At 40.1% G+C, this 56,751-nt stretch carries 58 protein-coding genes and 1 CRISPR repeat array; of the genes, 23 read left to right on the top strand and 35 right to left on the bottom strand.

The genetic code is table 11. The annotated features are described in order from the left end of the window. On the top strand, positions 1-196 hold a 196-nt coding region (locus KA531_00005), incomplete at its 5' end, for a hypothetical protein (protein MBP6005281.1). Between the two features lie 173 nt (positions 197-369). Here KA531_00005 and KA531_00010 read toward each other — a convergent pair. Next, positions 370-1,104 (bottom strand): endonuclease/exonuclease/phosphatase family protein, encoded by a 735-nt coding sequence (locus KA531_00010; GenBank protein ID MBP6005282.1) that lies wholly within the window; start codon positions 1,102-1,104, stop codon positions 370-372. Between the two features lie 257 nt (positions 1,105-1,361). On the opposite strand from KA531_00010, the gene KA531_00015 reads away from it, so the two are divergent. Next, complete coding sequence (locus KA531_00015; GenBank protein MBP6005283.1) at positions 1,362-1,862, top strand: hypothetical protein; 501 nt, start codon at positions 1,362-1,364, stop codon at positions 1,860-1,862. Positions 1,863-2,211: 349 nt separating this feature from the next. On the opposite strand, the gene KA531_00020 is transcribed toward KA531_00015, so the two are convergent. From KA531_00020 to KA531_00035, 4 genes are all read right to left on the bottom strand, one after another. Continuing rightward, positions 2,212-2,358, bottom strand: coding sequence for a hypothetical protein (locus KA531_00020; GenBank protein MBP6005284.1), 147 nt, complete (start codon positions 2,356-2,358; stop codon positions 2,212-2,214). Then, on the bottom strand, positions 2,359-3,558 hold the full coding sequence (locus KA531_00025) for a hypothetical protein (protein ID MBP6005285.1): 1,200 nt from the start codon (positions 3,556-3,558) through the stop codon (positions 2,359-2,361). A 115-nt stretch (positions 3,559-3,673) separates the two neighbouring features. Beyond that, positions 3,674-4,105, bottom strand: coding sequence for a PIN domain-containing protein (locus KA531_00030; protein ID MBP6005286.1), 432 nt, complete (start codon positions 4,103-4,105; stop codon positions 3,674-3,676). Continuing rightward, positions 4,050-4,319 carry an AbrB/MazE/SpoVT family DNA-binding domain-containing protein gene (locus KA531_00035; protein MBP6005287.1) on the bottom strand — a complete coding sequence of 90 codons (270 nt, stop codon included), beginning with the start codon at positions 4,317-4,319 and terminating at the stop codon, positions 4,050-4,052. The genes KA531_00030 and KA531_00035 overlap by 56 nt, the downstream gene beginning before the upstream one ends. Before the next feature lie 321 nt (positions 4,320-4,640). Between KA531_00035 and KA531_00040 the strand changes: the two genes are divergently transcribed. Genes KA531_00040 through KA531_00050 form a run of 3 tightly spaced genes read left to right on the top strand, consistent with a single transcriptional unit; the run spans position 4,641 to position 6,161 of the window. Continuing rightward, the gene (locus KA531_00040) at positions 4,641-5,396 is read left to right on the top strand and encodes a prephenate dehydrogenase (protein ID MBP6005288.1); all 756 of its coding nucleotides are present in this window, start codon (positions 4,641-4,643) and stop codon (positions 5,394-5,396) included. Further along, a complete protein-coding gene (locus tag KA531_00045) occupies positions 5,383-5,931 on the top strand; it encodes a GNAT family N-acetyltransferase (GenBank protein ID MBP6005289.1) in 549 nt (182 codons plus the stop codon). Before KA531_00040 ends, KA531_00045 begins: the two co-directional genes overlap by 14 nt. Continuing rightward, entirely contained in the window at positions 5,931-6,161 is a 231-nt protein-coding gene (locus KA531_00050) for a hypothetical protein (protein ID MBP6005290.1), read from the top strand. The genes KA531_00045 and KA531_00050 overlap by 1 nt, the downstream gene beginning before the upstream one ends. Before the next feature lie 185 nt (positions 6,162-6,346). Here the strand turns inward: KA531_00050 and KA531_00055 are convergent, their stop codons facing one another. Continuing rightward, positions 6,347-6,940: a DUF4352 domain-containing protein gene (locus tag KA531_00055; GenBank protein ID MBP6005291.1), complete on the bottom strand. Its 594-nt coding sequence runs from the start codon at positions 6,938-6,940 to the stop codon at positions 6,347-6,349. Positions 6,941-7,284: 344 nt separating this feature from the next. Between KA531_00055 and KA531_00060 the strand changes: the two genes are divergently transcribed. After that, a complete protein-coding gene (locus KA531_00060; protein MBP6005292.1) occupies positions 7,285-7,848 on the top strand; it encodes a DUF308 domain-containing protein in 564 nt (187 codons plus the stop codon). A 55-nt stretch (positions 7,849-7,903) separates the two neighbouring features. On the opposite strand, the gene KA531_00065 is transcribed toward KA531_00060, so the two are convergent. Next, a complete protein-coding gene (locus tag KA531_00065) occupies positions 7,904-8,245 on the bottom strand; it encodes a rhodanese-like domain-containing protein (GenBank protein ID MBP6005293.1) in 342 nt (113 codons plus the stop codon). Positions 8,246-8,277: 32 nt separating this feature from the next. Next, positions 8,278-10,857 carry an AAA family ATPase gene (locus KA531_00070; GenBank protein ID MBP6005294.1) on the bottom strand — a complete coding sequence of 860 codons (2,580 nt, stop codon included), beginning with the start codon at positions 10,855-10,857 and terminating at the stop codon, positions 8,278-8,280. A 174-nt stretch (positions 10,858-11,031) separates the two neighbouring features. Here KA531_00070 and KA531_00075 point away from each other — a divergent pair, with 174 nt between their 5' ends. After that, a complete protein-coding gene (locus KA531_00075) occupies positions 11,032-11,649 on the top strand; it encodes a hypothetical protein (protein ID MBP6005295.1) in 618 nt (205 codons plus the stop codon). Positions 11,650-11,688: 39 nt separating this feature from the next. On the opposite strand, the gene KA531_00080 is transcribed toward KA531_00075, so the two are convergent. Continuing rightward, positions 11,689-14,571: an ATP-dependent helicase gene (locus KA531_00080; protein ID MBP6005296.1), complete on the bottom strand. Its 2,883-nt coding sequence runs from the start codon at positions 14,569-14,571 to the stop codon at positions 11,689-11,691. Positions 14,572-14,597: 26 nt separating this feature from the next. On the opposite strand from KA531_00080, the gene KA531_00085 reads away from it, so the two are divergent. After that, positions 14,598-15,563, top strand: a complete 966-nt coding sequence (locus KA531_00085; protein MBP6005297.1) for a hypothetical protein — start codon at positions 14,598-14,600, stop codon at positions 15,561-15,563. 10 nt (positions 15,564-15,573) lie between these two features. Continuing rightward, on the top strand, positions 15,574-15,999 hold the full coding sequence (gene smpB, locus KA531_00090; GenBank protein MBP6005298.1) for an SsrA-binding protein SmpB: 426 nt from the start codon (positions 15,574-15,576) through the stop codon (positions 15,997-15,999). A gap of 557 nt (positions 16,000-16,556) precedes the next feature. Here the strand turns inward: smpB and KA531_00095 are convergent. The 4 genes from KA531_00095 to KA531_00110 all read right to left on the bottom strand — a co-directional run bounded on the left by KA531_00095 (position 16,557) and on the right by KA531_00110 (position 20,845). Further along, complete coding sequence (locus tag KA531_00095; protein MBP6005299.1) at positions 16,557-18,362, bottom strand: ABC transporter ATP-binding protein; 1,806 nt, start codon at positions 18,360-18,362, stop codon at positions 16,557-16,559. Then, on the bottom strand, positions 18,359-19,495 hold the full coding sequence (locus KA531_00100; protein ID MBP6005300.1) for a glycosyltransferase: 1,137 nt from the start codon (positions 19,493-19,495) through the stop codon (positions 18,359-18,361). Before KA531_00100 ends, KA531_00095 begins: the two co-directional genes overlap by 4 nt. Before the next feature lie 267 nt (positions 19,496-19,762). After that, complete coding sequence (locus tag KA531_00105) at positions 19,763-20,257, bottom strand: HAD family hydrolase (protein ID MBP6005301.1); 495 nt, start codon at positions 20,255-20,257, stop codon at positions 19,763-19,765. A 30-nt stretch (positions 20,258-20,287) separates the two neighbouring features. After that, a complete protein-coding gene (locus KA531_00110) occupies positions 20,288-20,845 on the bottom strand; it encodes a hypothetical protein (protein ID MBP6005302.1) in 558 nt (185 codons plus the stop codon). Positions 20,846-21,027: 182 nt separating this feature from the next. Here KA531_00110 and KA531_00115 point away from each other — a divergent pair, with 182 nt between their 5' ends. Further along, positions 21,028-21,999, top strand: coding sequence for a DUF4931 domain-containing protein (locus tag KA531_00115; protein MBP6005303.1), 972 nt, complete (start codon positions 21,028-21,030; stop codon positions 21,997-21,999). Between the two features lie 12 nt (positions 22,000-22,011). Beyond that, positions 22,012-23,100: a hypothetical protein gene (locus tag KA531_00120; protein ID MBP6005304.1), complete on the top strand. Its 1,089-nt coding sequence runs from the start codon at positions 22,012-22,014 to the stop codon at positions 23,098-23,100. A gap of 79 nt (positions 23,101-23,179) precedes the next feature. Here the strand turns inward: KA531_00120 and KA531_00125 are convergent, their stop codons facing one another. From KA531_00125 to KA531_00140, 4 genes are all read right to left on the bottom strand, one after another. Then, positions 23,180-24,043, bottom strand: a complete 864-nt coding sequence (locus tag KA531_00125) for a hypothetical protein (GenBank protein ID MBP6005305.1) — start codon at positions 24,041-24,043, stop codon at positions 23,180-23,182. 152 nt (positions 24,044-24,195) lie between these two features. Next, entirely contained in the window at positions 24,196-24,732 is a 537-nt protein-coding gene (locus tag KA531_00130; GenBank protein MBP6005306.1) for an NAD(P)H-dependent oxidoreductase, read from the bottom strand. Continuing rightward, on the bottom strand, positions 24,729-24,974 hold the full coding sequence (locus KA531_00135; protein ID MBP6005307.1) for an NrdH-redoxin: 246 nt from the start codon (positions 24,972-24,974) through the stop codon (positions 24,729-24,731). The genes KA531_00130 and KA531_00135 overlap by 4 nt, the downstream gene beginning before the upstream one ends. 1 nt (position 24,975) lies before the next feature. Next, positions 24,976-25,281 (bottom strand): winged helix-turn-helix transcriptional regulator, encoded by a 306-nt coding sequence (locus tag KA531_00140; protein MBP6005308.1) that lies wholly within the window; start codon positions 25,279-25,281, stop codon positions 24,976-24,978. 221 nt (positions 25,282-25,502) lie between these two features. Here KA531_00140 and KA531_00145 point away from each other — a divergent pair, with 221 nt between their 5' ends. Both KA531_00145 and KA531_00150 read left to right on the top strand, forming a co-directional pair. Then, positions 25,503-28,061, top strand: a complete 2,559-nt coding sequence (locus KA531_00145; GenBank protein MBP6005309.1) for a M1 family metallopeptidase — start codon at positions 25,503-25,505, stop codon at positions 28,059-28,061. Beyond that, positions 28,054-29,364 carry a ferric reductase-like transmembrane domain-containing protein gene (locus tag KA531_00150; GenBank protein ID MBP6005310.1) on the top strand — a complete coding sequence of 437 codons (1,311 nt, stop codon included), beginning with the start codon at positions 28,054-28,056 and terminating at the stop codon, positions 29,362-29,364. Before KA531_00145 ends, KA531_00150 begins: the two co-directional genes overlap by 8 nt. Here the strand turns inward: KA531_00150 and KA531_00155 are convergent. The 7 genes from KA531_00155 to KA531_00185 form a co-directional block, all read right to left on the bottom strand. Next, a complete protein-coding gene (locus tag KA531_00155) occupies positions 29,359-30,231 on the bottom strand; it encodes an FAD:protein FMN transferase (GenBank protein MBP6005311.1) in 873 nt (290 codons plus the stop codon). The two genes, KA531_00150 and KA531_00155, sit on opposite strands and share 6 nt — an antisense overlap. After that, positions 30,232-30,750 (bottom strand): calcium-binding protein, encoded by a 519-nt coding sequence (locus KA531_00160; protein ID MBP6005312.1) that lies wholly within the window; start codon positions 30,748-30,750, stop codon positions 30,232-30,234. It lies immediately after the preceding gene. A gap of 136 nt (positions 30,751-30,886) precedes the next feature. Continuing rightward, positions 30,887-32,152 (bottom strand): glycosyltransferase family 2 protein, encoded by a 1,266-nt coding sequence (locus KA531_00165; protein ID MBP6005313.1) that lies wholly within the window; start codon positions 32,150-32,152, stop codon positions 30,887-30,889. Continuing rightward, positions 32,149-32,733, bottom strand: coding sequence for a sortase (locus tag KA531_00170; GenBank protein MBP6005314.1), 585 nt, complete (start codon positions 32,731-32,733; stop codon positions 32,149-32,151). The genes KA531_00165 and KA531_00170 overlap by 4 nt, the downstream gene beginning before the upstream one ends. A gap of 9 nt (positions 32,734-32,742) precedes the next feature. Then, positions 32,743-32,967, bottom strand: coding sequence for a hypothetical protein (locus KA531_00175; protein MBP6005315.1), 225 nt, complete (start codon positions 32,965-32,967; stop codon positions 32,743-32,745). Positions 32,968-33,192: 225 nt separating this feature from the next. Then, positions 33,193-34,014 carry a hypothetical protein gene (locus KA531_00180; GenBank protein MBP6005316.1) on the bottom strand — a complete coding sequence of 274 codons (822 nt, stop codon included), beginning with the start codon at positions 34,012-34,014 and terminating at the stop codon, positions 33,193-33,195. 127 nt (positions 34,015-34,141) lie between these two features. Continuing rightward, positions 34,142-35,263 carry a hypothetical protein gene (locus KA531_00185; GenBank protein MBP6005317.1) on the bottom strand — a complete coding sequence of 374 codons (1,122 nt, stop codon included), beginning with the start codon at positions 35,261-35,263 and terminating at the stop codon, positions 34,142-34,144. Positions 35,264-35,430: 167 nt separating this feature from the next. Here KA531_00185 and KA531_00190 point away from each other — a divergent pair, with 167 nt between their 5' ends. Then, the gene (locus tag KA531_00190) at positions 35,431-35,724 is read left to right on the top strand and encodes a hypothetical protein (protein MBP6005318.1); all 294 of its coding nucleotides are present in this window, start codon (positions 35,431-35,433) and stop codon (positions 35,722-35,724) included. Positions 35,725-35,730: 6 nt separating this feature from the next. Beyond that, complete coding sequence (locus KA531_00195; protein MBP6005319.1) at positions 35,731-36,375, top strand: queuosine precursor transporter; 645 nt, start codon at positions 35,731-35,733, stop codon at positions 36,373-36,375. Between the two features lie 5 nt (positions 36,376-36,380). Here KA531_00195 and tgt read toward each other — a convergent pair whose 3' ends face one another. Together tgt and KA531_00205 are read right to left on the bottom strand one after the other, a co-directional pair. Next, positions 36,381-37,592 carry a tRNA guanosine(34) transglycosylase Tgt gene (gene tgt / locus KA531_00200; protein MBP6005320.1) on the bottom strand — a complete coding sequence of 404 codons (1,212 nt, stop codon included), beginning with the start codon at positions 37,590-37,592 and terminating at the stop codon, positions 36,381-36,383. A gap of 199 nt (positions 37,593-37,791) precedes the next feature. Continuing rightward, positions 37,792-38,679 carry a fructose bisphosphate aldolase gene (locus KA531_00205; protein ID MBP6005321.1) on the bottom strand — a complete coding sequence of 296 codons (888 nt, stop codon included), beginning with the start codon at positions 38,677-38,679 and terminating at the stop codon, positions 37,792-37,794. Between the two features lie 31 nt (positions 38,680-38,710). On the opposite strand from KA531_00205, the gene KA531_00210 reads away from it, so the two are divergent. The 3 genes from KA531_00210 to KA531_00220 all read left to right on the top strand — a co-directional run bounded on the left by KA531_00210 (position 38,711) and on the right by KA531_00220 (position 41,589). Beyond that, positions 38,711-39,265, top strand: coding sequence for a hypothetical protein (locus tag KA531_00210; protein ID MBP6005322.1), 555 nt, complete (start codon positions 38,711-38,713; stop codon positions 39,263-39,265). Between the two features lies 1 nt (position 39,266). Beyond that, positions 39,267-39,767, top strand: coding sequence for a TrmH family RNA methyltransferase (locus KA531_00215; GenBank protein ID MBP6005323.1), 501 nt, complete (start codon positions 39,267-39,269; stop codon positions 39,765-39,767). Positions 39,768-40,086: 319 nt separating this feature from the next. Beyond that, positions 40,087-41,589: a YifB family Mg chelatase-like AAA ATPase gene (locus KA531_00220; GenBank protein ID MBP6005324.1), complete on the top strand. Its 1,503-nt coding sequence runs from the start codon at positions 40,087-40,089 to the stop codon at positions 41,587-41,589. 23 nt (positions 41,590-41,612) lie between these two features. Here KA531_00220 and KA531_00225 read toward each other — a convergent pair whose 3' ends face one another. Next, the gene (locus tag KA531_00225) at positions 41,613-41,795 is read right to left on the bottom strand and encodes a hypothetical protein (protein ID MBP6005325.1); all 183 of its coding nucleotides are present in this window, start codon (positions 41,793-41,795) and stop codon (positions 41,613-41,615) included. 252 nt (positions 41,796-42,047) lie between these two features. Beyond that, positions 42,048-45,530, bottom strand: a complete 3,483-nt coding sequence (gene cas12d, locus KA531_00230) for a type V CRISPR-associated protein Cas12d (GenBank protein MBP6005326.1) — start codon at positions 45,528-45,530, stop codon at positions 42,048-42,050. A 118-nt stretch (positions 45,531-45,648) separates the two neighbouring features. Then, a CRISPR array of direct repeats spans positions 45,649-46,194; the repeat unit is 24 nt; unit sequence CCTTTTTCCCCATATTTTTCGGGG. Between the two features lie 124 nt (positions 46,195-46,318). On the opposite strand from cas12d, the gene KA531_00235 reads away from it, so the two are divergent. Next, complete coding sequence (locus KA531_00235) at positions 46,319-47,377, top strand: CRISPR-associated endonuclease Cas1 (GenBank protein MBP6005327.1); 1,059 nt, start codon at positions 46,319-46,321, stop codon at positions 47,375-47,377. Between the two features lie 263 nt (positions 47,378-47,640). Here KA531_00235 and KA531_00240 read toward each other — a convergent pair whose 3' ends face one another. After that, the gene (locus KA531_00240; protein ID MBP6005328.1) at positions 47,641-47,970 is read right to left on the bottom strand and encodes a hypothetical protein; all 330 of its coding nucleotides are present in this window, start codon (positions 47,968-47,970) and stop codon (positions 47,641-47,643) included. Between the two features lie 43 nt (positions 47,971-48,013). On the opposite strand from KA531_00240, the gene KA531_00245 reads away from it, so the two are divergent. The 3 genes from KA531_00245 to KA531_00255 are packed head-to-tail and all read left to right on the top strand — an operon-like array spanning position 48,014 to position 49,689. Further along, a complete protein-coding gene (locus KA531_00245) occupies positions 48,014-48,487 on the top strand; it encodes a DUF4446 family protein (protein MBP6005329.1) in 474 nt (157 codons plus the stop codon). A 4-nt stretch (positions 48,488-48,491) separates the two neighbouring features. Next, the gene (locus KA531_00250) at positions 48,492-48,869 is read left to right on the top strand and encodes a polymer-forming cytoskeletal protein (GenBank protein ID MBP6005330.1); all 378 of its coding nucleotides are present in this window, start codon (positions 48,492-48,494) and stop codon (positions 48,867-48,869) included. 1 nt (position 48,870) lies between these two features. Then, a complete protein-coding gene (locus KA531_00255; protein ID MBP6005331.1) occupies positions 48,871-49,689 on the top strand; it encodes a hypothetical protein in 819 nt (272 codons plus the stop codon). Between the two features lie 257 nt (positions 49,690-49,946). Here KA531_00255 and KA531_00260 read toward each other — a convergent pair whose 3' ends face one another. Both KA531_00260 and KA531_00265 read right to left on the bottom strand, forming a co-directional pair. Beyond that, positions 49,947-51,536 carry an ABC transporter ATP-binding protein gene (locus KA531_00260; GenBank protein MBP6005332.1) on the bottom strand — a complete coding sequence of 530 codons (1,590 nt, stop codon included), beginning with the start codon at positions 51,534-51,536 and terminating at the stop codon, positions 49,947-49,949. 21 nt (positions 51,537-51,557) lie between these two features. Beyond that, on the bottom strand, positions 51,558-53,303 hold the full coding sequence (locus KA531_00265) for a proline--tRNA ligase (protein MBP6005333.1): 1,746 nt from the start codon (positions 53,301-53,303) through the stop codon (positions 51,558-51,560). Between the two features lie 231 nt (positions 53,304-53,534). Between KA531_00265 and infC the strand changes: the two genes are divergently transcribed. Next, the gene (infC, locus tag KA531_00270) at positions 53,535-54,074 is read left to right on the top strand and encodes a translation initiation factor IF-3 (GenBank protein MBP6005334.1); all 540 of its coding nucleotides are present in this window, start codon (positions 53,535-53,537) and stop codon (positions 54,072-54,074) included. On the opposite strand, the gene KA531_00275 is transcribed toward infC, so the two are convergent. The 4 genes from KA531_00275 to KA531_00290 all read right to left on the bottom strand — a co-directional run. Further along, on the bottom strand, positions 54,071-54,781 hold the full coding sequence (locus KA531_00275) for a hypothetical protein (GenBank protein ID MBP6005335.1): 711 nt from the start codon (positions 54,779-54,781) through the stop codon (positions 54,071-54,073). The genes infC and KA531_00275 overlap by 4 nt on opposite strands. After that, positions 54,765-56,033, bottom strand: coding sequence for a hypothetical protein (locus KA531_00280; GenBank protein ID MBP6005336.1), 1,269 nt, complete (start codon positions 56,031-56,033; stop codon positions 54,765-54,767). The genes KA531_00275 and KA531_00280 overlap by 17 nt, the downstream gene beginning before the upstream one ends. 127 nt (positions 56,034-56,160) lie before the next feature. After that, a complete protein-coding gene (locus tag KA531_00285) occupies positions 56,161-56,361 on the bottom strand; it encodes a hypothetical protein (GenBank protein MBP6005337.1) in 201 nt (66 codons plus the stop codon). After that, a partial coding sequence (locus KA531_00290) for a hypothetical protein (GenBank protein ID MBP6005338.1) occupies positions 56,354-56,751 on the bottom strand: 398 nt, incomplete at its 5' end. The genes KA531_00285 and KA531_00290, both read right to left, overlap by 8 nt.

Genomic DNA, 56,751 nt, shown 5'->3' on the forward strand with positions numbered 1-56,751 from the left:
ATACCCAGCAGTCGGTGATTTATTCCGACCTCACATTACCCTAACCCGTCTTAAGGAACATAATCCAAATGTATTAGAGTTGCTGCAGCAAGACATCACCACTTTTAATGGTGTATTTGATAGGTTAGGGCTTTTTGAGATGGGTGAAAATGGTACTTGCATACGAAAAATAGCAGAGTTTCCATTTTCAAATTAAGGCAAAATATCATTATTGTATAATATGTTAAATAACAGGGGTGGGCGAAAATAACTCTTGCACTTGACAGGCACTATTGTCGCTAAATAAATGACTCTACCCCTGTTAGGGTGTGTCGCTGAATGCACAATGTGCGACACTCGACAATACTCAAACCTGTATTCATGGGAGTACTATTTAAGTTCAAAATCTAAAATCAAAGCATTATGGTCAGAGATTATAGTCTGGTCCATAGTAAATTCTTTAACGTCAATGTTTTGACTAACGAAGATGTAATCGCACACTTCATTTTTATAGGTTAATAGTGAACGTGTGGTTTTTAGTGAATACTCAACGGAAAGGTTTCGTAGAACTGAATCGAATTGCTTAATCGATTCACTCTCAGGTGCAAGATTAAAATCTCCACAAAGTATTACGGCTCCCTCAAGTTGCTTGATGTAATCAATAATCATTGAGGTTTGACGTATGGTTTCTTCGTCACCCAGCTTGTGAGCATCAATGTGGTGCCCATGATGATTAAGAATATGTAGCTTTTTGCCGTTAACCTCTAATGCTACGTGCTGTAATGCCCGTATATTGTAGTCGTCAGCGTCAAAATCAAAGTCTGCCTTATATGAGCCACGTGTAAATATGTTTTCACTCTGTTCGAAGGGCAGTTTAGAATAGATAACGTTTCCAAATGAGAGGTCATTCTTGCCAAATTTTGTTGAATTAAGGGGTGAAAAGAACTGTTGATTAAGTCGAAGGCTTTCACCGATTTTCGAGTATGAGCTGATAATACCACCAGTTTTACCACCGTAATCCACTGCTTCTTGCATACATGCAAAATCTATATCTTGTTGTTCGAGATGCTTTAATAGGACTCGTTCAAGTCGTCCTTGCCATACGTTGAGTGTCATTAGTTTCATGAGGGTTATTATATCATCAATTCAGGGGTGGATAGCCTTTAAAAAACGTAGTTAATCAGCATTCAGTATATTATCTTTTCAGTGGCTGCTCTTGCCGTTGGTATTACTAGTTTGTCTGTAACGTAGCCATCCAAAAGTGCATTAAAAAGTTTGAGAAGATTCTGTAAATGTGCACCATTACAACCCAAATGATACTTTAATAGGGAGCTTTCTAACATTGAGCTTAAAATAGGCTCTTTTTTTGTTAATCTTTATATATGGGAAGTTATAAGAAATATACTAAAAAAGACCAAAAACTAATGGCGACTTGGTCGCTGGATTGTGCTGAGCGAGTATTGCCATTATTTGAAGTAGCCAATCCTGACGATGAAAGGCCTAGAAAAGCAATTGAGGCTGGTAGGGATTGGGTCAGAACAGGTAATTTTAAGATGGCCACTATACGAGCCGCCTCATTAGGTGCACACGCAGCTGCTAAAGATGTAAAACAAAGTAACGATGAGTGTTTTGCGGCACACGCAGCAGGACAAGCCGTTGCAACTGCCCACGTACCACAGCACGCATATGGCGGCTCATATTATGCGCTCAAGGCAATTGCAGCTGCTAACCCTGAAAATGCAAAGGAAGAAGTAGAGCAAGAGCTTCAATGGCAAGAACAGAAACTACCCGAACATCTGAGAAACGAGATTATCAACAGAATTATTGTTGATGATAGTAAGAGCAAATTAAGAATATCGATTGATAAAAGTGAAGGGTTTTAACTATTTAGTGGTCACCAGATAAATTAAATAGTTCGACTAAATGTTTTAGTTTATAGTCATCTTGTGCATCAATTGCGGCTGTTTGGACTAAAAACTGAGAGGGTTTTATTCTTTGCCTCAACAATAATCATATGAGAATGGTTTAACATATCTCTTTGTCGCTTAATCCGGCGATTGAATAACCCTCTCGCCATAGAAATTTGCGAGATCAAAATTAAAGTATATTAGGTGTTACGCCCTGCGAAGTGTTTTGATAGTCTGGGGCTATAAAGGGCAATTTTGAAGCCATAAGGCTATATAGCAACCGGCTTAATACACATATTCCAAAAGTTTTTATTGTAACGCTTTATCACCCCACTCCGGACAACTGCTCGACCCACTGAGCCGAATCAAATGCGATTGCTCTGCGGTGGTTGGTGTATATTTCAATACCCAAATCAGCACTACCTAGCAGCTGACTACACATTGATGAAAGGTTGATTACACCATCAATCATTTATATCCTTGATGGTCTTAGGAAGCGATGGTATTGGGCATTTTTAAATGTATCAATAATAGCTTGTCTGTCCCCATCTGTGAAATCAAACTTAGTAAGTAGATAGGTTAATCCTTCTTCGTTGCCGCCCAAACCAAGGCCATGCGCAAAAGTTATAGCAATTACTAATAATGCTACATACTCTTGGCCTGGAACAAACAACATATCCAAAATATCCCTACGATCCAGCAATCCAATAACTTTACAAAAATCATACCCTAGGAATAAGTCAACTGAGCCCTCTTCTGCTAATCGACTGAAATAATCTTGCTTTGCTCGGAGAATAGTGTCCATAACAGCGTTGCCCCATTCGTAGGTGCCTTCTGGTTTTTTGAATTGTTCGATCATTGATTCCCATAAACCGTCAATTATATGAACCTTAGCCAATATTTCTTCAGCTTTACTGAAATTACTAGCCAGCATAGCGGAAGTTAGCTCCCTATTCGCTTCCAGACGAGCTACACTCTCCCTCCAAGAGTCAGTCGTGATCAGCCCTTTAGCTCGAGCAGCAGTTTCGGGGTCACTTTCTCCCAGAACAACTATGATGTCGAATAGTGCCTCGTTGATCCAGTATGGAGGGGCATCTGTAACTTCGCCTTTTATTTTTAGCTTCCGACTGTAAGACTCGACTAATTCAATAATAGGTAAGGCAAACTCAGTAATCGCACTGGTGTATAGGTGATCATAGCCTCTACCCATACAACATAGTACTTCCTTGAGATCAAGATAAGCACCTCTTTTAAGTTTACCTTTCTCTTTAATCAGGGACCTAAAATGCATTAGTGCAATCTCAAAACACTTGCCCATTAATTCATCTTGTTGCGGCTCTGCAAAGTAAACTTTAGCGTATTCGAAAATCGTAAGGGCTACTCTTCTGTTAGGGAAGTTGCTGGCCTCCCAGGCTAAAACCTTAAACCCTAGACTTTGCTCGTCTGTGTCTTCTGAGTCAAACAGTGGCTCTATAGCTACGCGCATCAGGTCCAAAGATACGCGCATCAGGTCCAAGGCATCTATCCCTAAAGCTTTTGCCTCACATCGAGCTATAGTTAGAGCTTCTTGTAAGCCTTTCTCGCTTAAGGTATCCCTTAGTAATTTGTTAAAGGCCTGAGTCTTATCTCCACTACCCTCATGAGAATGGCTGGTATCTAGGTCACCTGTCATAAACAATCCTTCGTATTTATTATGATATTACCCTAGCATAACCCCTATTGCAAGCATAAGGATTAATAGTCTACTAGTAGTGAGGGATTACTGATGCAATATAGGAACAAGCCTACTAAATCCTGACAACATTTTCCCCACCCTGATTGGCCAATCGTTTGTCAAATGTCGCCAACTGATTGTTACCGGTAGTGGCCTCTGTCGCTACATAACAATCTACTATAGATAAAGCAGCATGATCACGATATAAACTAATCACTTCAGGTAGAAAATCTCGGTTTGTAGCCAAATTTGGGAAATTAAAAAAATCACCGACAAGTCTCGCAATGTCTTGTCTAGGTATTTGAAATATTTTTTCTAAGACATAGATAGCCTCGATTATCACTACCTCGGTCACATAGACTTGATTATTCAAGATTAGATTTTCTACCTTTTTGGCTTGTTCGGGCAAGTCATTAAGTAGGAACCTTAATACCAAATTGGTGTCCAGGCTAATCATTGATATCATCAACCCAAGAATCACCCCTGGCTTTATTGAGAGCTTCATCCGATAAACCTTTAAGACAAGCTGGGATATTCTTCGTGATACGAGATCTTGTTTTTGCAAAAGACTTGATATCAGTCCCAGCGTTTAGAATGATATTGTTATTCTCATCAAGAGCTAGGGTTAGTTTTTGACCAGATTTGAGGTTTAATGCTTTACGCAGAGGAGAGAGTATAGTAATCGTGCCTTTACTGGTCAAAGTAGTCTTATAATTCATGTATTACATACTAACATGCGTAATACATATCGTCAATTTCTTACGTAATCATCCCCCACTTTGCAACATAAATGGTAGGCGTCCTAAACTGTAGTTACTATTAAATAATTACGAAAGGAGCCTACCATGGCTTATTCTAATAACCCTAGCCTACCTAAAGCTAGAGCAGTTGCTATGCAATTACTCATCAGAGAATAACTTCTACTATTGGGTGGTGCATTTTCAAGGAGTCCTCTTGAAAATGGTTTATTAAAATCTATAAGATATTTTGGATATATACTCAACTTTGAGGCTAGGTAGGCTAGGTGTTAAAATATTCAGATGACTATCACAATCATCGGATATGGGCAATTTGGCAAGTTGCTTGCAAAATTGCTCTCTCCCTATCTAGAAAAGATTTATCTGGTATCCTCCAAGCAACTAACCAATCTACCAAAAGGTTGCCAGCAAATGAGCCTTGAACAAGCAGTCAACAAATCCCAGCTCATCATTCCCTCTATTCCAATGCAAAACTTTGATCTAATGCTAGAAAAGATTGCTCCATTACTCCAGCCTGACACCATTATAGTAGACGTTAGTTCAGTCAAGGTCTATCCGATAGAGCAAATGCAACGATTATTACCCTCAAATGTATCAATCCTCGCTACCCATCCCCTGTTTGGCCCAATCAGCATCAATGAACAAGGATTGGTAGGCCAACAAATTGTCCTCTGCCCTACTCGGATCAATTTACCTCAATACCAAATGATCAAAGATTTTCTAACCCAAAAGCTAGGTCTGGTAACAATCGAAATGTCCCCAGCTGAGCATGACCAAGAAATGGCCTGGATCCATGGTCTAAGCTTTTTTGTTGGCAGAGGTTTGACTCAAATGAGCTTGCCAAAACTCAAATTAAACACGGGATACTTCAAGAAATTAATTGAGCTGTCAGAGACAGAAAAAACTCATAGCTGGGAACTTTTTGAAACTGTCCAAATCTTCAATCCGTATGCCAAAAAAGTTCGTCAAGATTTCCTCGACATACTATCCAAGCTCAACCAGCACGTATTAAAAAGCGAGAAAAATGACAGAGATTAGTAATTCAATCTATATTGATACCCAGTTACAGCTCAGAGCCCTGAATCCCGATGATTCTCCTGCCCTATTTGCCCTAATAGATACCAATCGAGAATATCTAGCCCGGTTTCTTCCCTGGGTAGAGGACACTCTTTCTATCAATGACTCTCTAGGATTTATTAATAAATCATTTGAAAACTACGCTAATAATATAGAATACAACTTCGGGATATTTTACCAGGATAGGTTGGTCGGCATGATATCTATCAGAACAGCCAATCATCTCGGGGCACCCCTAGAGATTGGCTACTGGATAGCTGAAGCATACTCCGGCAAAGGTATTACCACTCAAGCTACTGATGCGATTACCAAATATGGCTTTGACCAATTAGGCCTCAGTCAAATCTCAATATTCGCCCAAATAGACAATCCTGCCAGCAATAAGATTGCTAAGAAGATTGACTACCAACTGATCGACAGTAAGACAAAAATAGATGGCAAAATTATAAATCATTGGATAAAGTATCCACCTCCTGACCAAATCAATCCAAAATAATGAGACGTAAATACCAATCCCACCGAAGAAACTACTTCAAGCCTTCAGATAGAGCTATCAAGAGGTCTCAGACTGCCAAATATTTGTCCGATCGCAAGAGAAAACTCCATCTAGCAGATCAAGTGGTAACGATTACCCTTGCTATTCTTGCCATATTGATTATTCAGTTCTTGTCATACAAAATGCTTAGTCCTACAGAAAGACTGTTGATCCGACTACTGGGAAGGTAAGCTATTCTAAAGTGATAATATAAATATTGTCTCAAATATCACCCTCCATGAACTCAAAGAACTTGCCCGAAATATATTCGGCGTATTAGTAAAAGCTGACATTGATATCGCGCAAGAAATTGTAATACTAGATATGCTCATACACTACGATGGTGAGCAAGACCTAGTGAGGCAGGGAGTCAAACCTATTTAACTTGTACAATAGCCCGATCGGATCTAGCAGAGTTAGGTTTCCAGATCATATACTGATGACCTTCCTCGATTGGTACCTCAAAAACTACTTGACCACTTGCAGTACCTCCACTGACAAGGTCTCCATAACCTAAAGCATTGTCAGCAAGTAATGATTTATCATCTAATACTTGCCCCTGAGCGGTCTGGATACGAAAGTTAGCCTGACTATAAGACACAACCTTATCACTAGTATTTTCTAATACTACATCAGCAACAACATAGGTCTTGCCATCACTAGTTGTAAAGAATTGATCGAGACTTGTAGTATAGTTAACCTTACTTACAGTCATCTTCACCCCATCAACTGTCCCAGCCTCACCAACTATTATCTCTACATCTTTTTCTTGCTTATCTACCCTATCCGCAAATCGATACTCTTTCGTCTGACTAGAGCTTTCAGATGAGCTATTTGATTGACCACCATTACTATTGTTTGACTTACTTCCCCCTGAGCTACCTATTATTGCCAAAACTACTAGCACAACGATTACCGTTAGTACTTTATGTCGAGCAAACCAGCTCTTTTTCTTATTTGATTCAGCCATTTTATGACCTCCTATTAGTTAGTTTATTAATCGGAGGCGATAACCAAAAAGGACAGCCTCGCTATGTTGTCTAGACTAATAGAAGAGATTGAACCCTACTATTTGCGTGGCTGCCCATTTCTTAGTTCAATCCACGCAAGAGGCGTTTTCTTCTATTAATCTAGACTCAATCATCTTACCATCTAGTTCAAATAATCTCAAAATCTTACAAATTTGAAGGTTATAAATCAGGTATCTTTATTGAAAAATTCAATACACCTATTACCCTTGACATCGGGAGTATAATAAGGTTAAGAGATAAATAAAGATAGAATATTACTAACTAATATGATAGGAGGGATGCTATGGCAAAGAATATTGCTGAGCAAGCTGGCTATGATCTGAGTGGGATCTTGATGGCCAGAGGAGTATTTACAATTATTTTTGGGGTTATTGCCCTAGTCTGGCCAGGTATGACCTTGGTCACTCTAGCAATAATCACTGCAATCTGGCTGTTTGTCAGCGGTATTACTGGCGCATTATCCAGTATATTCATGCGAGACAATCACCAATACTGGTTCCTGAGACTAATCCTCTCACTAATCCAGTTTGGAGTAGGGGCATATCTGGTGCAACGACCTGGAATATCCATCCTAACCTTTATGCTAGCGATTGGACTGAGTTTCATCGTCGAAGGTGTGATCGAACTAGCCATCTCCTTCACAGATTCAGGCATGGATGGTGGTAGTAGAATGTTAGGAGTACTACTTGGTCTACTAACAATGGCTGGAGGAATCATGGTCTGGAGATATCCAGATACTGGTTCACTAGCTTTCATTTGGGTTCTCGGTCTAGTAGCTCTAGTCGGTGGTACTGCCACCCTCTGGAAAGCTATCGATATGCGTCGAGATCTCAAAAAAGACGAATAATTCACTAAGGCTTTATTCACTCCACTCAAAAACCCGGCTTATAGAGTCGGGTTTTTTATTGAATAACTGCCCCACCTGCAGACTGCAAATCATCAATTCCACCAAGATTTACGACATCAGTATATCCTTCACGCTCTAGGATCTTTTTAGCAATCCCTGCCCTGCCCCCACTCCGGCAGTAGAGATAGGTCTTCTGATTTTTGGCTAGCCTGGGCAAGTCCCCATTAGTCAATCTGGCTAAATCCCAATTGATTGCTCCCGTAACATAGCCAGTCCTGAACTCTTCAGGAGTCCTGACATCGATCAATGTCACCTGGCCTTGCCTAGCCTCCTCAACTGCTTGCTTAATCTTGGCTAAATTACTATCTTTATTGGCCAAAAACCACGTATCTGGCATTCTACGATAAATAATCCATATTAAGCCAAATATTAGATAGACTGAAACTTAAATTGTCCCGACTGATACTCGATGCCAATCCTGTCCCCTTCTTTAATCTGACCATCAATAATCTCGAGAGCTAAGAGATCTAGAATTTCGGACTGAATTAGCCGCTTGAGTGGTCTAGCCCCAAAGGCTGGATCATATCCAGCAATAGCTAGTTGTTGCTGAACGCTACCATCAAACTCCAGATGAATATCTCTAGCTTCAGCGATTTGCTTAGCAACTTTGTCTAGCTGAACTTTGACAATCTCAGTCATATGCTTCTTGTCTATCCGCTCAAAGATCACGATATCATCAAGTCGATTAAGGAACTCTGGCCTAAATTGTCGTTTGGCAATATCAATCACCGCTTCACGCATTTTTTCAAAATCCTTGCCATCCCAATCCTGGATATAACTTGAACCAAGGTTGCTGGTCATGATGATAATCGTATTGGTAAAATTGACCACCCTACCCTGTCCATCGGTTAACCTTCCGTCATCTAATACTTGCAATAAGATATTGAAAATATCTGGACTAGCTTTCTCGATCTCATCAAAAAGAATAATCTGATATGGTCTCCTGCGAACTGCCTCTGTCAACTGCCCACCTTGCTCATAGCCAACATATCCAGGAGGTGAACCAATCAGTCTAGCTACCGAGTGAGACTCCATGTATTCACTCATATCGATCCGAATCATCGCTCGATCATCATCAAAAAGTTCACTAGCTAGAGCCTTGGCTAGCTCTGTCTTACCCACACCAGTCGGTCCCATGAAGAGAAATGAACCTATTGGGCGATTCTGATCACCAATACCTGCTCTAGACCTTCTAACGGCACTAGAAACAGCCTTGACTGCCAACTCTTGACCTATCACACGCTTGGCAATCACCGATTCTAGATTGACCAGCTTATCAGATTCACTCTGAAGTAGCTTATTGACTGGTATACCTGTCCAACGCGCCACAACTTTGGCAATATCTTCACCTGTAACCTCATCCCTCAATAAGCGTTGGCTATCAGGTATCTGGGCTAGCTGAGACTGAAGCTGCTTGATCTTGTCTTCAGATTTTGGGATCTTATCAAATCGGATCTCACTCGCTCCGGCCAGATCTCCTCCCCTTTCGGCTCGTTCTTCATCGACCCTTAACCCCTCAATCTCTTCGGATATCTGATTGATCTGATCGATCAAGTCCTTTTCCTTCCTCCAGTGCCCTTCAAGTACTTTACTCTTCTCTCCTAGATCAGCTATCTCTTGATTAATCTCAGATAAGCGAGCCTTGGCACTGGCTGATTTGTCCTTTTTGACTGAAGCTTTCTCAATGCTGAGCTGAGTAATCTTGCGCTTTTGTCGATCGAGTTCGGTAGGCATCGAATCAATCTCAATCTTGATACTACTCGTAGCTTCATCTATGAGATCAATGGCCTTGTCGGGCAAGAATCTATCCGGTATATACCTTGCAGATAATGTAGCAGCAGAAACAATTGCATCATCAGTGATTCTGACACCATGATGTACTTCGTACTTATCCTGTATACCTCGCAAAATCGCGATAGTATCTTCCTGGCTTGGCTCCCCAACATATACTGGCTGAAATCGTCTCTCAAGTGCACTGTCTTTCTCTACATACTGACGATACTCGTTGAGGGTTGTGGCACCAATCATATGAAGCTTTCCCCTGGCAAGTAATGGCTTGAGCATATTACCTGCATCTACTGCACCATCAGCCTTACCAGCTCCGACAATAGTATGTAATTCATCGACAAAAAGAATGATCTGACCATCACTCTTCTCGACCTCTTTAAGGACAGCCTTAAGCCTTTCCTCAAATTCTCCACGATATTTTGCTCCGGCAAGTAAGCTAGATATTTCCAGCGAAATTATTCGTTTATCCCTGAGCGAACTTGGCACATCCCCAGAAATAATCCTCTGAGCTAATCCTTCGACAATAGCTGTCTTGCCAACGCCTGGCTCACCCAATAACACTGGATTATTCTTAGACCTACGAGACAGCACTTGCATACATCTTCTGATTTCCTCATCTCGGCCGATTACTGGGTCTAATTGACCAGATCGAGCAAGTTCGGTGATATCTTGACCAAATTTCTCTAGAGTATTAATAGTGCTTTCTGGTGAATCATTTTCCACTTTCTCTCCTCCTCTCAATTTATCTATTAGATCAATTAATTGATCCGGATCTAGCTCTTTCAGTAAATCAATTCTAGCTTGCTTGACTACTCCAACCAAAAGATGCTCTGTCGATAGGTGACTATCTCCCAGCCTATTTCGTATTTGATCTGCTTTGCCCAACAAATCAACCATACTCTGATCTGCTTTCAAATTCATCAGATCGATTGCCTGAGTCAAACTGGGCAATTGTTCAAGCTGGAAAAGCAGGCTGGTACTTAATCCGATTTGATCTACCTCTAGCTGTTCAAGAATCAAGCAAAAAATCGTATCGGTTTGTAGACTCAGAGCCCAGATCAAATGATCAGCACTCAGGCTAGGATTCTTGAGCTCCAAAGCCTTGGAACTCGCTACCTCGAACCCCTCTCGGACTTTCTGTGTCATCATCTCAGGCTTCATATTACTTAGTATTATCCCACCAACCCCTTTTTGCAAGTCTTACCCACTCTCCAGGTGCAAGGTCTGACCTCGTTATCATGTCTTCCAACAGATATGAAAAGTCGAGGTCTGACCTTGTAACAGCAGGATACCTGGCTCTTGACAGGGGTAAAACAAACACCCTAGACTAATAGTATGCCAACTCGAAAACCCAATTCAATTCTACCAAAATTCCTACTGATTTTGAGTGTTGTTCTGATATTGTCGGGCATTGCCTTGACCAAACAAGCTAATCAGATTATTTCTTCACCAGTGGCTCAACAAACCAACACAGCTAATCAACTGACCTCTACTGAATTATTTCAGATCGAATCAGACCTTACTCCCAACCCGCAACAAGCCTTAACTAAACTTAATCAATTCTCAGCAATAATCTATCTACCTAGTGGTACTCAAGAAACTGGATATCAAGAAAATGCCCTGACTCGCAACATTGGCTCAATCAACAACTTCGGCCAGCTCTTCTCCAATCTTCTAAAAGGTCCAAACTATCTTGAGGCCAATCAAGGTATTCTACCGGTATTTGAACTTTCAGGAAAGAGTCCAAATATCGACAACTGCCTGAAACACTATGATTACTACCAAAAAGAAACTGATCAAGAAATCGTTATCAGGTTCTGTCGAGATATTAAAATCATCGACCAAGATCCAGAATATCAAGCTTTAGCCAAAGACCTGATTAAAAAAACTCTTGATCAAAATTATAATAAAGCTTGGCAACTACTCGACAAAAATGGACAACCCCTGCTCTAGTAAGCAGACAAATATCTACCAATCAAAAACCCCTTAGTGTCAAGCAAAAAACTGATCAAACTTGACAGAGCTTCTACCAGAAGCTCGAAAATCCCTCTTGGCTATACCGTCAGCAACCTGACTAATTAACTCCAGGGTCTTATCATGATCGATATTATTAGTAGATGTCAGAATATTATGCTCAACAAATTCTAGGCTCAACCTATCTACCTGTTCTTGCATCTCCATCATCCAAGCCAAAGCATAAATTGGCAATTGGATATTCTCCTTAAGCCGCTTATCCGCCTTCTTCTGATCATCCAGATTGCTAGTCTTATAATCCCGAATCTCTACTAGCCCTTGCTGATGGTAGATAGCATCAATTCTTAGATTGATTATTACCTTCTGATCTGTCAAAACAATCCTCAATGGCTTTTCAACAATATCTGGAAATATCCCCTTAGCCTCAGATAAATCATAATAACGAATAATAGTCTTCTCTGCCTGCTTGAGCCTACCCTTGATATGTGAATAATTAAAGAATCCATCCAGCTTCCAGTTGTCTCTTACCACCTGAATTAGCTGGTCTCTGCTGATAACTTGACCCGAGATCTTAGCCCTATTATAGACTTCAATCGCTGCATGAATAGCCGTACCATAAACCAAAGAATGATGAGGATTTCTTGGTAATCCAATAACATTCCAATACCAAAATTCCTGAGGACACCTCAAATATTCCTCAATCATATGCGGGGTTAATACTAAATAACCATCCGGGTTATAAAGCCTACTGGCCAAATCTTGATCTGTCTTTGGGCTAGTTTGACTAGGATTAATAATCTTCGCCAGATGACTCTGCCATCCAGCTTCCGACTTAGATTCAATCATTTGATCGAAAAACTCACTCAAAAATTGAGATGGTTTGCGCGCTCGTTTACCACCATGATCCTTGGAGAAGCTTAGCCAAATGCGCTGTCTTGCGCGAGTTGTAGCTACATAAGCCAACCTTCGCTCTTCAGCAATATGCCTCTCGCGTGACTTCAGATGGTAACCCTTGATCAACCCAGAGGGCAGTTCTATCTGATTTTGACGATTTGTACTAGGAAAAGTATTTTGAGATAAATCATAGACAAAAACATAGTCAAACTCTGTACCCTTAGCATTATGAATGGTCATGATCTGAATCTTTGATGAATCAACTAGCTCTTCAGCCTGATAACTTCCCCCGCTCAAACTAGCCTGCTCCAAAAAATACCAGAAATCATAGACTCTAGCAGTGTCTTCTATCTCAGAAAATTCTCTAATCAAATCAAAAATTTTACTGATATTTTGGATTTTTCTGGCTGAATCCTGATCGATATCGGCTAGATTGATCAGACCTTGAAGATAGCCTGACTGATCTAGAAAACTATACAAAACTTTCCCCACTCCTTGACTTCGAGCCATTAATCGATGTTGATTAACTAAATCTAGGATATTATTTAAAATATCAGCAACCTCTTGATCTCGATCTTCCAAGACAAGATAATCCTTGAGTATTTGCTCAATCCCTTGATGTTGACGAACGGACTGTCCAAGTAATTTTACTAAGCTTAGCCAAATATTCCCCCAGATATCTGCAGATAAAAAATTTGCCCAAGCTTGATTGTTATCAGGTTGATTCAGGATAGTCAAAAAATCCAAGAGAAATTTGACCTCTGGTTTAGTTAATAGTTCCTCGGGATGATGAGTATAGTACTCTAGACCTTGCTTATCTAGAGCCACCTCCAAACTCCTAGCCTGACTATGATTGCGAATTAAGATAGCAATCTGTCCAGCTTCAACCTCTGAGCCTTCAAGAACTTGCTTGATCTTGCTAGCCACCAAATCAACCTCTTCGACGGTATTACTTGCTAGTAACAATTCTGGCTCAGCACCAATCTGATGGTTGGCAATCAGTCGCTTATCCAGCCCTAGAATCGACTCTAGTCGATCTGGATTATTATAACTAATCAATCGATGTGAGTAATTTAAAATACTCTGGTTACTTCGATAGTTATCAGTTAATACAATCAATTTATCTTGATCGATTGACTTAGCATAATTCAAGATATTACTCAAATCTGCCCCTCTAAACTGATAGATTGCCTGATCATCATCTCCGACTACCATCAGATTGCCCCGTTCACCAGTAATCAACTCTACCAACCGATCTTGAGCATAATTGGTATCCTGATACTCATCGACCATCATATACTCAAATCGCTTCTGCCATTTATCTCTAATTTCTACATCCTGTTCAATAATCTGAATTGGTAAACTAATCAAATCTGAAAAATCTACTAGCCCCTGCTCTGTCTTATTTTGCTGATAAACTTGATATGCCTCGGCCAATTCTTGCTGCCTACCAGCAAACTCTTGCTCCAACTCAGTATCGACAGGAAGTTGCTTAGCCCAATCTTGATATTGCTCTGGTGATACTAAATAATCTGCCAGTCTTGAAAAATACTGGACTAGTGACTCCAGATATTGCTCTGGCCTATTGAGCGGTGCATAGTATTTAAGACTGAGCTTATCCCAAATAGCACGCAAAAAAATCTTTTGCTGAAAACCGCTAATCAATCTAGGCTCGCGCGCATAACCCATCCTTAGATATTCTTCAGACAGAATCATCTGACCCAAACTATGAAAGGTCATAATATTAGTCCCGACTAATCCCAAGGGTACCAATTTATCTACCCTAATCTCCATCTCCTCGGCTGCTTGATCCGTGAAAGTCAAAGCCAAAATCTTGTCGGGTGCTACTCCTCTATTGGTAATCAAATAGGCTATCCTCCTGGTCACAACCGTAGTTTTGCCAGTACCAGCCCCAGCTACTACCAAGTAGCGACCTTGATCTGCCAAAATTGCCTGTTCCTGAGCTGCATTCAAGCCCTCAAGAAGTGTCTCGATTCTTCTTGCCATTGATTTATAGTATACTATAACCATATATGGCATCACTTGGTATCAATTTAGTCCAGCTTCGTACCCGGCCTCAACAAAGCAAAGGTGTCAATGATTTTATTGTGATCAGCAATACTGATCACTGGTTGATCAACCAGGGTACCGATAATCTAGTAGAAGCCCTGATAGTAGCCGAACTATCTGGCTACAAAGTCACCAAGCCAAACCAAGCTTTCAAAGATACCTTAGAAAAGATTAAACTCAATCTTGATAGACATCTCAGGGGTTTTAACTTCCAAAAAGCCTCCCTCAAGAAACGTTTTTTAGCAGCATTAGAACAAATCAACCAGCAAGTCCCTATTTCAAATGAATATGAATTCAATATCTGCCTTTGCCTAGTCCGTGATCAGCAAGTCTTGATTGCTGAAGCTGGCAATAATCGAATCTTTCATACTAGGGGAGACGAAGTTGCTGAGCTAAGTGAACCTTCTGACCCTGAAGCGATCAAGAAGCTTTTTTATAATCTGACTGAAGGATCTCTAATACTGGGTGACAAGCTAGTTATTACTACCAACAAGCTAATATCCCAGTTTAGTCAAACTAAGCTACTAGAATTATTTGACTCTAGTTCTAGTAGTGAATTAGTCGGGAAGATGGCAGACTATATTAGTACGAAATCCAGTAGTGGAGGAAGCTATGCTGGATTTTGCTTTGATAGTATTGTCCATGCCGACATCACTCCGACCGAAGAAATAGTCCTGGAATACAAGTCAAACCCATTAAGCTCTATCTTTGGAAATTCCAAATCAATTCCTAGCTCGATCAAATCTCTTTCAGTTAGTAGCCTTGAGTTGGCCAAAAGAACTACCACCCATCTAGACCTTAGCAAGTTTCGTGAATTCGCCAATGCTAGCTGGCAAACACTTTGGCAAAAAGTATTCAACCGCTACCCGAGATTAACTATCATTGGCTTAATCATCTTGGTAGTCCTAATAGCTACAAGATTCATCTGATTCACTCTGTATGAAAATCATTGCCAAAAACAAGAGAGGGGTCTATGACTACCAAATTTTGGATAAATGGCAGGCTGGAATTGTCTTAAGAGGGTTTGAGATCAAGGCAATTCGAGCTGGTAAGGTAAATATCTCTACTAGCTACTGCAGTCTAAAAAATCATGAAATCTGGCTGGTTAATGCTACCATAGGACACAACTCTGATTCTGATCAATCAATCATTGCTCGCCACAAGCTACTCCTCAAGCATACTGAAATTGATAAGATTGCAAAATTACTTGAGCAACAAGGTACTAGCCTAATTCCTTTGGCTATAGGGCTAAACCGACATCTTGCAAAGCTTGAAATTGCAATCGGTAAAGGCCTAAAGAAGCACGACAAAAGACAAGTAATCAAAGCCCGCGAGGCTCAGCGAGAGATTTCTCACAAAATCTAGTACTACACAATTTTTGCACAATATCTGTCTAAGAATTTTGAGGTGCTATATCTGTTAATGAACTACTAATGTGTTCTTTATATAAAGTTATCCACAGATTTGTCACTTCGAAGTGTTGACAGCAAAAGCCTTATTAGCATAAGATAGATGCAGTGCTGAGCACGTTAGTTGATCCAAAACACAAACAAACAGCCAGAGGTTGGCTCCAGTAAGCGACCTTTGGCAAACCAGACAAAAGTGAGGGTAAACAAAAAAGCAAAAATAAATGCCCCTAAGACCGCCAGTAGGCGGTCTTTTTTTTGCTCGGACTATCTTTGCTTCTTATGACAATATTATCCTTGGCAAAGGGGGTATTTTTGAGTCCTGTTCCCTAAGTAATTCTTTGACTCAAGGGTGCTTAATTTGATATTGGAATAACCTTTTTATCAAGAACCCCCACTGTGGAATTAAGGTTATGAAATGAAGGGACTATTCTAGCTCAGATTAACTATTATCACCCTTAAATACTGTGGTTGCTGGCTTGTTGGCTAACCACACCACCACCATCATCAATCTGACTACCCAATCCCAAACTCCTCAAGCTGCTGATGAGCCTGATACGAACTATCACTCTGGAGCTTGAGCAGTCTGGCATAAATCCCATCTGGATGTTTTGCCAGCTGCTGGGGTGAACCAGATTCCACCACTCTACCCTGTTCAATCCCATAAATCTTATCGACCCTAGCTATGGTGCTCAGTCTATGGGCAATGATGACTGTAGTCCGATTCTTCATCAGATTGTTCAGAGCTGTTTGCACCTCCCCTTCAGCAATACTATCAAGGGATGAGGTTGCTTCATCGAGAATCAAGATCGGAGCATCCTTGAGAATTGCTCTAGCAATCGCAATCCTCTGCTTCTGTCCTCCGCTCAACTTAACTCCTCTCTCCCCGACTTGGGTATCATATCCATCGCTAAGTTTTTCTATGAATTGATCGGCATTAGCAAGCTTGGCTGCCCGCTTAACCTGCTTGAGGCTAGCCTTGGTTCCGTAGCTAATATTCTGATAAATGCTTGTAGAGAACATCCAAGGATCCTGGAAAACAATAGCTATCTGAGATCTCAAGTATTGCAAATCATATTCCCTAATATCTTGGCCATTGATCTTAATTTCACCCTGATAATCTGAATACAGACCGAGTAAAAGATTGGTAATAGTCGTCTTTCCTTCCCCACTCCTCCCAACCAAAGCAACCTTTTGCCCTGGCTCTACTGCCAAATTGATATCGCTGAGAACTTGATTACCCTGCTTGTAATAAAAACTAATATGCTCAAAGCTAACTCGAGCTTGCTTCATCTTATCAATAGATTTTGGCTTATGAGTACTCGGCTTGGTATCCTTAGTGGCCAAAGTCTCGATCTCTTGATCAATCAAGTCAAAGTATTCATTTGTCCCAGTTCTAGCTCTCTGAACACTGTCGACAATAAAAGATATGGCAAACAGTGGAAACTTCGCCTGGGCAATCAATTGTATTATCAAGGCGAACTCACCAATATTGATTTTTCCTTTGTAGGCCATCCAGACAACATAGAGATTGACCAGTCCGAGTAAGATATTGAGAATAAATTTTCGATAAAAATCATATTGATGCCAACTATTTGATTGCTTGAGGTGGATACTCTCGACATCCTTACGATTCTGATCAAATATTTGCTTCTCAAATACTTCACTGGTATAAGACTTGACCAGTCTCATCTGGGAAGCCACCTGCCCTAATCTACCAAATGCAGTATCTTGTAATTGATTGATTTGCTTTTGAAACTTCATCCAGCGCTTTGATGATTGCCTAGTAAGGTAGATGTAAATTGGGAACAGTAGGACCAGGATTATCCCTACTGGACCCAGGTAGTAACTAGTAGCAATAATCACAAAAATTGTTGTCAGGATAGTACTAATCAAATTGTTGGCCATATTCTGGAAAAAACTCGTCACCGAGGACATCCCCCTATGCAGATATGAGATTAGTTGACCACTCTCCTGGTCATCAAAAAACCTCTGAGGCAGGTACAGTAACCTATCCAAATATCTTGATGTCAGAATGGTATCTAATCTGACTGCCAATCTATCCCCCAATCTACCACCAACAAACTGTAAGAAGGTCTGAAATAGATCTGCAGTAAAGATGATTGCTACCAACATAGCTAGAAATATAAAATCATGACGATCTGGATTGCCCACTACTTCTACCAGTTGATTAACGATTGAACGAATCGTAAATGGATAAACGAGATTCAGTGAGGCAACCAGCAGATTGATAATTGCCAGCTTGATATAGAAATCCTTTAAGACAGCCGTGTGTCTAATGAGTTTAATTATTTCTTTCATCTATATAGAATATCATCTAGTAGCTTGATAGCAAGTTCTGAATCTACTATTGGCACTGCCTGATTAATAGCCTGAGCCAGTAAAGCTCTCTTGGGCTGGTCTTGGATTAAATCAATAATCAATTGATACAGCTTATCGCTTGTCAGACCGTCCTCTTTCTGCCAAATAACGGCATTTTTTGACTCTAAGTACTGCGCATTAAACTCAGTTTGATGATCTTTTTTCGTAATAATGATACTAGGTTTGGCAAAAGCAGCTATCTCTGTCAAAGTAGATAAGCCACCTCTACCTACTACGATATCTGCCATCTCTAAGACTGCCTGAAACTCATCTCTGGCAAGGTGTTTAAAAGAATGGTATGTTGGATACTTGTGACTAAAAGCTCTAGATTGGAGATAATTTTCCCTACCTGTTTGATGAAAAATATTTGCCCTAATGCTCAGCTTATCAATTAAACCAAATACTAGCTGATTGATCCGATCAGCACCCAATCCACCCCCTGTTACCAGGATAACCGGCAAATCTGGTCTGATACTATCATGCCATTTTTCATCAATCGCTACAGCTTGATAATTGGAAATAAAATTGCCAATACTCTGAGCTTGATTACCTGCAATATTATCTAGCGGAAATACAGACGTCACAAGATTCGCCGACCTAGCCATTATCTTATTGGATAGTCCTACTAAAATATCTTGTTGGTGTACCCAGGATTTGATTCCAAAAAATCTAGCGGCTAGATGGACTGGCACTGATACAAATCCTCCTGTAGTGACCACAATATTAGGTCGAATCTTGGCAAGTAATGATATCGTATAAAGCAAAACAAAAGGAGCCTTGATAATATCTCTTAGGTTTTCAAAACTAAAATATCTCCTAAGCTTGACTGTGGCTAGCCTATAGACATTGAGATCTAACCCATTATCCCGATAATACTTTCTGATAAACTCGTTTTCCGGGCCTTTCCTGGTAATAATCCAAGTAAACTCTATCTCTGGGCGTTGTTGTCTCACAATATCTTCGAGTGCCAGGAGTGGGATTACCGAACCCAACGTTCCTCCGCCCGACAAAACTATCCTACGATCAGGTCTCTTATCTCGATTTGCTATATATCTATCTATCCGATCTTTCACTGTCTTTTCTATTATAGCAAGGTTAAACCAAAATTAGAAATCCTTTTCTAGCCCTCTCCCAAGGAGTCCCCTTGAAATCGACCACCTCAACAGATATAAATCGACAAGGGGTGCCCTTGAAAATGGGATTTTATAGCTTAAGATCTGCTAAGTTGTTTACTGCCCTAAAACCATTATCTTCGAACTGTTTTATACTAGTTAGTAGTAGTAGTAACCCCTATAAAATCAATACCTGCTCCATGGGCAGCATAGCCATCTACTAAGCTATCACCCGATATAGAGCATCTTATCGGTGAATATCTGCATTGATTGATAATTACTAATAAGGTGCCCAAATACCCTAGAATCAGGTTTGTAATAAGGCTCAGTATCCTCACTAAAATAAAGACTATCAAAATACTTATCATAATCTCCGAGTAAATCCTCTAGGGTTGGTCTTGAGACCAACCCAGATCCACCAGAAAGAATGGAGAGTTTTATGCCCCTACTGATCATCTGATCCAACATATGTCTTACTCCAGTCAATAATGCTCTCTTATACTCCTCCTCTTGATTCTTTATTCTAATAAGCTCAATCATCTTACTAGTATCTTCTATCCCGAAAAGTGCTCTAAGGTATTTGTCCACTGGCAGACCCCAATTTTGGTCAATCTGTTCAGTTGTCAAACTCATCTGATATTGTTCGAGAGCAATATCTTTAAGTAAACGCTCAAAAGCTAGGTGACTATCGACAATGGTATCATCAAGATCAAAGATATCAATTGCTTAGAATTACTAATCCCAAGCACAATACTAGCCTTGACGTGCTGGAATCAAATCCTTGATTGTTGGCAAACTATATTCTAGTGCCAAGTAACCGACTAAACTATACCCTACGTTACCGATTAATGTGTTGCGGAAAAAAGGCAAAGCATAATAATAAGCCAAACTTAGGCCAGATAGGTCTTTACTGTACATATCAGTAAATAACCAAACTGCAAAGTTTGTAATCAAAAAGAAAGCCAAACCGCTCATCAGGGCAAGACTAACGATATTTAAAACTGAACGGTTATTTCTCAAATAATTGTTTGCAAAAGTAATAAGCAATAATGACCCATAAACTGCAAGCATTATCCCAGCTTGATAAAAGCCCAACCATAGATCTCCAATCAACATGCCTGATAACCCGACAATCCAAGCAAACTTTCTGCCCTGATAGATACTTGCAAGCATGATTATTGCGCCAACTGGTACCAGATTGTAAGCATGAGGCAACAACCTACTAATCACTATCACTGCAATCAGTAAAATCGCGAGTACTATCTGGCTAACCTCAATCTCTGTCGACTTTTTCCCAAAACTTATATTCATAGTCCGTTAATTGTAACACACCGCTGCACCCTATGGTCAACCCCTCCCAAAATCCACTCAACCAACTACCACCCCTGCGAGGTCTAACCTCGCTTTTGACCCCTGCAACAGATATAAAATTGCGAGGTCTGACCTCGAAATGTGCGTTTTGGGAATCGAAAAAAGATGGTAAGATAATGCTTATGTCTAACTTTTTGACTGATTTACCAAATGATTTAGTTTATATTGATATGGCACCGGAATTCAGGCAAGGATATTGGTTTGGCGAAGAAGTAATTATCGCACCAAAGAGAGGCAAGAGACCCCATGAAAACGAAGATAACTCTAGTCTATCGGAGCCACACCTCAAACGATCCGAGATTGGATTAAGGTTGATTAATGAGCCAGCTATAGATCAAATAGAAGATATTGACGGTAACTGGATCGTAAAATCCATCCTCAATGGCTTTCCTACAATCACAGAGGACAATACCAAAGCAAAAGGTAAACAAGAAATTATCATTGATACACCAGAAATTGACAAAAACTTTGAAGATCTAGACATTGGGCAGCTGGTTAATCTATTTGGTTTCTATCAGGCTAGATCTCGTGCTCTTAGTCGAGTGCCTGGCATTCGCTATATATCGATTTTCAAAAATCAAGGTATCCATTCTGGAGCTTCAATCGCTCACCCACATACACAGGTTTTTGCCCTCGAACGAATACCTGAAAAAATCCAAAGGCAACACAGGCAATTATTAAGGTTGGACTCATCAAATCCGATCCAAGACACGATAGAGCAAGAGCTTTCCCAGGCTACAAGACTAGTCACACAGACTGACCAATGGGTTGTATTCTGCCCTTATGCTAGTATTAACCCGATGGAAGTCTGGCTAATCCCACTGAGAGGAATCCTTGAATTCTCCCACCTAGACCATCGTGAGATCATTCAACTCACTGGCTTAATCTCACCCCTAGTCAAACGACTTGGAAATTCAGGAATAGACTTCAATCTGCTAATCGAAAATGGCTTTACCCATCCAGATAGATTGATTATCAAGCTAGTACCCCGTGGACTGATCAATTCTGGAGGTCTTGAACTCAGCACCAATATTATCATCAACCCAGTCTCCCCTGAGTCGGCTACTAGCTGGTACAAGCAAGGGTATTTATGATAAACTTGTTCTATGATCGAAGATAACTCAACCTCCCCCTCACAATCCAGCAAAAAATCCCCAAAAGACCAAGAGGATTACAAATTACCAAATATCATCCATCCTGCCAAAGACGATCTAGAGATTATTTTTAATCTAAACTTAAATTACTTCTTACCAAGGCTCAATGAACATAACGTTGATCAAGGCACTGTCACCAAACTCATATCCAACCTCGCTAAGGAGTCCCACAGAAATCAAGCATATAACGATTTGCGCAAACTATTAAAAAAAGCCAATCTAGATAAGAATGACTATGCTTATTGGGCTGCGATTCGTGAATACCAGCTACTAGATGATAATCTTATATACCTATATCAAGACCTCGATGGTCAAGCAGGATCTAAGCTAGTTAATCGAATTGCTTGGCAGGCTGGTAAATCTGGTATTAAGAAATTTGATGCCAAATCACTCTTTGAGAAACTTGCCCAAGCCAATCTGATAATTGATACAATCACAAGAAATATGATAGAAAGTATCTATCAAGATTTCAAAGATAGGAAACCTAGCAATCAGAATAAAAAAGATTATGCTAATTCAAAAATATACATCCTAGAACTTGCCTCAATCGCCCAAACTATACTCAACTGGCTGACCAACCATGACTATCGAATAGTTGAAGAGAGCTCCGCTCAGAGGTTAGCAGTTTCCTCAGTTATTCTAGCAAACCAGCTTAATATAATAATAAATCCAGGAATACCAAACTATTATATTTATCCCGAGCTCTTTGATGCCCTAGAATACCCTACACCCGAAGAGGCAGACTTTAGATTGCAAGTATTGATGAAGGAGCTTATCAATAGCTCTCCTGCTATTGAATTTCTACTTGCCAATCTACCAATCGTACCAAAACAATGGCAGGAGATAATTACAGAATACAGCAAGGTATTGGAATCGATCGATCCTAATAACCCTCCAGAATTTCCTAAGCCTAAGCCCAAGCAAAAACCTGACAATAAGAAGGCTGGTAAAAAACCAGATAAAACTTCTTCCCCCACTAAAGATAAGGTATCAAAAGAAACCAAGAAAGAACCCGAGTCTAGTAGCGACATCCAAACATAGCCATACTTACGACCTCAAAATTCAGCAGACTACGAGAATTTCTTACTTATTTATCGCAAAGAATCTAAGCATATACAATTTATATCGAGATATCCCGAACCTCTTTGCCAGCCTTAATATCATCAAAAATTCCGAAATACACCTGATACTTATCCTCTAGCTCAGCCAACTGAGCATTATGCTGATCGGCTAGATCATTGTAACGATCAACCTGAGCATTATAATTAGCAACTCTGCCATTATACTCACCAATCTGCCCTTCAGCCAGTAACTGTTCGAGCTCTACATTTTGACTTATAAGGTCTTGATACCTTGCCTCGAGTAAGATACTACTCTGATCCAAGTCACTTGCCAAGTCATTGATTTGATCTAGAATTGGACGAAATATCTGATCAAACTGTTTGGCAGCATCAACAATCCCTTCTCTATTGTCTAAAATCTCTAGATAAGACTTCAAAATTACTGGATAATCCTGATACTGAGTATCATCTAGTTCTGATCCAGCAATAGCATATAGCTCTTTATGTTGATCCTCCTCTGGTAAGTCATTATAGCCAAGAAATCGTTGATCTCGATATTCTGCATTCAAATTGTCCCAGAAATCATCCAATTGATTGTCGAGAGCCAATTTTTCACTATCAGACTGGAGTTGGTATTCGAAGTGTAATACCTCATGCACCAAGACTGCTAGCTGATAATCTTTGATTTCTGGTTCCTCGATATCCAAAAGATAAATTCTATACTCAGAGCCATTGTCAGAAAAGAAGCAGCCAAATATCAACTCCGTCTTCCCTTCACTCCCCTCTGGGCACTTGTCTGTCAAAGTCTGATAATCCACTATCTCAGGATTTGATTGTAAGAATATCGACAATCCATGGTGGCTGAGACCTGCTTTTTCTCCCAATTCTACTATTGATGGATCTCCTTCGTAGGTATATATCATAAACTGGTCGTATAGCCATTGCCTTCTTGAGTAACCAAAAACAGCTCCCAAAATCAGAGCGATAAGCAATAGATACTTTAGGACTCTAAAAAAGTATTTCACAATCTCAAATCTACCATGCTATCATTAATATCAATCAAAAAATGCTAACTCTACCCCAATCTTTCTGCCATCCAATAAAGCTCACTTAAGACCTGCTCTACCTCTTTTTGCTTACTATCATCAATTGGTTCACCAGTATTCTGATCAAAAAATCCATAAGAATTACTAAAGTGAATATCATGAGACAATGCTACCATCCCCATCTGCCTGACAGCAGAAAGGATGCTTTCAATAGCCCTGACCCCACCAAAACCACCGACAGATACTCCAGCAAAACCAACCGGTTTATGCAAATAATTAGCTAGCTCTGTATCAAGTAGCATTTTGAGACTCCCAGCAAAACTATGGTTATATTCAGGTAAAACCAGCAGGAAGGCATCTGCCCATTCAGTTAGCTTTGTGTATTCTGGATTTTTATTGTCTGGATCATTACCTTCATGTGGACTAGGATAATCTTCGGGACAAATTAGCTTGACCTCAAAACGCTGATTCTGATTGGCCAACTTTTCCAAGTATTTTGCAGCAAATATTGATCGACGCTGAGCCCTAATACTTCCCTCGATAATCAATAGATTTAGCTTTTTCATAGTCCAAGTGCCTTGTCGAGCTTTGGTTTATCAAAGCCTAAGATACCTATTACTGACCCATCATCTTGCTCAACCTTGATACAGGGTACCCCAAGACTGTTGCAGGTCTTGATTGCCTCCTGGGCTCTTTCTGGCTGATCGTCTAAGAGCACTTCCTCAAAAGCAATGCTTTTTGATCTAAGATAATCCTTTGCCAGATGGCAATATGGACACGTTTTGGTGGAATAAACCGTAACATTCATGCTACTCCTTATTATGAATTAATTTTTGATCCATTCTGATGATTTGCGAAATCTGTTGATATTCCTCAAAATCTTGACTAACCTGATAGCAAACTTTCTTTCCTTCTCTGATGTGTTTAATCAGCCCTGAATTTTCAAGGATCTTTAACTGCTGAGAAACTGCTGGAATACTAACATTCAATTGGCTAGCTAGCTCACTAACACAGATGCCTGGATAGATGGTTAATAAGCTATAAATTTGATATCTAGATTGATCACCAAGTGCTGAAAATATCTCTCTTATATTAGTTACTCCTGAATTAGTCATATCACCATCATAATCCAAAAATACCTTTAAGTAAATACTTAAACAAAAAGGACAACCACTGGTTGTCTATTCCAGCAGAAGGTTTGTATTCTGCCTAAGTGGTTGCCCATTTCATATACAAACCACTTGAGCTAGAAGCTCCATATACTGGAATAGACAACCCTAATATATATCATCTGAGTACTAAAATCAAACGCTTTCAAATGTGTTAGAATGCTTATATGACAAAACCAACAAAAATTACCCAGCTCAGCCAATTCCTTCATATTGATAGCTATCAAATTGAACTCAATATAGACAGATTAGGACTTTGTTACCAAGGCAAAGTCAAAATTGATGCTACCTGCCAGATAGACCAGGAGTATTTACAGCTTCATGCTAAAGATCTAGAGATTAATGATGTAAATATATCTATAGACTACCTAGAGTTTACTCCCGCAAACTACAATCTAATCCCCGCAGATGATCTGATTCAAATCCTAAATCCTACTAAGTTGGAATTCAAAAAAGATCAAAAAGTAATACTAGAGATCAATTTCTCTAGAAAAATATCAAATAAATTGCAAGGTCTATATCCCTGCAACTATCAAACCTTATCTGGTGAGACTAGTTGGCTACTTGCTACTCAGATGGAAAGCCACTATGCTAGAGAAGTTTTTGTCTGTCTAGACGAACCAAACGCCAAGTCAAAGTTTGACCTAACTGTAATCCATCACCCAGCGGACCAATGCCTAAGCAATACGCCGATAATTGAGACAGAGCTAATCTCTGAAGACAAACAAAGGACTAGATTTGCCCAGACTCCAACAATGTCAACTTATTTGCTAGCACTAGTAATTGGAGACTTAAGGTACCTAGAAACAATCTCAGATAGTGGTGTAAAAATTCGTACATATGCCACACCTGATAAGATTAAGCAGACCAAATTTTCTCTAGAAATTGCTAAGAAAGTCCTTGATCTATATGAAAGATTTTTTGAAATACCCTACCCATTAACCAAACTAGATATGGTAGCCTTGCCAGAATTTGAATCAGGAGCAATGGAAAACTGGGGACTAATAACCTATCGTGAGGCCTGCCTGATCTATGACCCCGACTCGACTAATGTTTTTGTCGAGCAATTTATCGTCGAAGTCATCGCACATGAAATCGCACACCAATGGTTTGGTAATTTGGTAACAATGGATTGGTGGGAAGATCTTTGGCTCAATGAAGGATTTGCTAGCTGGATGGCGATCTATGCTGCTGACCAAATCTATCCAGAATGGAATTATTTCGAACAATTTGTAGGCCTCGAAAGACGCAATGCAATGGAACTCGATAGCCTAAGTGATTCCCATCCAATTGAGGTTGAGATTAATCATCCAGACCAAATTCGAACTGCCTTTGATCAAATTAGCTATGGCAAGGGAGCAAGTATAATCCACATGCTTGCTCACTATTTAGGACTTGAGATTTTCCGCAAAGGCATTGTGCTCTATCTAAATCAATATAGTTACAACAATGCCACCACCAAGCAGCTATGGGACGCCCTGGAACAAGTATCTAGCCAGCCAATCACAGACCTGATGCCAAACTGGACAGAACAATCGGGGTTCCCAGTATTATCGATTGAGGTCAATAAAGATACTATGACCCTCAAGCAGACTCAATTTTCTTACCAAGAAGAGAATAATCATAAAATCTGGTCTATTCCTCTTAACTTTTCAGATCAATCATACAACCAGCTTCTGATTGGCCAACAAACTGAAATACAGCTTTCCAGCCCATCTGAATTGCCCCCATTGATCAATCCTAACCAAGTAGGCTTTTATTTGATCAAGCCAGATAAAACTTATCAAGATAGCCTCAACTCTAGACTTCAGGGTAACCAACTAAGCAATCTTGATATTCAGGCGATAATCCTTGACCACTTAATGCTTAGCCTCAAAGGAGATAGAAGTATTATCAATCTACTCGATACCTTGGAAACTGTGGCTAATTCGTCTACAAGCTTCCTGGTGTGGTCAGCAATATCTGAAGTGATTAGTGAGCTCAGGATAAATTTCTACCCAGATAAATCCCAATTTGTGCCTCTATCAAACTGGATTCAAAAATTGATTAAGATGCCACTTGGCCAAATAGACTGGCGACCCACTCCTGAAGAACCGAAAAACCTTACCCAATTAAGAACACTGTTGCTGGGACTTGGTCTCATCTATAATTATCAGCCTACCACAGATTGGCTGACTCAATTACCAATACTAAGCCATCCGGACCTAGACCGGCTTTCATTGAAAGCCAAACTGAAAGCTCAACCAGCCAAATTCCAAGCAGAGTTGCTAGATCTATACTCCAAAGAGTTAAATCAACAAAAGATCTCTGACTACATCTCAGCTTTATCTAGTCAACCAGAACTTAGTCAGTTTGACCAACTCTGGCAATTTACGATGTCCGATAATGTTCGCAAACAAGATATCCGCTCCTGGTTAACTAATCTCGGTAGCAACCTTAGCTTGCAATCTGTTTACCTTGATAAATTATTCTCTGACTATCAGCAAGTCATCAACAAGCTCGACGGTAAAGAACCAATCGCGAGAATCTTTAATCAGATAGGTAGGTATTTTGCTAATTCTGATTCTTATAAGCTATTCAAAGATTTTGCTGATCAAGACAATCCTGCTATCCAAAGAAGTTATGACCAGCTAATTGAAACTATTGAACTAAGGTTGGCATTCCAAGACCGTGAACAAACCAAGGTGTTGAATTATTTCAATCAAATTGAGACTAATAATGGATAGGTCTAGCCCCTTTAATCTAGGCAAGTATTTGCTTCTTGCAATCATTCTAGCTTCAATCTTGCCTTTCGGACTACTAATGGAGGGGACCCTTGACCAAGGCATCAGTTTTGCTGAGTTAATGCTAAAGATTAGCTCAATGTCTGGGTTAATCGCAGGGGTATTATTCTTTTGGCAGATACTGATTGGTAATCGGTTTTTTAGCATTCTAGTCACTGATGATATCCTTTGGGTTAATCGAATTCATCGCCTAATCGGTAAATATGGCGTAATCTTTGCCTTGATTCATCCGATTGCCGTCACTCTCGGCTATAGTAAATCTTTAGCTTGGATAGTATTTCCTGACTTTCCCCTAGACTTTAGCGATCTCTATCAGCGGGCTTTGGCATTTGGTCGGATTGGACTTGCCCTCCTAGTCATTGTCTGGCTATCGAGTATCACTCTCCGTTCGGCTATAAAGTATCGCCCCTGGCTATATTTACATTACTTGTCCTACCCAATGCTAGCACTTATATTGCTACACGCCAAAGATATTGGCAGTAGTATTGCCCAATATCCCGTGCTCAAAGCATTTTGGATCAGCCTGATGTTTCTATCAATATTAGTTTTATTGACTAGACTTTACCAGGCTACCAATCTTGGTAAGATACCTTACATAGTTACGAAGACTCAAATATCTGGAGATATTGTAATGTTAGCATTAAAACCTCAAAAATCTTCTCGATTTATCACTCCAAGTACTGGACAATATTGCTATATTCAATCGGGTAAGATTGCTAATTCTCACCCTTATAGTGTACTCCATTACCAAGAGAATAATAGGCTACTATATTTTGCTGTCAAACAAATCGGTAAACAATCAAAAACACTCAATAATCTCAAACTAGGATCTACTCTCTACTTGGATGGACCCTATGGTAGCTATCTATATGGATTAAATAAATCCTTGCCTGTACTGGCAATCATCGGATCTGTTGGTATAGCTCCGTTGTTTGACTACCTTCTAATTAACCCTGTTTCTAGCTATCTAATTTATTGCGGGATGCGTCAAGAAGATTTGATCTTTGCTTCCAAATTAAAAACCAAACTAGGTGATCACTACAACCAAATTATTTCTGATGGTATTGGGCCTGACAAGATTACTCCTGAAAAAATTACTGCATTTCTTGATCAGCAAAGCCTGAATGTCAAGGGGGTTCAATTTTTGATCTGTGGTAGTCCAGGGTTTAATCGAGGAATCAAACAAATGATTTTTGAACTTGGCGTGAGTGACTCCCAAATTCGAGTCGAAGACTTTGGTCTATAAATTATCAAACAAGCTAACTTTTGGGTGCTTAGTATGATATTCAGAGTCAACCATTAAGTAATCGATTGTAAAATTATCTATAAATTTTTGTCTCTGAATATCCGAAGCTACAGCTATACTCGTAGCCATAATATCTGCTTCCAGGGCAGTCTTAGCAACGACTAGACTAGCGATCATCCTTTGTCCATCTGAATATATCAAGTGGGTATGATTCTGTCCTGCTTGATCAGTCCAGCGCCTTTTGACAGGAGATGAATAGGCTAATGCCTGGCTATTCAATAGGATTTTTCCCAAATATTGGCCAGGCTTCCATGGATCCTCTAAGGCAATCCCAACCCCAGAACTATCAATATCACCTGCCCTAAGATCACCCCCTCCATTAATCAGATATTTCTTAATCCCATAATCTTGTTCAAAGCTTCTAGCAAGCTTGTCTACCAAGTAGCCCTTACCTATGCCCCCCAAGTCTAGCTGCCGATCTCCCGCCAGTATCACCCTATTCTGATCAAAACTAATTATCTGATCCAATCTAGACTGGAAGTCAGTTGTGGCAATTATTGGTTTACCATAACCATGCTCAGTTAATTGATGAGCCTGACTAATATCAAATACCCCTGCCGTTAATTGATAATAATGTAGACCAATATCCAACAGATCTTTAAATTCGTCATTTACTTCAGCCTGCCTATTTTTATTGAGCTGGCTTAGTAATGAGTCTGACTTGAAGCGAGAGTAATCGGCCTCAAACTGATTTATAGTAGAAAAAAGTTGTTCTTTGAATACTTCTTGATTATTTATCTGTTCAAAGAACTCAAAATACCAAACCGTACCCAAGGCCTGATACTCAAAACCAAATATAGCTTCCAACTAATTCTGTTCTGCTTGATTAGCGATATTATCTAATGCTAAGTTGAAAGCATTAGTGGTCAGACTTGCTCCTGCTACCCTACTGAGATTGATCTGGTTTAAGCTCTTACCGACAACCTGCCCCCTAATCTCTGAATCAAATAGACTTAAAAATGCTCCAGAATCCGGATTTGACTCTTGATACCCAAAGTCCATTGCGGTTACAACCTGATCAACAAGTGTTACCCCTACATCTATTGAATCTGTTCTACCACCAGGGGCAAGGTATGTCTGGTTGGCCTGATATGTACCATCTTGATAGCTACTACCACTCGACTGGTTAGTATTTGAGCTTGTCCCCTGATATTGAGTGGTGGGTCTATCTGTATCTGACAAATCTGTGTCATCAGAAGTGCTCATCGTAAGCTCTTGTTGAGTACTATTATTATCTTGATCGCCAACAAGACTGATATAAACTATCACAAACAATCCTACACTCACTCCTGCTATTGCCAAAATCTTTATCAAACGGTTATTCATAGTAGACTCCTAATTCTTAAACTAAAATTTAATAAACCACAAGCTTAATTGTATTCTATTGTCCCCTATATTTGCAAGAGTTATATCGGTATATCGACTGTAGCTAGAAAGCTACAAAATCTCCCCCTGTAAAAAACTAACCGAGACTTCCTCCATCACGCTTGATATGGTCCCAGCCACCTATATCTTGCTCGAGTTGAATAATCTTACGATAATTGAATATACACTTTAACAAAGCCGAATATTCCACCAATCCAACTACCAAGAAGAATATGTACCCCAATGGGGCATAAGCTACCAATCTAAATCTTGCCGCAAGACTTAAACGATCTTCAGTCATAGTGATAAGTAAAACAAAGATCATATAAAAAATAATGATAAATCTAAATGTTCCATAACTACCCATGCGTATAGAAATAGTTAACCAAAAAATAATAATGAAAGGATCAAGTAATGAAATCAATTCTTGAATTAATGACCAGGGAAGATAAAAAAATGTCAAACTTCGACTATATTTATGATCCTTATTGAGGAATAACTTACGATTTTTGACAAAAGTCTGAAACCTCCCATACTTCCAGCGATATCTCTGCTTGAGTAAAGCTCTAAAACTACCTGCCCCTTCAGTATAGGTGATAGAATCTCCAGCAAAGATGATGCGGTTGTCTTTGTTGCCAAGGCTCACAAGCTTTAGTGTCAAATCAATATCTTCAGTCACCGTATCCGTATCAAAAAAACCAACCTTTTTTAATGCTGTGTAACGAAAGAAACTCATGCCTCCAATGATATACTCCATATTAAAGGTAGTAAGTGCCCTCTTGAAACGAAAAGATGAACTAAATTCTAGGAGTTGAATTGCTCCGACTATGCTATTTAAATTGTGAGTGATCCGAACATTGGTAGCGGCTGCTACTACTCTGGGGTTATCAAAATGCCTTACTGCAATTGAAATCGTATCTGGTTGAACTACAGAGTCAGCATCCAAGACCATCACTAGGGCAGAACGAACTTTGGCCAGAGCAAGATTGAGCGAATCAGCCTTGCCAGAATTTTTTTTGCTAATCAATTGCAAATTGCTAAATCCATGTAATGCCTTAAAATTCTTGACCAATACGGCAGTCTGGTCCGAAGAACCGTCGTCAATCACTATGACTTTAATCCTTTTGTACTCACTTGCAAATACAGACTCCAAACAACGGATTATTACACTATCTTCATTGTGGGCAGGTATTAATACTGTAACCTGATAGCTCTTGGGTTGAAAATTTATAATACTACTAAATCTACGACGCTTAATGATTCGCTTGATCTCATAGATATCACTACCCACAAAAAATAATGTAACTCTAAGCAGAGTAATTACACCCAAGATTGAAAGAAACCCAAAAATAATATCGGTCATTCTACTAAATTAACTGGCTGAAACTTTGACACCAATCTCTCGCTGTCGAACAATCCGTAACAGGTGAGCAAGGACAACTGTGCCTGACCTTGATAATAAAATATTGATGTATCATTTGGCTTCAAAACTTCAAAACCCTTGAATGTATAGGCAATTTTCTTACCTGACTGGTCGGTTAGGATCAATATATCTCCATTGATAAGATCCTTGAGGTTACCAAAAATGTTTTCGAGGTTATGACCATAGATCAATGTATTGCCTTGATCAAAATTTGGTAACTGAGTTTGTAAAGCATAGTGGGCACTATCATTACTAAGAGTCCAGGTGCTATTAGAAGAATCGTACTCTCCATCCAATACATTCAGTTCTATATCAAGTCTCTCAATTTCAATCTTGACAGGAGGCGCGGGAACATAGCTACTATCTTCTTTAGCTTCTTGGCTAATAACTGCTAGCTGTTCTTGATTCTGTTCGGATACTGTATGTTCTTGGTATTTAGCATAAATTTCATTACCAAAAAATAAAGCAATTACAACCAAATAAACTAATCCAATCTTTAGGCTAAATATTAGCCTATTCATCAATACAGCCTATTGATATTTTTTAGCTAAATAAGTAATCAGATTGCTGGTCAAAATAACCAACCCACAACCCATAGCCACTAATATAGCAAGATGCAAAGCAATCTCGCCACCAGTGCTAGGTAAGGTAGTAATTGCACCTAGTCCATCACCTGATGTCGCACCGAGAACTGAACCAGCTCCCCCTACTGTTGTTGCTACACCCAAAACTGTTTTATTATCCACGTTTGACATTAATCGATCTCCTTCTTATCTTATTGATTACTAAATTGATTTTATTTATGCTCTAATTATCTATTATAACTTAGATAAAGTCAATACCTCCGAAAACGTAAAGCACCTCCAGAAATACAACTAGGTATAGAGATTTGACAACTCTATTCTAGAGGTCTCGGGATCTCTCGTTTGACCTATGTGATCGAATTGAATAGATATACCTTATTATCTTAGTTAACAAGCCTATTGATCAGCTGGCTCAAACTCATATTGACCACCGCTGACATCAACTATATCCTCATCTCCAATACTATCCTCACTGAGAACCCTCAATGTAGCCCTGAATAAGCCTATCAATATCTTCTTAGCACCTATTAACTCTTGTTCGTCATACCCTAGCACATCTCGATAGATATCCAATACACTAGCCAAATCAAGTACATAGTAATAATCATCGTGTTTTTGCATTAGGTCACGATCGGCACACAAGCTAGAGTCATCAATGATTAGACCCTTTTTTGACATATGTTGACCTGTCCTAGTAATCAGCGAAACCCCCTGCCTTGAACCTTCTGTACTACTAGTAAAGTTCTTAACTGTCCAGCTGGGGTCGTATACACTAAGATCAAATAATGACTTTGGATCTATCTGGGAATTATTGTCTTCAAAATATTTTGTTAATATCTTTTCTAATTTAGCCAGAAAACCACAGCCCATCCACCGTTCTTGACCTGAATCATCGTTATGCAAACCAACTTCGATGCCATTGCCTGATAATGGTCTCTGAAAATTATTGATAAAACTATCAATAATCTCCCGAGGTTTCTTGTTTTGATTAGGATTAACTCCCTTTACCATATAATCGGTCAATGCAAATCCAGCTAGTCCTCCAGGCACCCCTAACAATATTTTTTCAAGTTGCCGATCAGTCGGCCTATCATCTACACAGCCAATTAACTGCTCTCTTTTAGGATCTTTCTCTACAACACAAGCTAGACGACTCTCTGGCGTTTCTTCTACACCTGGATTATGGGCTTCTATTGGTTGACTTTCAGATTGTGGCATCTTATCTTTTATCCTCGTTTATTTATTGACTATAAATTTGACACGCTGATAATACTAACAAATTATCCTGTTAGAAATCAATAGAATAATTTATCAAAGTATAGCCGCCCAAACCGGACTGGTGTCTTTATGAATCCACTTCAGGACGTTTTCTTCTATGCTCGCTGATTGATACAAGTAGCCTATTTACAATAACACTAGTATATCCCATAATATTATCATAACCTATCTGAATCTTGATATATCCTTGACCTGTTTCTATACCCAATATCACACTGCTAGTATCCGTTAATACTACATCGTCTAGAATATTTCGTTTTCTGGTACCTTCAGGCATGTCTTTTGCAAATTGAGAGACACCCTTTAACTTACCAACTTTCATTAGATCTCTCAAATAATTTTCAATACCTTCTCTGGAAATCTCAATACTGTCCTGGTTAAAAAATAGAGTCAAATCAGCAATGCTACCTGTATCAACATCTACTCTGATAGAGGTTACTGGTGGAATTACTAGCTTGGCAACCCTACGATCCAGAAGTCTTAATTCCTCAGTTGCCCCAGAGCCAGATACTATCATATTGCCTTTAATTGCTTCCGGATCATTACTATTTGTCCTAGCATGAGTTGTATTAATAGTTGCAAAATTTGGCGTGATATTTACTTCTTCCAGATAATCCAATAGCCCCGCCAAAATTGGCAGTGTAGCATTTGTAGTACATGAACTTACTGCAATAACCCTCTTTTGAAAGATATTGGCAATATTTTCAGGCGTATCATTGTAACCACAAACAATAGTTAGACCCCGTCTATTTGGATCAGAACCAAATGGACCAGTCAAGATGGCTACCCTTCCATCGTGATCTAGAAAATCTCCATATCCTTGCTGAGCTGAATCTGGATATTTAAATTCCCCTGTTGCATCTAAGATTGTATTTACGTCTGCTGGCCAGAGAGTATCGGGTCCCCTAGAAACAAGCTTGTTTACAGGTCGACCTCCAAACAGTAAGTTGCCTTCATTATCCAGCTTTAAACCTAGGCCTAGATCTGGATATTTTGGATGTCTATCCCAACCTTCTTCTGATGTAGCAGAACCACTTGGCCAGAGATTGGATTCTCGAGTACTAAGAGCAGCTAATGTACCGGGATGACCTGAGTTATCTTGGCAAAATACTGCAATAGCAGCCCTACCAATATCACCCCTTGAACCTCTAATTCCTACCTTATTACCCCCTGAACTCTCTTTACTCATCAATCCTCCCCTCTTTTATTACCACCTTAGTTGTACCAAACTATCCGAATCCCCGCAACCAAAAATCCCATTTCGAGGTTAGACCTCGCAAATTTATATCTGTTGAGAGGTACTAATTCGAGGTTAGACCTTGCAAAAATTCTTATGTCTTTGTAATGTAGGTATTGATGAATAATCAAGAAAATAGCTTTTGGTTTAAAAGGAAAAGATATGGTTATGGCTGGGTACCAGCCACCAAGCAAGGCTGGATCATTATAATCAGCTATATTAGCATTGTGATACTTGGCGGAATATCTATCGAAGATCAATCCGACAACCAACTTACTGCTGAGGTTCTCACCTACTTATTGCTAGTTTTTCTTGCTACAATTCTTGTAATAGCTATCTCTTACAAGAAAGGACCCAGACCAAAATGGCGTTGGGGCAAAGCAAGTACAGATAACAGTAGCCAAGACTGGTAACCCACTATGAATAACACTAGCCAGCCAAAATTTGCTATCTATGATTTGATCCTTGTTAGCTTTGCTGTCTTATTTCTAATCTCTAATCTATCTGCTACCAAGCTAGTATCATTTGGTCCAATTATTACCGATGGAGGAGCAATCCTATTCCCTCTTACCTATATTTTGGGGGATGTCTTGACTGAAGTTTATGGGTATAAATATGCAAAAAAAGCAATTTGGGTAGGTTTCGGAGTAATGCTACTAGGCGTAGCGGCCTTTACAATAGTCAGATACTTGCCAGCAGCTCCTGAATATACTGATCAAGAAGCATTTGAGACTATCTTGGGCTTTTTCCCTAGGATTGTCCTAGCTAGCCTTTTAGCCTTCCTTGCAGGATCTTTGCTCAATTCAATCAGTCTAATAAAAATTAGATCGGCCACACATGGCAAGGCTCTCTGGGCAAGACTGATTGGCTCTACTATGGTCGGTGAATTCTTCGATACTCTAATCTTTGGCGTGGTTGCTTTCGCTGGAATTCTCAGTAATTACGACCTATTCAAGTTCATCCTGATTGGCTGGGTCTTCAAAACAGGCACAGAAATCGTACTACTGCCGATAACATACAGAGTAATCGATTGGGTAAAAAAGATTGAAAAATTAGAAAACTAATAGAGTTACCTTCTAGAACTCCCTCCATAATATTGCTCCAACCACTCTCGACGATAAGATTCAAAATCTCCTTGCTCAATTGACTCCCTAATTGCATCAACCAATCCAATGATAAAAGTCTCATTATGGATCGAGAGCAAAGTAGCGGCTAACCTCTCTTTGGCTTTGAGTAGGTGATGAAGATAAGCTCGAGTATAATTTTGACAAGTATAGCATTTACATCCAGAATCTAAACTCGAAAAATCCTCCCGATATCTCGCCCTGGCTAGATTGACCCTACCCGTGGGAAGATAAACTGCCCCATTACGAGCAACCCTAGTCGGAGATACGCAATCAAAAGTATCTACTCCCTGAGCAATCGCTTCAAATATATCATCAGGTTCACTAATACCAAGTAAATGTTTGGGCTTATCAGCTGGCAACTCCTCATTGACCCAACTAATGATCTCACCTAGCTGGGACTTCTCGATTGCTCCACCTATGCCATATCCGTCAAATTCCATTGCCCCCAAGAATTTTGCAGTCTCGACTCTTAGATTTTGATAATTAGCACCCTGCAAAACTGCAAAAAGTGCCTGGTAATCCCTAGACTGATCCAGCTTTTGCAAATACCTAAAGTGATCTAGGCAACGAATCGCCCATTGGTGAGTTCTATCTAGAGCTTTGACTTGATACTGATAAGAATCAGCTAGTGAGGTCAGCTCATCAAATGCAAAGCAAATATCAGCTCCGATCGCCCACTGAATTTCCATCGACCTTTCGGGTGTAAATCGATGCAAGCTACCATCAATGACTGACCGAAAATCTACCCCCTCATCATCCACTCTTGCCCTTCTAGTACTCTTGGGCGCATTACTAGCACTAGTCTGATCCATTGATATCACCTTCTTATATCCACTACCCAAAGAAAGCACCTGGAAGCCTCCGGAATCAGTAAAAGTTGGCCTGCTCCAATTCATAAATTTGCCTAGTCCACCAGCCTTGATCAAAACATCTTCACCTGGCTGAAGATAGAGATGGTAAGCATTAGCTAGTAAGGCTTGAGCCCCAGCGGCCTCGATCTGTTCTGGAGCTAGAGCCTTGATCGTTGCCTTGGTAGCTACAGGGATGAAGGCGGGAGTCTTGATCTGACCATGGGGGGTAGAGATTATGCCAGTACGAGCAAATCTGGGGTCACCCAATGAGCTCATTATTTGAAATCCAAACTTTTTTTGCATTTAATTATCCTAACATACTGACTAGCAAAACCGCTCTACTTTGCTCCCCAAAAATCCCATTTCGAGGTTAGACCTCGCAAATTTATATCTGTTGAGAGGTACTAATTCGAGGTTAGACCTCGTGGCAACTCGTGGCAAAATTCATCGGAGTATGACGGAGAAGGCTTAGCCAATTTTGGACAATGGTACTCCGATCAAGCTAGGTGATCGATGCTTGATAAATGCCCTGAATAGTATCAGCCAACTTTTGATTGAATTGCTGATCAGATTGATCTACTGACAAACCTTCAGCTAGGGCTCGGCTAAAGCTAGCGATTAGACCTTGATTTCTAGCAAGTCGCTGATTGGCAATCCCCCGATCATATCCTCCAGATAGTGCTACCACTCGTACAACATTTGGAAGACCCATCAGATCTTGATAGATATTGTCTTGTTCGGGTATAGTGAGCTTGAGCATTACCAGCTGGTCGGGTGTGAGGTTAGCTAATTCTTCCTGCAGTAAGCCATGCAAAAGCGATTCTATCTCTCCTTTGCCATCTGCATTGATATCCACCTCTGGCTCGACAATCGGTACTAGGCCAGTAGCACTGATTGCTCGTGCCAATTCAAACTGTTGCTCGACTACTTTTTTAATGCCAATGCGATTGTTCTGCTTGATCACTGAGCGCATCTTGGTGCCAAAGATATTCTTAACTTTTGCTTCAGCCAAGATTTCCTCTAGATTGGTAATTGGTTTCATCAACTGAACACCATCCTTAGTATCAGCAAGCCCTAGATCAATTTTGAGAAATGGAACAATTTGCTTCTTATTCCACAAATAATCAGCAGTATCAAGACCCTCGATCTGACTTCTCATTGTCTGCTGGAAAAGAATTGCTCCCAAGATATATTCACTAGAAAAAGCTGGGCTAGTGATGATCCTAGTACGCATCTGGTGGACGAGGTCATACATCTCTACTGCATTATTGTAACTATCCTCCGTGACACCATATGACAAGAGAGCCTTTGGGGTAGAGCCACCGCTCTGGTCTAATGCAGCTATAAAGCCTTGATTATTTTTGATTTGGTTGAGTTGTGTTTTGTTCATGGTTCTAATTATATCATGCTACAATAACCAGATGGAAAACATTACTCCTGATGAAAGTAAAATATTGCTCAATGAAGCACTTAAACAGTTTAATAAAGATCTATGGGAAAATCCAAATTCGAGACAACTTCTAGCCATCATTAGCGATCTCAATACCCTCAATCTAGATCAAGATACTCCACATCCCGACTTCGAACCAATGATTGACTTATCAAACTACCCGATAACAACGATATATATCCAATTTGGGACTACTATACTACATCAAGATGGTACTATTTATCAGTCCATAGATGAATTCCCTATTGCCAACTTTGATGATCAACCTCAACAAGAAAATATAGAAGAAGCAACAATAATAGCAAAAAAACCAAATTGGCATCCTGTATTCTTACCTGAAACTATCCAAATAAATCCAACTAAAGAGCTGGCGGAAATAGCAGCCGAGCACAAACTAGACCCTAATGCTCTACTTGAACCTATAATCAACGCGATTCATCAATATTATTGGCAATCCTTTCTGTATTCTGTATTTAATACTGATGATGGAATTCTTGACCCCTTGACAGAAAAAACTAATCACTAAGATGGGTATCATAATAATCCTCGACAATATCCGTAGTTGTCACAATGTCGGAGCAATCTTGCGGACTGCTGATGGCGCTGGAGTCAGTCAGATAGTCTGTACGGGATTTACTCCCTACCCAGAAATAGTCGGTGACACTCGTGATCCCAGAATAATTGCTAAGAATTCCTATCAGATATCCAAGACTGCCCTTGGCGCAGAAAAGACAATAAATATAAGGTATGATATAGATATAATTACTACAATAAACCGCTTAAGGTCAGAGGGTAATACCATCCTGTCATTAGAAGAGACCGCAGGCTCTATCGACCTTTATGCTAACCTCTCCGAACTAAAGTCTTATCCAAAAATTGCCCTAGTGGTGGGCAATGAAGTGACAGGTGTTCAACAATCTGTACTCAATAAATCCGATCAGATCATCTGCCTACCTCAGATGGGAGCCAAAAACTCCCTCAATGTTTCAGTGGCTACTGGAATTGCCCTATATAGCTTGCGGTTCTGACATTGCCACAAGAGTTGCACGGAATTATTCTTTGCTAAATTTTGATCAAAAGTCATCAGAGTCTTCAGCCAAAACTGCCCTAGTCTCAGATATGAGATCTTCCTTGATAGTTTGTCCGAGATCACGCAAATGAACATGGATATCTACCAATCCTGGTAAACCCAATTTATCCTGACTCATCACCCTAATCATGCACTACTTTAGTAGGCTTTCTTACTCGACGCTATCAAACCGCCCATGCTTGCTATCAATAGATTTTAGCGCTAATCTATATACAATAAATTATTATTTTTACTAAATATTATTAACGCTCAAACCAATGCTTACCCTGACATATAGCACTGCCCATATGGGTTTGAATAGTAGAATTATTGACATAGAAACCCATGTCTCGAGTAGGGGTCTGCCCAATATCATTGTAGTTGGACTCGGAGATAAGGCAATCGAAGAAGCCAGAGAAAGGATCAGCGCTGCAATTCGCAATTCTGGACTCCAGATTCCTCAGAGCCGTATCACGATCAACCTAGCTCCAGCTGATCTACCCAAGACTGGTTCAAGCTTTGATTTAGCACTAGCTATTGGGATCTTGTCCTGTAGTCAACAAATTACTCCACCCAACAATAAATCTCTATTCATAGGTGAATTATCCCTGAATGGCAATCTCAGACCGACCAATTCAGTAGTAGCTAGTACTCATCTAGCTATGGAGCAAAAGTTTGATGCCATATATCTACCTGCCCAAAATGCTGAGCAAGCCTCCATCATTAACCAGATCAAAATCTATCCGATCACAAGTCTAATCCAGCTCGCTAATCATCTTAATGGTACAGTGCCAATCAAGCCAATCAGACCCAAGCCACTGAGACTGACAAGAGTAGTTCCAAATCCTGACTTTGCCGAAATCTATGGCCAAAAGGCGGGCAAAAGAGCAATGATAGTCGCAATTGCTGGAGGTCACAACATTTTGCTTAATGGCACACCAGGTGCTGGCAAGACAATGCTGGCCAAAGCAGCTAGAGGCATCCTGCCACCAATGAATAAATCTGAAATGATGGAAGTCAACAAGATTCATTCTCTGACTCGTGAGCTAAATGACCTAATTAGTGAGAGACCTTTTCGCTCCCCCCACCACACCGCTAGCAATATCTCGCTAATCGGCGGGGGCAAGATACCAAAGCCTGGTGAAGTCAGTCTCGCCCACAATGGTATCCTTTTCTTAGATGAGTTACCAGAATTCCCCAAAACTGCTCTCGAGGTACTTCGTCAGCCACTGGAAGATGGGTATGTAAGCATCGCTAGAGCTCAAGCAAGCCTGAGCTTTCCGGCTGACTTTATCCTGATCGCTACCCAAAACCCTTGTCCTTGTGGCTACTATGGAGATAACCTCAAGGAGTGTATTTGTAACCTTCATCAAATCCAGAGATATCAAAAGAAGATCTCTGGCCCACTATTGGACAGGATTGATTTATTAGTCAATATTGAGAGAGTACCCCTAGACCAAATGCAAAATCAAACCAATCTAGAGACCTCCGAAAAACTCAGATCCCAAGTAATCACAGCCCGCAAGCTCCAATCAGATCGCTACAAAGATTGTTCAATCAACCAAAATAGCCAGCTAACCAACAAGCTGATTAAGCAATTCTGTTCTCTAGATAAAACCTGCCTTGAACTAACCTATCAGGCACAATCGAGACTCAAGCTCACAGGAAGAAGCTATCAGAGGGTTCTTCGGGTAGCCCGAACAATCGCTGATTTGGATGGTGCTGAAGATATCTCCAGTGATCACCTCCTTGAAGCCCTGAGCTATCGACCAGCTTCTTAGCGAGGCCTGTGCTGATGAGATCTTCAGCTCCAGACTGCACATTCTGGGCTATAGTTATTGTCTTTTCTCATCTCATCATCTTGACTAACGTTATTATGATATAAACTTGTGAGGCCAAAACGGATGATTTTTATTCCGTATTGACAAAATGTAACAGCCGCTATGATGTCTAACAGTCCCAAACTAATAGCGGAAGGATTTGTCATCCTCCGATTGTCCGTAGGCTCCTCTTCTCGTCATCCCCCGAAACCCTCCCCTGTCTCGTCATCCTCCGATTGTCCATAGGACAATACGGGGATCCACCTCTACTGAGATTTGGATAATTAATCGATACGGGATACTGGATCTCCGATCTTGCCCATCTAGCAACCCGAAGATGACGAGGTGGAGGGCTGGATTTTGGAAGGTGACGGAGTGGAGTCAGACCCTAAACTCCACAACCCCATTGAATCTATCACTTAGCGTAATCCTGGATCAAAACCCACTGATGGATAAGTAAGCTGGCTACGGATTAGCTCATAAAATGTATCCTGATCCCATTGCTTTTTATCGGATTGTTTCTTGGTGTCTAGATACTCTGATTTTAGTTTTAAATAACCTCGCAATGCTATATTGAGAGCAGCTTGCAAATCTGCATCTGCAATATGTAGACAATCCAAGTATGGACATACAAAGATAGCCGAGTTGGCATTTTGATTGACCCAATCCTTCGCATCAAGTTCGCTAAAAATCCTATGATAATCCTTATTCTTACCAATAGCGAATTGCATTGCTTGACTATGTATAGGTGGCCTCATAAAAGCATAGATTAGCTTAAGTTTATTGATCTCCTGACCGCTCACCTGACCAAAATTACCCCCCGTATATGCTAGCAGTTTATTGTTGTCACCAGTGTCAATAGTAGCTAATTCAGAAAAATCCTCTAGTATTTCAAGCTGATACTGCTCCTTATCTTTGATGTCATATTTGTACCAACGTTTACATTTACCACAAGTCTGACTAGTGCCAGAAGCAGATACCTCGATTCCTGGCCTTCTTGTCCGTCCCTTTGCAGCTTTACCCCAGTAATGCTCCAGCTTGGCATTGTCCGCACTATTTTGCCCAAAGACAGATCCGACTTTGAGTGATTTATAGACTTTGACAATTCGATTTCCACCAGTCTCAAAGGCATTAATATTAAACTCATAGCTAATTCGTGCCTGATACTTCAAGGCCAAAGCTTCTACTCTAGCTTGATAGCTACTGGCCAATGACTTGCGCAACTCTGCTATATGGGTAGATTGACTAGAAAAAGTTGCAAATCTTTGACGTTTTTTGAGCTGAGTTACCTGACCGGAGAGAGCCTGGTGTTGATTGTCACGAATAAATCCCTGATCTACAATGACAACATTACCTTCATCACCTACTTCAATAACCAACCATGCTAGACCTTTCTCCCCTACATCTACACCAACTATCCGATTGGGGATTTGTTGCTTCTCTAGCCCAAATGCACCCTTTTTGGATTCTTTGGCCAGGATATTGAAAGGAATACTTGCAAACACCCTCTCCGAACCCTGAATGTTTTCTATATGAAGTCTAGCCTGATCATCCCATCTAATCTTCTTGCGAGTTTCCGCAATGCTAAAGCCTCCCATAAATGATAATGGATTATGTTTATATTTTGGTTTCTTGATCAACCACCATAAGAATTGTTTCTGATATCTACTACCTCCTATACGGTACAGTGCAGAATTCTTTGCTGGCTTATAAGGCTTAGCAACGGGCAAACTACCTGATTTCGGTTTTGGAAATTGTTTGAGATCGTCAAAGCCACCCTTAAGCTCAGCACCCATCAATCCACCATGTTGCTCTATGTAATATTTTGTACTAGTCACTGGATCTTTTGGATCAAATACTAGCTTGATTTGTGCTCCATTGACTTCCTGAATAGCAGATCTCTCTATGTATTCTCTCTTTGAGACCAAACTCAACAACCCCTTGAGCTCAGCTAGCAACATTGTCTGCAAGAAGGTATTTAGGCTGTGATTATTGAGCCTATAGTCCCTAAGAGCTAGGTATATGTCTTGCAGTTTATTAATAGGCTCTACATTGTCTACCTCAAACTGATCAACCTTACTAATCAATATACTAGATAATATCTTGATCAATTCAATATAGTCTATTGTAGAATCTAGTTGTCTAATGACCGTTACTGGATTCCTAATCTCCTCTAGGGTCTCTTCTAATATCTCAATTATTGGGAACCTGCTAGCTGGGGTATCTTGATAGCTGATCAATTCCCTCTTTTGCCTAGCAAAAGGTGAATTGTAAAACACCTTATCTTCGATATTGAGGGTTTCCATATTAAGTCTCAGCTCAACAAGCGCCAATATCTTGAGAGATTTGTGTGATCTCAGCGATACTGCCCATTTCCTTAGCCTCTCCAAATCTTTTGCTTGCAAATAAGCATCTGATTGGTATTTGATAATAGGACTAATAGCACTAAGAAGCTTGGTGAATTGACTGATCAAACCTTGATAATTATCTTTATAATTTACGACTTTGATAAACTTCTCTCGCGCTGACTCTCCAAGCAAGTTTGGTATCCTAGGAAGTTGCTTGGTGAGATCTCTAAAATCAGTCTTGAAATCCAAACCCAACCCTGAGTTGGCCTGTAAATGGGCATTTAGGTCTCTCCTAATCCTAGGTAGTAACAATTGAGCACCTTCTGTCAATAATGGATCAAGGTACTGATCTGCGTGATAGGTATCTAGCAAAGACTGATAGATATTGATCAGATCATTAATACCTATCCCCAAATCAGGGTCTTGATCAACCAACTTATCTTGATACTTCGTCAGGTTATCTAGGTGTTTGCTGGCTACAGTGACTATCTCCTCTTCTTGCCTCAGCTTATTACTATAAAATGAACTCATCTTACTAGCGAAATCAACCCGATAGTCACCCCAACTATTAGCTAGCTTGGGCTGGCCAATATTTTTGGCCAACTCAGCTAGTCTTAGCAATCTAGCTCGCACTATTTCCCTTTCCCGATCTGTGTATTTGAGATACACACTCATGTCATCCAGGTACTGATTGATCACTTCAGCCCCTTGAGAAGCCAGATCATTAAAGACTTGATTGAGGAAATTACTGAAACCACTTGCACTATTGGCTAACCCGATCAACTCCTCGATATCTTTTGCATTTAGACGATCTGTCTTGTCTACCAAGTCCAAGTGTAACCTCCGAATAATCTGTTCAAACAGCTCAGTCTTACTATCCGCCTCCAGTTCTTCCCAGCTAGGCAAAATCAAAAATGAGATGGATTTTCTGGGACTAACGGGTAGTTGTGGGTCTTTGATGCCAAATAATTCTAGCTTGAATAAGGTCTTTTGATTATCCCCAGTAATCTTATTGATTTGCTTGGCAAACTGATGAGCTATCTCTAGCAATCTGTCTGAAGGTCTCTCTTGAGCAGAAATTGTAGCATAACGCTTGAGAAAAATCTCTACCAATTCTGTCTCAGATCTAGCATTTAATCTACTAGAGGTCAGTATATTTTGCTCCCAACCAGTATAGTTGAGCTCTTGTTTTAGTGCTGGATCTGGAATCTGATTAAATAAGCTTTCTAGATAAGAATCATTATCTAGAATTATTTCTCCAAGCTTACCCAGTCTAGCTGTCGAGTACATAAAAACTCCGCCCATCGCCAAAGTCTCCAGCCAAAACTCTAAGATTGAAGACCTCTGAGCTAAATCAATATAATCACTTAATTGCAACCTACCATAAAGTCCTCGGTAGTCACTAGCTATATTCTTAGTCAATGCTGGTATGTCATCGCCATAGAGTGGAAACTTGATTGTCCGAATTGCGGTACCATTTTCTGCCCAGGACAATCTAGAATCATGCAAGCGATACCCTGTCAATAATCTTTGTGATTTGTTGCGTTTTTTCATCTTAATTGATACTTAATCTATATGTTATATCTGTAAATCGCGAGATAGTTGGAAAGGCAAGGTAGCGAATCAAACGCTACGGAACCAACTTTAATTAAAACACTGGGGAGGTGACTAATCTTTTTCCCCATATTTTTCGGGGCTCTCCGCTGCCGCCTCGGCCTTTTTCCCCATATTTTTCGGGGTGCTTCAGTCCGCTAGGGGCCTTTTTCCCCATATTTTTCGGGGGGCTAAATTACTTGCAGTAGCCTTTTTCCCCATATTTTTCGGGGCAACAAAAGGATTGGCAGTGCCTTTTTCCCCATATTTTTCGGGGGACATTGCTGTCCCCTCCTGCCTTTTTCCCCATATTTTTCGGGGGCCATGGGGCAGGTTAGTGCCTTTTTCCCCATATTTTTCGGGGTAGACGCTTACTGGGCGAAGCCTTTTTCCCCATATTTTTCGGGGAGGTCAGTAATAACTTCTTGCCTTTTTCCCCATATTTTTCGGGGACAGCACGCACGCGTATGTGCCTTTTTCCCCATATTTTTCGGGGTTGTAAATGTAGCTCCTTGCCTTTTTCCCCATATTTTTCGGGGATGGTAAAATATAGTCAAGCCTTTTTCCCCATATTTTTCGGGGAGCCAGAAAACCTGGATCGCCTTTTTCCCCATATTTTTCGGGGAGATCCCGCGAATTTACAGATATAAATTTACAAAAAACTATTGTTTTTCTGTTTATATATTAGCAGTAAGTTGATAATTTTCAAGCCAAATTCACGACAATGCATTATAATGGGACAAAATAGTATGAAAATCAAATCCCCAACCAAACAAGCGCATCATAACAAATCTCCCAATAAATCTCGACGTGTACCCGTATGGATTCCTTACCCTTCAAGTATCAGCATAGACAGGCAAGCAAAATTGATTACCGAATACAACGGTGGTGATCTCGAAGCTAGCCTAGATGAGATATCTAGCATCATGATCTATGGTGAGACAAAAACTAAGATCGAGATATCTACATTAGAAAAGATTGCCCGTAAAGGAATACCCATCATTATCCATAGGCGCAACATGCATCAATCTATCATTATTACTGGCTCTGGCAGACCAGACCCTGATGACACCCTAACCAAGCAAATACTATTCCGCACAAACCAACACAAGAGAAACCATATTGCCCGATCTTTGCTCAATGCCAAATTTATTTCATCCAGATGTCTAGTATCAGAAACCATCAAACTTGATAAAGATCTAACTCTTGCAGAAATGAGACAGATTGAAGCCCAATTGGCTAGAGAATATTGGTCAAACTTCTTTGATCAATTATCACCTGATGCTAGTCTTGCTAGAAGGAATAACAACCCATACAGCAAAGCACTGGATGCCAGTAGCAAGTTTCTGACTGGAATAATACTACGCTGGGTAAGCTACCATCACCTCTCTCCTTTCCATGGTTTTCTACACGAACCAACTAGCTACCCTGCATTGATTTATGATTTAATTGAACCCTATCGACCTATATTTGAATATAAGATTCTCCAGAGTTGGCAAAATGTCATCAGTCCAGACCCCTTAAAACTTACAGGTATAGCTATTGATACCATAAAAGATAGTCTCAATGAACAAGTCTACGTACCTCTTACTCGGCAAATAGTCACTAGACAGGAGCTACTTCATGGAATAGTGCTATCACTCAAGCATTATTTGCTAGGTAATCAATCTCGTCTACTGATTCCTCTGGAGGGTAAACCCAACGGAGGAAGACCTCCCAAGGTAAATTTTAGACTCTATGGTAGGCAAGCTGGCAAGACTGACTTCTGGCAACAAGCCAGCAAGGTAGCAAAAAATTCTCCCACCTGACTAAATATTTGCTCAAGGCATCGACTCTGACCCCTATCAAGATATCACTTTCTTAAAGTAGCTGTTGCTTAGATTTGCGGGATAACCCTTTGCCCTGCTAGTCCTTTGTCTCGTCATCCTCCGATTGTCCATAGGACAATACGGGGGATCCACCCCTACTGATATTTGATAATAATTATTTTTGTTTTGGTTTTTTAATAACACAAAATTTCAGTCAAGTACTGAAGATGACAGGAAGGTATAAACCCCTCAATAAGCTCCCCCTACAAGGTAAAGAATTCGATTGCCTGGCCACCCAGATCAGTCTTCTCTAGAACGAAGTAGATAGCCAGATAAATCACCCCTACTATCATCACCATCATCAATGACCGTTTAATCTCACGCGTAACATAGTGCAATCTCTGATCAATGTAGACCTTATCATGCTCTGCCTTGGCTGATAGTTTAATCTTCCCTGATCCCTGAACAGGTTTGACTCCATCTGTAGACCTACCCTTGGCTATACTCGGCTGAATAGCTTGATCAGAATCCTTGGCAATAACCTTAGGTTTATTACTAAGCTTTTGCTTCTTCTTGATGTGAGATTTTGGCATAGCTACATCATAACACAAATCCATATGCTATGATTAATAGTACATGGAAAGAATTGTTCTAGGTATAGCACTTGTGAGCTTATTGCTATCAGTATTTGCAATCAAAAAATTACTTGATCTCAGAGCTATTTATAATAAGATCTTTACTCTTAATCAGTCAGGTGATCAGACGACAAGCCTCAAGGATCAGCTAGAGCAGTACAGTAGTGAAGTCAACCAGTGCCTAGACCAACTCGACCAATTGGCTAGCTATACTGCCAAACTCCACAAACAACTCCAGACTAGCTCTCAAAAGATAGGCCTAATTCGCTTCAACCCTTTCCAAGATACTGGTGGCGATCAAAGCTTTTGCTTGACTATTCTCGATGCCAAAGACACTGGATACTGTATATCTAGCATCCATACTAGATCAGGTACTAGGGTGTATTGCAAAGAAATCCAAAAAGGCAAGAGTCTCCATCATCTTTCAGAAGAAGAACAAGCTTCTATTGCCAAAGCAATCAGTGTAAAATATTAGCTGTATGTTATTTAGAAAAAAGCTCCAAAACCATAAAGTATCCCAGCAAACAGCTGTCTTATTTGAGACAGTCCTTGGTGACAATCTCGAAAGTGAGGGAAATCTATATAGTGATACTGATATAGTGATCAATTCCAAATTTCGAGGTCAGATCAAAACGACTGGCAAACTAACTGTGGAACAAAATGCAGAAGTAGACGGCGAGATCCAGGCTCAGGATTTGATCGTAGTTGGCAAACTCAGTGGCAAAGCGACAATCAATGGTCAATCTATCCTACTTAGTACAGCTATCACCAATGCTAATATCCGTACTGGCACATTAAGGGTCGAAACTGGTGCAATATTAATCGGCAAAATCTCTACTGCCGTGGTAGGTAAATAAAATGTATGCCTTCTTGCTCGATACTACCGCAAAACTTGGCAACAAGAAAGATCTGCTCAAAAAAATCCGCCAATCAGCCGCCAAACAATCTGTATTCGGAGCCAATTTTGCCTTGTCAGATGAAAATCGGGCAGGTCAAGAAATCTCCTCTTTTGTTAAGCAGGTCAAGAAAGATTATCAGACTATTATAGTAGTAGGTGATGACTGGACACTTGAGAGTGTGATCAACGAAGTCCATAGCCAGCAAGCAGATATTACCCTAGGATTTATACCCATCGATAAGAACTCCCATTATGCTGAGCTGCTCAATATCAAAGGCTGGAAGCAAGCAGTCCAAATACTACCTCAACGTAGGACAGTTGGTCTGAACCTTTGTTCAATCAATAATGAACTTTTTATTGACCAAGCAAAGCTCAGAATTATCAATACTTCTACTGACCTGCTTCCTCATCTAAAATTTCAATTTGACGACAAGCTAACTGTCAAAGCTAGCACCGTCTGGGGTATCCGAGTAATCAACAACAACCTTTGGCGAACCGAAACCTTAGACCAGTACCAAAGAAACCTTCTGGTTGAAGGCTATGGAGGTGACCAGTCTGGCAAAATAATGGGCACAAAATTACTAAAAAGACTCAACAAACCCCTGCAACCCCAGCTCAGTGACCAGCTAATCAATATCCATGCTGATAAATTAGAGATCACTATTCGCAATGGACACTTCCACTATCAAGGTCAAGAACTCAGCGTCAACAAATTGACTATTGGCGAGAGCTACCCAAGGCTCAACTTCATTGTGCCAAAAAAAACCCTGTCTAGATAAGATTAATTACAGTCTAGGCTATAGTTAATCTTGATCAAAAGGCTCCACAAAGTCATATTTATTTAAAATACACAAATCAAACCATAAAATCTTGCAAGCCTATCCCTACAAAGAGCCAAATAACCCCCTTCGTGCTTTTCAAGGAGTCCCCTTGAAAAGCACTATCCCAACAGATCAAAAAGCCCAAGGAGTCCCCTTGAAATGGCCAAAATTGACCTTGTTTTGAGACTATGAAATTCTCAAAATTTTCTATCAGTCTAAAAAGTTAATTTTGTCATCACCTGACTAGGGTAAATCAAAGCCAAATCTCCATCACCCAATTCCTCAATGTCAGACCATTCTCCAAGCTGGTTTTTTATATCCTCAACACCGCAATCACTGAGTGGTCCCCTGATTAACTCCTTGCCAACAATGATTGATGTTTTCTTGTCCCGATCTTCTATCTTATCAAATACTCCTTTGTCAAAAAATAAATTGACCTTGTATAGCTTATTGTCCCGACAATCAAGTGGGAAAATCACCTTATCTGAATCCCTACCAAAAAAATATTCTGCAGGGATGGCCGTGCTCATATCAGCATATCCATAGCTAAAATCACTACCAACAATATAATCGTATCGTCTCTCTAGGACATCAATTCCCTCCAATCTATTATTACTAACCCCAGCCAGCGACCGAATTAATCCGTAACTATTAACCAATATTACGACTGTAAATATTGCTATCAAGCTCTGCTTTGGCACTGCCTCCAAGGTAGCTATCAACATAATCAATCCCGGAAATAGCATGATCAAATATCTTGATGTTCCAGGCAAAAGAGGCTGTCCACTCGCAAAATATATAGCTACAGGAAAAACCAATGCCAATACTATCAATACCATCAGCTTCCTATTATGGCTATACAGTTTGTATCTGATATATAGCCATACCGTCATAGCAAATAAATATAATGTGAAGACATTATTGAGACGCCGTCTCCACCTGCCCATTTCCTCGGTACCTGAAAAAATATCAAGGATATTCCTAATGGTTTGCTTTATTGCAGGGCTAAGATTATTTAAGACATCCAAGCTTTGATTCAATGATCCAACCTTGAAAAAAACTATACCAAAAAATTTTCTTGCAAAAAGCTGAATAGCTAAACTCAACAAGAAGGCTATTAGTATCACGATCAAGACCTTGATCGCTGATTTTTTATTCCGTCTATCAAGGAAGAGGCTATCTAGTATTATATAGGCAGCTAGTATTGTACCCGATACATAGATCTGCATAGGATCTGAGAAAAATACCAGAGCTAAGTAGATTACAAAAGGAATCAAGGATACTAGAGACTTACCCTCATAACACCTAATCCCGAGATAGATAATACCAAGACCAGCAACAATCTCTAGGTTTCTTGAATTCGAAAATTGTATCCAAAACACCGATCCTGCTATAGTAGATATCCATAGAAACATCATATTAAAATACATCCCAGGATCAATACTAAACTTTTTTAAGATTCTATAGAGGATATAGTAGATGCCGATTATGGTTAAGATATTGATCAACAATGTAGACAAGATCAAAAATAACGTTGGATCTAGATTGAATATCTCCGCTGGCATATAAAATACAAAAATCTTGAATATATAGTTTGTAGGTGCAGTTAAGACACCCTCAGTATAGCCACTAAGCCAATGCCTAGCTAATAATTGTTGCCCTATCAAATCAAAGTTTATAGGCTGAGAAAGAAATCTAAAGATTGTCCAAATTGAAACTATTGTACAGCTTAAAAAAATTGTCACTATAGTAGACATATTTCGCCTTACAGTATGCCAAAAATTTGCTAACAATCTTGAATTCATAACCCAGGATTGTCCCATAGATCACTTCAAAGAAGTAGAAGCCTGATCAATATTTAACATCTCTACCTGATCTTGATTGCGATATTTGAGCTCAAGTTGATTATCGGCCAGAGTTTTAGCGCTAACTACCAAGCGAATTGGGTTACCGATCAGATCAGCATCGGCAAACTTCTCTCCTGCCCGAACATCCAATCGATCATCCCAAATCACCTCCAAGCCTTGACTAATCATCGACTGATATAATTCTTCTGTTCTAGTATAAACAGGGTCATCCTCACTCCTGGCTAACGAAATCAGATGATATTTGTATGGAGCTACAATTTCAGGCCAAATTATTCCCTTATCATCATGATATAGCTCAACAATTGTGGCAATTGTTCTTCCAACCCCTATCCCATAACACCCCATATAGTATGGCTTTCTGTCTCCATCCTGATCAGTATAATTAGCATTATCCATTAATGTCGAATAGTGATACCCCAACTGAAAAATATTACCAACCTCCACACCCTTCTTACCTTCAAGCTGTCCTCCGGAAACTGCAATATACCCCGACTGAGCTAGGGCGATATCTGCGACTTTATCAGCTAGAAAATCACGCTGATAATTGATACCCAGATAATCAAAGTTCTTTTTGTTTGACCCGCTGGCAGCATTAACCATCTTGGCCACAGTATCATCAATAATAACTATTAACTCTTCATCTTCTGATAAATTCTCCCTGATATCTACTGGAGAAATGAAGCCTGGATAACTACCTAGCCGCTCAATTACTTCTTGATCCGTCAATGGCTCAATATGGTTGGCATCGACCTGATGTGCTAGCTTCACTTCATTGACATCTAAATCTGCCCTAATACAAGCTAGTACGAGCTGATTCTTTCCTGTCTTGTAGGCAACATTCTTGATGTGATTAACTAAACTCAATTTATGGAATTCTACTCCGTCTGCCATTGTCTTACCCCGATTGGCCTCTACCATATTAAGCTTTTGAGGCTTGCTCTTCTGGGTAATTTTCTCTGGTTTTGAGCTACTATAATCATAGCTTTTATCAAAAACGGCTACATCCTGATGGGCTTGATAAGAACCAGTTTGGTCGACCAAATAATCACTTTCTCCAGCATCGGTATCAACGATATATTCATGACAATACTCACCCCCGATGTAGCCATTGTCGGACTCCACACGATGAGCATCAAGACCCAGCTTGGTGAATATTGCCTGATAGGCATCTGACATTGATTGATACTCATTAGCAAAATCAGCCTCAGAACTATGAAATGAATAGGCATCTTTCATAATAAATTCTCGAACTCGCAATAACCCTCCCCTAGCCCTCAGCTCATCTCTAAATTTCATTGAGAATTGGTAAAGATTTAGTGGCAAATCTCGATAGCTAATATTAAACTTCCTGATCAGGTCTACCACCATTTCTTCAGCGGTACCTCCCAAGACAAATCTTGCCCCCCTCCTATCTTCGACTTGCATCAGTTCAAAACCTGCCGCCTGATCTCGATTGGTCTCTTGCCATAGATCTAATGAATGCAGGACTGGGGTGATGATTTCTTGAGCCCCTCTCATATTCATTTCTGCCCTAATCACTTCAGTCAGTTTATGCTGAACCCTAATACCAAGTGGCAACAAATAGTACCTTCCAGCACTAGATTCCCTAATAAATCCTGCTTGGGTCAAAAGCCGATGTGAATCAACCTTATAATCCAGCCCAACCTCTTTACTTGGTTTGGCGAATAACTTTGAAAATCTCATAGTCTTATCATATAGGACTCTCAAAACAAGGTCAATTTTGACCATTTCAAGGGGACTCCTTGGGCTTTTTGATCTGTTGGGATAGTGCTTTTCAAGGGGACTCCTTGAAAAGCACGAAGGGGGTTATTTGGCTCTTTGTAGGGATAGGCTTGCAAGATTTTATGGTTTGATTTGTGTATTTTAAATAAATATGATAAGTTAGTAACGAATAAATGATTAAGAATTTCAAGTTTGAATAACAAAGCGTCACAACCTAGGCGCGACTATGTGCGGATCAATCATCAGATACGCGCTGAAGAAGTGCGTGTTTTGTCTGAAGATAAAGAAATGCTAGGCCTGATGACACTGTCAGATGCCCTTGCCAAGGCTCAAGCAGCTGAGCTAGACTTAGTCGAAATATCACCTGATGCCAAGCCTCCAGTAGTCAGGATAGTGGATTGGGGTAAGTATCGCTATGAAAAAGAAAAACAAGCCAAGCAAAATCAGAAAAATCAAAAGCAACAAGAGCTCAAACAAATTCGCCTAAGTCTAAAGATTAGCCCCCATGATTTGGAAATCAAAACTGATCAAGCGAAAAAATTTCTTACCAAGGGCCATAAGGTCAAACTAACTGTCAGGCTCAAGGGGCGCGAGATGCACCATAGCTACCTGGGTAAAGAAGTGCTAGAAAAATCCCTAGAGATCCTTGCTGACTATGCCAAAGCGGATAGCACTGTCCGCAAATCAGGTCGAGAATTCTCGATCACTGTCTCACCGATTAAGAAGAGTTAAAATAACTGAAGATTTGAGCCAGAAGCATCAGTCTTTTCCCGAAATCCAACGTAATCTCTCCAATATAGCCAAACAATCGCCTGAAGCTGATTGGGTACTAAATCCAATGCCTTAGCAGTATCAGTAACCATCTTCGAAGATTTTTCGTACTCATCTGGTGATAACCAATTCTTGTCATGCCTACTTATTGGTGTGCCGACCAGTAGTCCAAACATGTGACGATCAATAGTAACGTATTCTGGATTATCTGGCTCTGCTATATTCATAAAAAATGCACGCATTTTTGGGTTATTACGCTCTGGATTAAACAACACATCCTTAGGATCTTCACCATTATTAATACGCATAGCGTCGTTTCTCGTATATCCAAGTCCGCTATATTTACCGTTTAGCACAAGCTCCCTGGCATTAACCAAATTCCTTGTCCATGACTGCATGGGCGAGGTAGCAGCAACAATTCCAGCTATACTTTCAGGGCTCAACTTGACATCCTTATCCATAGAAAGCTCTTGGCACCATTGATGTGCCTTTTGATACCACTCAAGCCCTGAATTCTTGTGAGGTAATGTTGCAAGATTAAATGCGATTATAAGTCTTCCAATTCCCGTGTCTAAATCAGGGAAGGTTGGCATCCTCCTTTCTCTTTCTCCAGAGTTTAATTCAAATAATCTTTCTAGCTCTACCATTTCACTAAGAGTTACTACCATTAAAAGTCGATGCCATTGACTGTACAGCAGTCCCAAGATTATTAAAGAGGGTTTCTATTACTCTTGAATCAGCCACCACTGTACAAAAAACTTCTTTGTGAGCTGACAAAACATGTTGCAGATCACCATTTGCAACACGGGTCACCCCGTCTAATGCTTCCATAAAACGTTGCCTTGCTTGATCTGAATAAGTCTTAAAGAGATCTGCCTGGCTTTCTTCAAAAAGCCTTAAGGCGTCATTCTCTTCCTGAGCCTCAGACCAGCTAGCCTTGTAACCACGTGCACGTTGTTTAAAAAAGCCCACTAATGCCCTCTTTTCAGATCCAGTCTTATCCTGAATATGAGCAATCTCAGTTCCAAGAAAAAGAATCCACTGTTCTTTTAACTTTTCTTCTTCATCATCGGTTAAGCTATCTTTGCTCCTTCCTTTAAAAAAGGTTCTCATCTGATAGTCTCGATAGGGCTCTTCCAGCATAGCGAGTTCTACACCTATAGTATAACTCAACAACCCCCCTCGAAATATATCTCGATACGCCCCAGGTAACCTAGAGAATGCTATAGCGCTCTTAATTCTTTTGTAGCTAATTTTATCTCTGGACTCTCTCGCAAATTCTGCTGGAGAACTCCATAGATTATTTTCTAGACCATAGTAATATATTTCAACTATTGCTAGAAGTTCTCTTGCTTCTGAAACATTACTATGGATATTTTCTGCAATCTGTATCTCTAATATTTCTTGGGGAGAGGGTAAAAAATGCAAATCACAAGCCACATATGCAATATCTTCATCCTTAGCAACAATATTCCTGATTGCCTGAATCCTACTATGACCAGCCATAACCACTAGATAATACCGTCCATTATCCATTATAAAACTATCTCCAGGTGGATACTTGTTAATTAAAGCAGCTATCATCTGTTCTGGAACGGCTGGCATGTCCTCCAACCTGTGTTCTGATCCCCATAAAGAGTTGACAACTCTAATATATTGATCTAACCCATCTTCAGACATCAATGCAATTGTGGGTTTATGAATCAAACCCACCTCGTTAATCGACCTCTGTAATGCTGCCATTGACCGATTGGTATCTTCTCTAGTTTGTGACAAGCTGATTATTGAAGGCAAAGGTAGACTGTGATTCTTAGCAGATCCAAATTCTACCCTGTCCCTACAACCGTCACCCCCTAAATGATATCTGTCCTCGTCAAGCGTTAACTTACCTGAACTAATTCCACCTTTCAAGCTATCCAAATCACAACCCCCTCAATTATTTCTTTAAGAACATTGTACTTCAAAAAATATTTTATAGCAAAAACGATAAATTTCTATCCTTTCGAGAATTCTCGATCACTGTCTCACCGATTAAGAAATAACTTTGTTACCAAACATTTGGGTCACGCTTGAGCAGGGCTTTGCAAAAATCCAATAAGTTCCATACCTTGCCATCTCTTCCTTTCTCTACCCAGATTGATAGAATAGTTCTGGCAAGTCTCCTTTTTGTGGTGATATCTCTTTCTTGGTCAGTATTAGGCTTACTAGGTGGTTCGCTTAGAATACCTAGGTTGACTTGCTCACTCATGATAGCCCAAAGCTACCTGAGCAAACTCTAGTGATTGATCAACACAATTTTGGGTAGTTGTCACTACTATACCTGTTGTACTCGGTGTCTCAGAAGAATTCGCTCCTATAGTCAACTCATGCTCACCTGAAGCAGCATATTGAGCTAAGCCAGCAATTATTCTCTGCAAGAGTATCTGATCTATCGCTTGACCAAATGAGTCTTGCTTGATCTTTTGATCTGCTAGATCTTTATTATCAGGAAATTGTTCTCGTATACCCTCAAGAACACTAATATAAATCTGCCCTAATGATACATTTAGCTCAGTAGCCCCATCCTCTAGCTTGTTCAAATCCCACCCTTCTTCATTGACATACTCTCCACCAATACGAATCGTAAACCCTTCTAGGG

It is taken from the genome of Candidatus Saccharibacteria bacterium, assembly GCA_017983775.1.
GTDB lineage: Bacteria > Patescibacteriota > Saccharimonadia > JAGOAT01 > JAGOAT01 > JAGOAT01.

Bases quoted from the DNA above. Each gene is read 5' to 3' on its own strand.
- KA531_00010 (MBP6005282.1), bottom strand. From the start codon at position 1,104: ATGAAACTAATGACACTCAACGTATGGCAAGGACGACTTGAACGAGTC.
- KA531_00015 (MBP6005283.1), top strand. From the start codon at position 1,362: ATGGGAAGTTATAAGAAATATACTAAAAAAGACCAAAAACTAATGGCG.
- KA531_00020 (MBP6005284.1), bottom strand. From the start codon at position 2,358: ATGATTGATGGTGTAATCAACCTTTCATCAATGTGTAGTCAGCTGCTA.
- KA531_00025 (MBP6005285.1), bottom strand. From the start codon at position 3,558: ATGACAGGTGACCTAGATACCAGCCATTCTCATGAGGGTAGTGGAGAT.
- KA531_00030 (MBP6005286.1), bottom strand. From the start codon at position 4,105: ATGAAGCTCTCAATAAAGCCAGGGGTGATTCTTGGGTTGATGATATCA.
- KA531_00035 (MBP6005287.1), bottom strand. From the start codon at position 4,319: ATGAATTATAAGACTACTTTGACCAGTAAAGGCACGATTACTATACTC.
- KA531_00040 (MBP6005288.1), top strand. From the start codon at position 4,641: ATGACTATCACAATCATCGGATATGGGCAATTTGGCAAGTTGCTTGCA.
- KA531_00045 (MBP6005289.1), top strand. From the start codon at position 5,383: ATGACAGAGATTAGTAATTCAATCTATATTGATACCCAGTTACAGCTC.
- KA531_00050 (MBP6005290.1), top strand. From the start codon at position 5,931: ATGAGACGTAAATACCAATCCCACCGAAGAAACTACTTCAAGCCTTCA.
- KA531_00055 (MBP6005291.1), bottom strand. From the start codon at position 6,940: ATGGCTGAATCAAATAAGAAAAAGAGCTGGTTTGCTCGACATAAAGTA.
- KA531_00060 (MBP6005292.1), top strand. From the start codon at position 7,285: ATGGCAAAGAATATTGCTGAGCAAGCTGGCTATGATCTGAGTGGGATC.
- KA531_00065 (MBP6005293.1), bottom strand. From the start codon at position 8,245: ATGCCAGATACGTGGTTTTTGGCCAATAAAGATAGTAATTTAGCCAAG.
- KA531_00070 (MBP6005294.1), bottom strand. From the start codon at position 10,857: ATGAAGCCTGAGATGATGACACAGAAAGTCCGAGAGGGGTTCGAGGTA.
- KA531_00075 (MBP6005295.1), top strand. From the start codon at position 11,032: ATGCCAACTCGAAAACCCAATTCAATTCTACCAAAATTCCTACTGATT.
- KA531_00080 (MBP6005296.1), bottom strand. From the start codon at position 14,571: ATGGCAAGAAGAATCGAGACACTTCTTGAGGGCTTGAATGCAGCTCAG.
- KA531_00085 (MBP6005297.1), top strand. From the start codon at position 14,598: ATGGCATCACTTGGTATCAATTTAGTCCAGCTTCGTACCCGGCCTCAA.
- smpB (MBP6005298.1), top strand. From the start codon at position 15,574: ATGAAAATCATTGCCAAAAACAAGAGAGGGGTCTATGACTACCAAATT.
- KA531_00095 (MBP6005299.1), bottom strand. From the start codon at position 18,362: ATGAAAGAAATAATTAAACTCATTAGACACACGGCTGTCTTAAAGGAT.
- KA531_00110 (MBP6005302.1), bottom strand. From the start codon at position 20,845: ATGAATATAAGTTTTGGGAAAAAGTCGACAGAGATTGAGGTTAGCCAG.
- KA531_00115 (MBP6005303.1), top strand. From the start codon at position 21,028: ATGTCTAACTTTTTGACTGATTTACCAAATGATTTAGTTTATATTGAT.
- KA531_00120 (MBP6005304.1), top strand. From the start codon at position 22,012: ATGATCGAAGATAACTCAACCTCCCCCTCACAATCCAGCAAAAAATCC.
- KA531_00125 (MBP6005305.1), bottom strand. From the start codon at position 24,043: ATGATATATACCTACGAAGGAGATCCATCAATAGTAGAATTGGGAGAA.
- KA531_00130 (MBP6005306.1), bottom strand. From the start codon at position 24,732: ATGAAAAAGCTAAATCTATTGATTATCGAGGGAAGTATTAGGGCTCAG.
- KA531_00135 (MBP6005307.1), bottom strand. From the start codon at position 24,974: ATGAATGTTACGGTTTATTCCACCAAAACGTGTCCATATTGCCATCTG.
- KA531_00140 (MBP6005308.1), bottom strand. From the start codon at position 25,281: ATGACTAATTCAGGAGTAACTAATATAAGAGAGATATTTTCAGCACTT.
- KA531_00145 (MBP6005309.1), top strand. From the start codon at position 25,503: ATGACAAAACCAACAAAAATTACCCAGCTCAGCCAATTCCTTCATATT.
- KA531_00150 (MBP6005310.1), top strand. From the start codon at position 28,054: ATGGATAGGTCTAGCCCCTTTAATCTAGGCAAGTATTTGCTTCTTGCA.
- KA531_00160 (MBP6005312.1), bottom strand. From the start codon at position 30,750: ATGAATAACCGTTTGATAAAGATTTTGGCAATAGCAGGAGTGAGTGTA.
- KA531_00165 (MBP6005313.1), bottom strand. From the start codon at position 32,152: ATGACCGATATTATTTTTGGGTTTCTTTCAATCTTGGGTGTAATTACT.
- KA531_00170 (MBP6005314.1), bottom strand. From the start codon at position 32,733: ATGAATAGGCTAATATTTAGCCTAAAGATTGGATTAGTTTATTTGGTT.
- KA531_00175 (MBP6005315.1), bottom strand. From the start codon at position 32,967: ATGTCAAACGTGGATAATAAAACAGTTTTGGGTGTAGCAACAACAGTA.
- KA531_00180 (MBP6005316.1), bottom strand. From the start codon at position 34,014: ATGCCACAATCTGAAAGTCAACCAATAGAAGCCCATAATCCAGGTGTA.
- KA531_00185 (MBP6005317.1), bottom strand. From the start codon at position 35,263: ATGAGTAAAGAGAGTTCAGGGGGTAATAAGGTAGGAATTAGAGGTTCA.
- KA531_00190 (MBP6005318.1), top strand. From the start codon at position 35,431: ATGAATAATCAAGAAAATAGCTTTTGGTTTAAAAGGAAAAGATATGGT.
- KA531_00195 (MBP6005319.1), top strand. From the start codon at position 35,731: ATGAATAACACTAGCCAGCCAAAATTTGCTATCTATGATTTGATCCTT.
- tgt (MBP6005320.1), bottom strand. From the start codon at position 37,592: ATGCAAAAAAAGTTTGGATTTCAAATAATGAGCTCATTGGGTGACCCC.
- KA531_00205 (MBP6005321.1), bottom strand. From the start codon at position 38,679: ATGAACAAAACACAACTCAACCAAATCAAAAATAATCAAGGCTTTATA.
- KA531_00210 (MBP6005322.1), top strand. From the start codon at position 38,711: ATGGAAAACATTACTCCTGATGAAAGTAAAATATTGCTCAATGAAGCA.
- KA531_00215 (MBP6005323.1), top strand. From the start codon at position 39,267: ATGGGTATCATAATAATCCTCGACAATATCCGTAGTTGTCACAATGTC.
- KA531_00220 (MBP6005324.1), top strand. From the start codon at position 40,087: ATGCTTACCCTGACATATAGCACTGCCCATATGGGTTTGAATAGTAGA.
- KA531_00225 (MBP6005325.1), bottom strand. From the start codon at position 41,795: ATGACAAATCCTTCCGCTATTAGTTTGGGACTGTTAGACATCATAGCG.
- cas12d (MBP6005326.1), bottom strand. From the start codon at position 45,530: ATGAAAAAACGCAACAAATCACAAAGATTATTGACAGGGTATCGCTTG.
- KA531_00235 (MBP6005327.1), top strand. From the start codon at position 46,319: ATGAAAATCAAATCCCCAACCAAACAAGCGCATCATAACAAATCTCCC.
- KA531_00240 (MBP6005328.1), bottom strand. From the start codon at position 47,970: ATGCCAAAATCTCACATCAAGAAGAAGCAAAAGCTTAGTAATAAACCT.
- KA531_00245 (MBP6005329.1), top strand. From the start codon at position 48,014: ATGGAAAGAATTGTTCTAGGTATAGCACTTGTGAGCTTATTGCTATCA.
- KA531_00250 (MBP6005330.1), top strand. From the start codon at position 48,492: ATGTTATTTAGAAAAAAGCTCCAAAACCATAAAGTATCCCAGCAAACA.
- KA531_00255 (MBP6005331.1), top strand. From the start codon at position 48,871: ATGTATGCCTTCTTGCTCGATACTACCGCAAAACTTGGCAACAAGAAA.
- KA531_00260 (MBP6005332.1), bottom strand. From the start codon at position 51,536: ATGAATTCAAGATTGTTAGCAAATTTTTGGCATACTGTAAGGCGAAAT.
- KA531_00265 (MBP6005333.1), bottom strand. From the start codon at position 53,303: ATGAGATTTTCAAAGTTATTCGCCAAACCAAGTAAAGAGGTTGGGCTG.
- KA531_00275 (MBP6005335.1), bottom strand. From the start codon at position 54,781: ATGGTAGTAACTCTTAGTGAAATGGTAGAGCTAGAAAGATTATTTGAA.
- KA531_00285 (MBP6005337.1), bottom strand. From the start codon at position 56,361: ATGAGTGAGCAAGTCAACCTAGGTATTCTAAGCGAACCACCTAGTAAG.